We start from the raw sequence: 55,566 nt of genomic DNA on the forward strand, positions 1-55,566 counted from the left end.
AGCCCGCGGCCCCCGGTGGCGAGTTCGTCGAGACTCTTGCCAATTTCCTCCGGCCGCACCGGGCGTTCGGCGAGCTGGACCTTGCCGCTGACCGACGCGAGGTCGGCCATATAGTCGGCGACGTGCGCGCCCTGCGCCGATCCGGCGAGCAGCAGGCCGGTGAAGCTGACCGGGTTGATGACATTGTTGGCACCCGCCTGCCGCGCGAGCAATTCATTGTCTTGCGTACGGATGACGACACTGATCGGGACATGCGGCGCGAGGTGGCGGACGGTCAGAACCATCAGGATCGAAGTGTCGTCGCGGCCTGCCGACACCAGCACCGTCTGTGCCTGCGCAATCCGCACGTCGAGCAGGGTTTCGTCGCTCGACGCGTCGCCCTCCAGCACATTGCAGCCCATCGCCTCGGCGGCGTTGATCCGCCCGCGCGCGGTGTCGATGACAACGATGCATGCGGGGTCGGTGCCGCGCGCGATGAGTTCACGGACCGCTTCGCTGCCGCTGATGCCGAAGCCCAGCACGACAATATGGTTGGTGAGCTTTGCCTGGATGCGGGCCATGCGCCATTTTTCCCATGTGCGTTTGAGGACGAAATTATAGGCGGTGCCGACGAAAATGAAGAGCACCGCGATGCGGATCGGAGTGACGATCACCGCCTCGATCAACCGCGAACGGTCGGACACCGGGGCGATGTCGCCAAAGCCGGTGGTGGTGACCGAGATCATCGTGAAATAGACGACGTCGAGGAAGCTCATATGGCCGTCGTGGCTGTCCTTCAGCCCGGCGCGGTCGATCCAGTGGACGAGGACGACGATGCCGATCAGAAGGAAGGCGATGCTGAGGCGCGCGGTGACGTCGGCCCAGATCGGCCATTTGCTCGCCCGGCGCAGCGGGTTGAAGCGATGTTGCAGCTTCAGCTTGTCGGACGGCTTGCGGCTCATTGTCGCCCTTGTGCCAAAGCCATGGCGCTTAGGCTAGCCGCTAAGCGCCATAGGCCCCGCGCAACGCCGCAAGCGAGGCGTCGTGGGTCAGGTCGAGCTGGAGCGGGGTGACCGAGATAAAGCCGTCGTCGATCGCCTCGAGGTCGCTGTCGTGCCCCGGCGAATGTTCGATGCCGTGAAGGCCGAACCAGTAATAGGGATAGCCGCGCGGGTCGGTGCCCGCGACGATCGAACCGCGGCCATAATCGTGGAAACCCTGACGTGCGACGCGGATGCCGCGGACATCGTCGGCGGGGATCGCGGGGAAGTTGATGTTGATCAGCGTACGCGGAGTCATCGTCATGCCGAGCAGCGGACGGAGGACTTTGACGCCCCAGGCTTCGGCGGCACCGAAGGGGACGGTGTCGCCCATGCCTTCTGTGGCATAGACTTGGCTCAGCGCAATCGCGGGGATGCCTGCGAGCGCGCCCTCGATCGCCGCCGATACGGTGCCCGAGTAAGTGATGTCGTCGCCAAGGTTCGCACCGCGGTTGACGCCCGACAGGATCAGATCGGGCTTTTCGGGCATCAGCTTGCCGATCGCCATCATCACCGCGTCGGTCGGAGTGCCGCTGCACGACCAGCGCCGTTCGGCGTGCTGGCGGACGCGGACGGGGCGCGACAGGGTGAGCGAGTGGCCGGCGCCGGATTGCTCCTCGGCGGGCGCGCAGACCCAGATGTCGTCGCTCAGCTCGCGCGCGATGGCTTCGAGCACGGCCATGCCGGGGGCGTGATAGCCGTCGTCGTTGGTGAGGAGGATGCGCACGATTTTCTCTTTCTCTGTTCGTCACCCCGGACTTGATCCGGGGTCCACTCCGGCGCCGAAGGCATGGCCCCCGGATCAAGCCCGGGGTGACGATGGTTTAGTTGGCCGGCGTCAGCTTGGTGATCCCGCCCATGTAAGGCAACAGCACGTCGGGAATGATGACGCTGCCATCGGCCTGCTGGTAATTTTCCAGCACCGCAACCAGCGTCCGGCCGACCGCGAGCCCCGAACCGTTGAGCGTGTGGACGAATTCATTGCCCTTCACACCCTCGCGGCGGAAGCGCGTGTTCATGCGCCGCGCCTGGAAATCGCCGCAGTTCGAACAGCTCGAAATCTCGCGATAGCTGTTCTGGCCGGGGAGCCAGACTTCGAGGTCATAGGTTTTGCGCGCGGCAAAGCCCATGTCGCCGGCGCAGAGCAGCATGCGGCGATAGGGAAGCTCGAGCGCTTCGAGGATCGATTCGGCGGCGCGCGTCTTGCGTTCGAGTTCGGCGTCGGCGTCCTCGGGGCGGACGACCGAGACCAGCTCGACCTTCCAGAATTGATGCTGGCGGATATAGCCGCGCGTGTCGCGGCCCGCCGAGCCCGCTTCGGAGCGGAAGCAGGGGGTGAGCGCGGTCATGCGGACGGGCAGGTCGGCGTCGGGCAGGATTTCCTCGCGCACCGCGTTGGTCAGGCTCATCTCCGACGTCGAGATGAGCCAGCGGCCGTCGGTGGTCTGGAACAGATCCTCGCGGAATTTGGGAAGCTGTGCGGTGCCGAAGGCGGCTTCGTCGCGGACCAGCAGCGGCGCGGCGCATTCGGTGTAGCCGGCGTCGATCGTCTGGCGGTCGATCATAAATTGACCCAGCGCGCGTTCGAGCCGTGCCATCGGGCCTTTGAGGAATGCAAAGCGCGCGCCCGCCATCTTCGCCGCGGTCTCGAAATCGAGCCCGAGGGCGGGGGCGAAATCGGCGTGCTCCTGCGGCGCGAAGTCGAAGTTGCGCGGGGTGCCCCAGCGCGCAATTTCGACATTGCCGTCCTCGTCGACGCCTTCGGGGACGTCGGCGGCGGGCAGGTTGGGGAGCGCGGCGAGCGTGTCGTGGAGTGCGGCGAGCTGTTCGCGCTCGGCGGCTTCCTGTTCGGGCAACGAGGTTTTGAGCGCGGCGACCTCGGCCTTCAGCGCCTCGGCGGCGTCCTTGTCGCCCTTTGCCATCGCCTGGCCGATCGCCTTCGACGCTTCGTTGCGCCGCGCGAGCGATCCCTGCATCCCGGTTTGCAGCGCGCGCAGCGACGCGTCGGCGGCGAGAATGACGGCGGACAGGGGTTCGAGGCCGCGGCGCGCGAGGCCGGCGTCGAACGCTTCGGGATTTTCCCGGATCAGGCGGATATCGTGCATCGCCGCGCTATGGCGTTGCCGCCCGCGCCGCGCAACCCCGTCCTATCGTTCCAGCAAGTTGGCGAGCTGGCCGATCGCGGTGCCCCAGCCGATGTGAAAGCCCATTTCGTCATGCTTGCGGCTGTCCTCCGGGGTCTTGTGCAGGACACGGGCCGAATAGAGCGTGCCGCCGTCCTGCGCCTCGAAGGTCAGGATCGCGGTGAGCGCGAGCCAGGGTTCGGCGGGCTGCCAGCCCCCGGTGAGGACGGTTGTGAAGACCAGCCGCTGTTCGGGAATGGCTTCGAGGAAACAGCCGTCGACATGCGGCTGAAATTCGCCGCTGCCTTCGCGCATCCGCGTGACGAAGCCGCCGCCGGGGCGGAGGTCGAGAGTGACGACCTGGCACTCGATCGGTGCGGGGATCCACCATTTTTCGAGATTTTCGGGGATGCTCCAGGCGTTCCACACCGCGGCGGGGGACGCGGCGATGAAGCGTGAAATCCTCAGTTCGGTTGAGTCGGTCATCATTCGCTCCCGGGGTGTTGCGATTCGACGAAGGCCGCGAGGCGATCGGTGCGCCCCTGCCAGATTGCGCGTTGCTCGCCGAGCCAGCCTTCGGCGGCAGCGAGGCGATCGGCATTGAGATGGCAGGTGCGGACGCGGCCGCTTTTTTCGGAGCGAATCAGCCCTGATGCCTCCAGCACCGACAGATGTTTCATGAAGGCGGGCAGCCCCATGGTGAAGGGCTCCGCGAGGCGTGTGACTGGTGCACCGCCGCCGAGCAGCCGGCCGATCACCGCGCGCCGCGTCGGGTCGGCGAGGGCGTGGAAGACCGAGTCGAGCGCGGGCTGTTGGTTCACCATATGGAGAAGTATAGCCAATGGTTTCCCATATGGCAAAGTAATATCCACCCCCTGGAAAAAGGGGCCGCCCGATGAAAGACGACCCCAGGGTTGGTGGCCCGGGTTGCCCCCCTGACCCCCAGTGGATGGCTTAGGCCGCGTCGGTGTCGGCGCTGTTTTGGCCAGCGGCGCGGCGACGGACGACGAGTGCCGCGGCGGCGGCGCCGAACAACAGGATCATCGGCGGCGCCGGTACCGGGGTCGGATCGCCCGACGAGCTGCTGGTGCTGCCATTCGAGGATGACGAACTCGACGACGAACTGCTGCTCGACGAAGAGGATGAAGAGGAACTGCTGCTGGTGCTGCCGAAGCTGCTGCTGCCGCCGGTTGCGCCCGACGAGGTCGCGCCGCTCGACGAGCTGCTGCTCGACGAAGAGGATGAAGAGCTGCTGCTGCTCGATCCGCCCGACGAACTGCCGCCGTGCGAGCTGCTGCCATGCGACGAGCTGCCCCAGCCCGAACTGCCATGGCCGTGCGAGCTGCCGCCGCTCGATGAGGATGAGCTCGACGAGGAAGAGCTGGACGACGAACTCGACGACGAACTGCTGCTCGACGATGTGGACGTGCTGACGTTGCCCGAAGAGGTGGAGACATTGCCCGACGAGGTTGAAACGCCGCCGGTCGAGGTGCTGACACCGCCGGTCGAGGTCGACACGCCGCCCGTCGACGTCGAGACGCTGCCGGTGGAGGTCGAGACCCCCGAAGACGTGCTGGTGGTCGAGCTGAGACCGCCCGTGGTCGTCGAGGTAACGACGACATTGCCACTGCTGCCGCCACTGCCGCCGCCGCCAAAACCGCCGCCGAAGAAGCCGCCGCCGAAACCGCCGCCAAAGCCGCCGCCGATCACCGTGACGCCGCCACCGCTGCCGCCGCCTTCGAAGCGTTGCTGCGGGAAGGGGGCATAGGGGATCGGGGGCATCGGGATCGTCTGCGTCACCACCTGCGTCTGCGGTGTTTCGGTGCGGATGATCCGCTTGGTCGTCACGACGCGGCGTACGCGCTTGACGGGCTTGCGTGCGGCGTGGCGCTTGCGCACGACCGGCTTGCACGGCGTGCAGGACGGTGCCTTGCGAACCTGCGCCGCCGCGGGCACGTCGGCGATCTGCATCGCGCCGCTACCAATGATCGCACCCCCGCAGGTGCACGCACAAAGCTTGGCGAGGGCCATTCGGACAGACATAGGTTTCTTTCACTTTCCCGTTGCGGGTGGGTTGGCGCCGCCGGCCCGACACCTGCTTGATCATCAGCTAGGGCCAAAAGGCCAAAGCTTTGTGAACAGGGCAATCCTGTTAACCGCGTTCACCTGTCCGACAGCGGGAATTGGGGCACGGAATCAACCCCGAACACGCTTTCTGTTCCAAAACAATACAGAATTGGCGGTAATTCTATAATATTGGTTAACCCATGCGTCAATTTTTATAGAGTTGAGGGGGCCAAGGCTGACCAGAATCGCCATGAGCCTCCCCGAAGTGGATGCGGCGGTTCACCATCGCTTCACCCGTTCGTCGCTAAGTGGTCGCTTCGGCGCTTGTGTAGAAACCAGTGGCTGGTTATAGGCCCGGCGCATTCCCCGGTCTGCCACCGCGGCGGCCGCGGCGAGAGGAAAGGACGCAAGCCTTCGTCATGCCGACCCAGATTGCCGACATTGGCGCCGACGCGCTTCGACAAGCCAAATCAAACCTCGATTCGGATTATATTCCCAGCGACGACGAAGAGTTCATGAACGAACGGCAGCAGGAATATTTCCGCGGCCTGCTTCGCGCCTGGAAAAAATCGATCCTGACCGAATCGGAATCGACCCTGGCCCATCTGCAGGACGGGCCGCTGCGCGAACCCGATCTGGCCGACCGGGCCTCCAGCGAAACCGACTGGGCGATCGAACTTCGGACCCGCGACCGCCAGCGCAAGCTGATCGCCAAGATCGATTCGGCGATTCGCCGCATCGACGAGGGCGAATATGGCTATTGCGCGGTGACCGGCGAACCGATCTCGCTCGCCCGGTTGCAGGCGCGCCCGATCGCGACGATGACGCTGGAAGCGCAGGAGCGCCACGAGCGCAACGAACGCATCTCGCGCGAAGATTGACCCTCTTCCGAACGGTTTACGTTTCCGCAACGGCTCCCTGCTAGTTTCTTCGCGTCAATATCGGGCGCGGGGAACAGGTGTAATGGATAGTCGGGTACCGGTTACGCCGGATGAAGATATGGCGGCGTTGCCACGCGTCGCCGATCGCGACAGCCTGTTCCTGCAAGCCGGCCTGTTGCTTCCCGGCCCCAACGCCCCTGTCGTCGTTCGCGTACGCAATCTGTCGTCGGGCGGGATGCTCGCCGAAAGTCCGGTTCCGGTCACCGAAGGCACGGCGATCGTGGTCGAGCTGGCCAATGTCGGCACGGTGTCCGGACGGATCGTGTGGGCGGGCGAGGGCAAGTTCGGCATCGCCTTTGACCAGCAGGTCAATCCGCAGGCGGTCCGTCGCCAGGTCGTTCAAAAATCGGATTTGCCGGAATATCTCAGGCGCAGCGGGCTGGAGCGTGTGCCACTCTACCGCCGGCGCTGATGCGTTGGCACCAGCCGGCGGTAGCGATCGAACGATCGATCAGGCGATCGTCACCATCTCTTCCTTGATCCTGAGTTTTCGTTTCTTCATTTGCGCCAGCAAGACTTCGTCGGGGGCGGGGCGGCGCTCTTCATTCGCAATTTTCACATCGAGGTCCGCGTGGCGGGACTTCAGGGCGGAAAGGTGCGACATGCTCATTGGCCATTCTCCTTTTCGACTCGATTGGCAGGGCCGAGTAAATCACGAATCGCCCCCCATGTCGTGACGATTCGGCCAGACGGTGCCCGTTGCGGACCAACCGTGATCGTGGCAGGAAGGCCCTCGTGAACCCCGATGAAATTTCCCAGCGCCTCGAGCTACTTCGCGTCGAGCACCGCGATCTCGATGCCGCGATCATCGCGCTTGCCGACGGGACGGTGCCCGACCAGCTGCAACTCGCGCGGCTGAAAAAGCGCAAGCTGCGGTTGCGTGACGAGATTCAATGGTGCGAGGATCAACTGGTTCCCGATATTATCGCCTGAGTCCGCGAGCTGATTCAAAACGGGACGGCGGCGTTTTTCATGGTTACCGCCATTGCGAACCCGGGCGCGGCCATGCCATTCTGAGCTCATGTTCAAGGGGCAACCGCATATCAGGACCGCCGACCTTCCGGTGCAGCGCGCCCAGGTCGAAAATCTCTATGTCGAGGCGATGCTGCTGGCCGATGAAGCGCATGCAGCCTTTGCGGCGCAGCGCGAGTTTGGCCGGACTGCGGGGGGTGATGCGCGCGGCGCAGCGCTGTTTCTGATCGACCTTGCGTGCGAATCGCTCAAGACCACGACGCGGTTGATGCACATCATCGCCTGGCTGCTCCACCGCCGCGCGATGATCGCGGGCGATTCCGGCGCGGCGGCGAACGACAGCGCGGCGCGCATCGGCGAACCCGTCGCGGCGGATTGGGATATCTGCGTGCGTTTCGATGAAGCCACCCGCCGCATCATCGCCGCGAGCGAGCGCCTGTTCGAACGCGTCGCGATGCTGGAGGTCGGATGGCAGACGCCAGCGGTGACCCCGGTGCAGCAGATGCTGGCGCAGCTGGAAGCGCGGCTGTAGCTTCTTTCGCTACCGGTATTTCTGTAAAAATATTATCCCAGCCACTCGACCCATGCGCCATGGGCATGTGCGCGGCCGAGCATTTTCGGTGCGCCGTCACCCGGCCAGTGGCGCACCACCAGTTCGTGAAGATGCACCGTCCGGTTCGCCTCGAGCGCGATCCATGCGAGCGGCCGCCCGGCGGTCGCGCGGGCGCCCGCGGCTTCCATCGCCGCGGTGACGCGCGCCTGCTGATCGGCGGGGACATATTGCCAGACGATCGAGTGCATCAGCACCCGAGTCGTGCCCTCGGCTTGCGGCTTGGCGAGTTCGGCCTCGATGAAATCGGCGGCATTGCTTTGGACAAGATCTGGTTTCGTTTCCGTCGCCGCCGCGATCGCGGCTTCGATCCGCGCGAAACGAATATGATGCTCGGGCCAGACATAGGCCTTCAGCCGCAGCGCCTGCGCGGGATCGGTCAGATCGACCGGCGCGACGTCGCAGCCCTTGAGGCCCGCGAAGGCAATTTTATGCTGCGGCGGATGGTTGCCGCGCCATTCGGGGGTGAAGGCCATCACCCCGGGCTGCGGCCCGACCTGCACGGCGGCGAGGTCGTAATGATAGCGATCGATCATCAGATTGATCCCCGCGCTCGACCCGATCTCGAGGCAATCGAACATCGGCGGCAGGCCCTGTTCGGTTAGCCACAGCATCGCCGCGATGAAGTTCGACGATCGCCCCGCCTCATTGGTCTGGGGCGGGCCGTCGAGCCATGGAAGCAACGCCGCCTCGTGCCGCGCGGCGACCCCGGCGACGATCGCGGCATCGTTGATATCTTCGGAATCGGCATAAATCGGCGCGAGTTCATGCGCGGCGCCCGATAGGTGCAACGCGTGCAGCCCGCCCGCAGCGCGCAGCGGCAGCGCATCGGCGAGCGGCGCGCCTTTCCACCCCGCGATGCGCCGCGCGAATTCGGTCGCGGGGCGGTCGATCAAGGTAGCGAGCGCAGCGACGATCCGGGCCGTAACCGGCGCGTCATTGGCGCGGCAATAGATGACCTGATTGGCAAAGGCGGCGCGGACTGCCTTGCGTCCACCCTCGGCCATGTCGAGAAACTCGTATCGCTCGCTCATTGCCCTTTTTCCCGTCGCCGCCTATGTGCGCGACGCTTATGCCCGAACCGATCATCTTTGCCATCCCCAAGGGACGGATCCTCGACGAGGCGCTGCCGCTGCTCGCGCGCGTCGGTATCGAACCTGCGCCGGACTTCTTCGATTCGAAGAGCCGATCGCTGATCTTCGGAACCAACCAGCCGCATATCTCGCTGATCCGCGTCCGCGCCTTCGACGTCGCGACCTTTGTTGCGCATGGCGCGGCGCAGCTTGGCATCGTCGGTTCCGACGTCGTCGACGAATATGATTACAGCGAACTTTATGCCCCGGTCGATCTGGGTATCGGCCATTGCCGCCTGTCGCTCGCCGGCCCCGCCGACAGCGCCCCGCCGGGAATCGGTGCGAGCCACATCCGCGTCGCGACCAAATATCCCGCGACGACGCGCCGCTGGTTCGAGGGGCAGGGCATCCAGGCCGAATGCATCAAATTGAATGGCGCGATGGAAATTGCGCCGAAGCTCGGGCTCGCCTCGCACATCGTCGATCTGGTTTCGACGGGCAAAACGCTCGTCGAAAATGCGCTCGCCGAACAGGTGGTGATTTCGCAGGTCTCGGCGCGGCTCGTCGTCAATCGCGCGGCGTTCAAGCTGCGCTCGGCCGAAGTGCCGGCGCTGGTCGAGAAATTCCGGCAGGCGGTGGGCGATGCGGCGGCTTGATGCCTCTGCGCCCGGCTTTGCGGCTGCGTTCGACGCGCTGGTCGATGACCGGCGCGAAAGCGCGTCCGACGTATCGGCCGACGTTGCGGCGATCGTCGCGCGGGTAAAGGCCGAGGGCGACGTCGCGCTCGCCGACTATACCGCAAAGTTCGACCGCTTCGATCTGGACGCGAGCGGCTGGAGCATTTCGAAGGCCGAATGCGCCACGGCTTATGACGCGCTGTCGCCTGAGTTGCGGGACGCGCTGAACCTCGCGGCCGACCGCATCCGCGCCTATCATGCCGCACAGTTGCCTGAGGATCGCGACTATCGCGACGATACGGGCGCGCGGCTTGGTGCGCGCTGGAATGCGGTCGATGCTGCGGGCGTCTATGTCCCCGGCGGGCGCGCCGCTTACCCCTCATCGGTGCTGATGAACATCTTGCCCGCCAAGGTCGCAGGGGTCGAACGCATCGTGATGATGACCCCGACCCCGGGCGGCGAGGTCAATCCCGTCGTCATGGCCGCCGCGCACATCGGCGGGGTCGACGAAATCTGGCGCGTCGGCGGGGCGCAGGCGGTTGCGGCGCTCGCCTATGGGACCGACAAGATCGCGCCGGTCGATGTCGTCACCGGCCCCGGCAATGCGTGGGTGGCCGAGGCGAAGCGCCAGCTCTATGGCGTCGTCGGCATCGATATGGTCGCCGGGCCGAGCGAGATCGTCGTCGTCGCCGATGCGAAGAACGAACCGCATGTCATCGCCGCGGACCTGCTCAGCCAGGCCGAACATGATCCGACGAGCCAGTCGATCCTGTTCACCGACGATGCCGCTTTCGCCGACGCGGTCGCCGCCGCGGTCGATGCGATCATCCCGTCGCTGACCACCGCCGCGACGATGCGTGAAAGCTGGGATGCCAATGGCGCGATCATCATCGTGCCGACGCTCGCCGATGCGATCCCGCTCTGCGACCGTCTCGCCGCCGAACATCTCGAACTCGCGGTCGATGCTGACGAGGCCGACGCGCTGTTCGCCAGGGTGCGCCATGCCGGATCGGTCTTCCTTGGCCGCCATACCCCCGAGGCGATCGGTGATTATGTCGCCGGTCCCAACCATGTGCTGCCTACCGGCCGTCGCGCGCGTTTTTCGAGCGGGCTGTCGGTCACCGACTTTATGAAACGCACCAGCTTCCTCGCGCTCGATCCGGCTTCCCTCGCCGCGATCGGTCCTGCCGCGGTTGCGCTTGCCGGCGCCGAGGGGCTTCCCGCCCACGCGCTGTCGGTCAGCCAACGCCTCAAGTGAAACGAAAAAAGCCATGAACAAACGCTCCCAGTCCCGCTCCGCCGCCCGTCTCGCCGCCGTCCAGGCGCTCTATCAGCATGAGATGGAGGGGACGCCGGTTGCCAAGCTGATCCACGAATTCCATCAGCACCGCATCGGTGCAACGATCGAAGATGCCGAATATGCCGACGCCGACGTCGAATTTTTCGACGATATCGTGAAGGGCACGCTGGCGCGCTCCGCAGAGATCGACGCGGCAATCGTCGCGCGGCTCGCGAGCGGCTGGTCGATGGAGCGGCTCGACCGCACGATGAAAGCGATCCTGCGCGCCGGTTCCTATGAGCTGATGGCGCGGTCCGATGTTCCCATCGGCGCGGTGGTCAGCGAATATGTCGATGTCGCCAAGGCTTTCTTCGATGCGCGCGAAGCGGGCTTCGCCAACGGCCTGCTCGACGCGATCGGCAAGAATGTGCGGAAGAGCGCCTGAGGCGAGGGAAAACGGCGCCTGACGTGACCGAAATCAACCCGATCCGGTTCGACGGACAAGTCGCGCTGATCACCGGCGCGGCGCGCGGTATCGGCTTCGCCTATGCCCGGCTGCTCGCCGCGCGCGGCGCGACGGTCGTCATCCACGATATCGGCGCTGATTCGGACGGGCAGGGTTCCGATCCCGCTATCGCCGAAGGCGCGGCCGACGCGTTGCGACGCGCGGGCTGGCGGGCGTCGGGCGTGCATGACGCGATCGATACGCGCGAGGACTGCCATCGCCTCGTCCGGTCGGTCCTCGATGCGCATGGCCGGATCGACATGCTGATCCACAACGCCGGCTGGGTCGGCTATCAAAGCATCGAGGCGCTGGAGCCTGACTTTCTGCGGCGCGCGCTCGCGCTTCAGGTCGAGGCGCCCCTGTGGCTCGCGCAGGCGGCATGGCCCGCGATGGTGCGGCAGGCGCACGGCCGTATCCTGTTCACCACGTCGGACCGAGCGCTCTATCCGCAATATGCGCTGAAGGGACTTTCGGCTTACGCCGCATCGAAGATCGCGCAGGTCGGCATCATGAACGTGCTCGCGCTCGAAGGCGCCGAGCATAATATTTGCGTGAATGCGATTTCGCCGGTGGCCAAGACGCGCATGTGGGGCGTCGAGGATGAACCCGACGAACTCCACCCCGAAGCCATCGCGCCCGGCGCCATCTGGCTTGTTTCGCGCGAATGCTGCGAATCAGGCTGGGTTTTGCGTGCGAGCAACGGGCAATTTCATGCCGTGCGCCCGGCGGAGGCGAGCGCGGTCGATTATCCGCGCGATTTGCGCGCGGTTGCGGCCGACACCCCCGAGGCGGTGGCGGCGGCGTGGTCGCGTATCGCGGTTTCGGAGCCCGAGCGGCGGTAACAGCCGCTTTGGCGGGGCGTGCGGGGAACCTGCGCCGCGGATATCCGTTCGCATCTCGACTTCGCTCGATACGAACGAGATATATATGGTTCGGCATATCAATATGATGAGAGGGTAGGGTAGCATGAGCGAAGCCGATTTCATCACCCGCCTGCGCGTCATCGCGACCGATCCCGCCGCGCGCGGGCTCGCCGACGATGCTGCGGAGTGGGAGGGGCTGGTCCTCACCCACGACATGATCGTCGAGGGCATTCACTTCCTGCCCGACGACACGCCGCAGGATGTCGCGTGGAAACTCGTCGCGGTGAATCTGTCGGACCTCGCCGCCAAGGGGGCCGCGCCGATCGGGGTGCTTGTCGGCTATAGTCTGGGCGACGATGCTTGGGACGCGGCCTTTGTCGAGGGGCTGGAGACTGTGCTGCGCCGCTTCGGGGTGATCCTGATCGGCGGCGACACCGTGCGCGTGCCCAAAGGCGCGCCGCGCAGTTTCGGCCTGACCGCGATCGGTCGCGCGCCCGAGGGTGGTGCGCCGTCGCGTAGCGGCGTCCGGCCGGGCGACCAGCTGTGGGTCACGGGGACGATCGGCAATGCGGGGCTCGGCCTCGCGATGCGGCTGGGGCAGGAGGAGGCGAACGACACATGCCTTGCCGCCTATAGCCGTCCGCAGCCACAGGTAACCTTTGGTCAGGCGGTCGCGCGGCATGTCCATGCGATGATGGACGTGTCCGACGGACTGCTGATTGATGCACAGCGCATGGCCGATGCGAGCGGGTGCCAGCTGGGCATCATGATCGAAACCATGCCCCTGTCGGCGGCGCTCCTCGCGGTGCGCCCCGATGTGCTCGACACGCGGCTCGCGGCGGCGACCGCGGGCGACGATTACCAGCTGCTTTTCGCCGCCGATCCCGCCGAAGCATCCCGCATCCGCGAGATTTCGGCGGGGCTCGATATTGCGGTGACGCCGATCGGCCATGCGGGTGTCGGCGCGGGGATTGTGCTCACACACCATGCCCAACGCATCACGCTTCCCGCGCGTTTGGGCTTCATGCACTAGTCAATGTTCCGCAACCGGCGGTGCAATGGGAGAGTTCTGCTTTGAAATTGGTTCGGATGTTGGCGATCTGTGTTGCATGGCTTGGGTGCATGACGCATCCCGCGCAGGCGGCCGCGGAGCCCGTGGTCGCTGTCACACAAGCGCCAACGGTCGATCCCGAGGAATTGCCGGCTGACGAGACGCCCGATCGCATCGCAGCACTGACAGGCGAATGTGCGGCAGACGACGCCAAGGCGTGCACGCGGCTCGGCTATTTCCACCACGAAGGCGACGACGTCCCCAAGGATGACGCCCGCGCGACCGCGCTTTTCGCGCGCGCCTGTCATTTGGGCGACATGACGGGCTGTACGATGGCGGGATATGCCTATGGCGCGGGGCAGGGCGTCGAACGCTCGCACGAGCGCGCGGCCGTCTATTATGCCTTCGCGTGTCACGCAGGCGAGGCGACGGCCTGCTCGAACCTCGGCCTATCCTATATCGGTGGCGACGGGGTTCCCGAGGATCCAAAGCGCGCCGTGCAATTGTTCCGGCAAGCCTGCGACATGGACGACATGGATGGATGCGCGAACCTTGGGGCATCCTATTCGCTGGGCAAGGGCGTTGCGCCGAACCAGCGGCAGGCCGCCCGGCTTTTCGAGCGCGCTTGCAAGGCCGATGACCAGCATGCCTGCTATAATCTGGGCGTATTGCATCGCGACGGCCTCGGCATGCCGCGCGACTACAAACGGGCTTTTGCGTTGTTCGAGCAAAGCTGCCGGGCTGACGATGCTTCGGCGTGCGGCAATCTGGCGATGCTGTTCGACGGCGGGCGCGGCGTGCGCCGGAATCGCGCGCGGGCGCTCGAACTGTTCGACCGGGGTTGCGAACTGGGCGAGGCCGAAAGCTGCTTCACGCTGGGGCGGGCCTATCAGACCGGAAAGGGCATCGAGCCCGACGCCGCGCGTGCCGTCGAATTGCTCGAGCGAGCGCTAGCGCTTGATCCGAACACCGAATCCGCTGCGGAAGCGCGAAAGGCGCTGGACCTCGCGCGCGGTGCGGACGCCGGGGGCGCTCAGCACAAGCCACGGAAAACTGCGGAATAACCGGCCTTGCCCTTGGCTGGCTTTCTTCCCATAACTTGGCGTCCAAAATTTGGGGCGGTCGCACGGGGGAGAGGGCGAACCGGCAATCAATAAGTCGGACGTGCTCGACTGCTATCTCTGCGTCGCCCTTCTCAATGGGAAGGAATAGTCACGCATGAATCCGATTTTGATCGCGATAGCGTGCGGCATTGTCGCCGTGCTCTATGGATTCATTACCTCCCGTCAGGTGCTTAGCGCCTCGGCCGGTAATGAAAAAATGCAGGAAATTGCCGCCGCCATTCAGGAGGGCGCCAAGGCCTATCTTGGCCGTCAATATCGCACCATTGCCATCGTCGGCGTCGTTGTCGCCATACTCGTCGGTTATTTTCTCGGCGCGATTTCGGCGACAGGCTTTCTGATCGGCGCCATTTTGTCGGGCGTCGCGGGCTTTGTGGGCATGAACATTTCGGTCAAGGCCAATGTCCGCACCGCGGCGGCGGCCCAGACGAGCCTTCAGGCCGGCCTGACCATGGCGTTCCGCGCCGGTGCGATCACCGGACTGCTGGTGGCGGGGCTCGCGCTTCTCGCGATCTCGGTCTTCTTCTGGTATCTGACCGGCCCCGGTGGCTTCACCGTCGGCGGTGACGACCGCACCGTCGTCGACGCGCTCGTTGCGCTCGCCTTCGGCGCCTCGCTCATCTCGATCTTTGCGCGTTTGGGCGGCGGTATCTTCACCAAGGCCGCCGACGTCGGCGCCGATCTCGTCGGCAAGGTCGAGGCCGGAATTCCCGAGGATGATCCGCGCAACCCCGCGGTTATCGCCGACAATGTCGGCGATAACGTCGGCGACTGCGCCGGCATGGCCGCCGATCTGTTCGAAACCTATGTCGTCACCGTCGGCGCCACCATGGTGTTGATGGCGCTGCTGCTCAAGGGCACGGGCGACATGCTGTTGCCGTTGATGAGCCTGCCGCTGTTGATGGGCGGCGTGTGCATCATCACCTCGATCATCGGGACCTATTTCGTCCGCCTCGGTGGCGGCAAGAATGTCATGGGCGCGATGTACAAGGGCTTCCTCGTTACCGCGGTCCTCTCGGTCCCGGCGATCTGGTTCGCGACCAGCTATGTCCTCAAGGGCGACATGACGACCGACATCACGGGCACGACGTTCAACGGCAGCGATCTTTTCTATTGCTCGCTGCTCGGCCTCGTCATCACCGGGCTGATCATCTGGATCACCGAATATTATACCGGCACCAATTATCGTCCGGTGCGCTCGATCGCCAAGGCTTCGGAAACGGGCCACGGCACCAACGTCATTCAGGGTCTGGCGATCAGCCTTGAATCGACCGCTCTGCCGACGCTGGTGATCTGCGCCGGCATCATCGCGGCGCATCAGGTTGCGGGTATCGTCGGCATCGCCTTTGCCGCCACTGCGATGTTGGCGCTGGCCGGCATGGTCGTTGCGCTTGATGCCTATGGTCCGGTCACCGACAATGCCGGTGGCATTGCCGAAATGGCGGGTCTCGATGACTCGGTTCGCGAAAAGACCGATCTGCTCGACGCCGTGGGCAATACGACGAAAGCCGTCACCAAGGGCTACGCCATTGGTTCGGCGGGTCTGGCGGCGCTGGTGCTGTTCGGTACCTATACCGCCGACATCACTGAATATTCGGCGAAACTCGGGCTGACCGAGCCGCTGAGCTTCTCGCTGTCGTCGCCCTATGTCATCGTCGGGCTGCTGCTCGGCGCATTGCTCCCGTATCTCTTCGGTGCATTTGGCATGACCGCGGTGGGCCGCGCGGCGGGCGAGGTGGTCAAGGATGTTCGCGACCAGTTCAAGAACAACCCGGGCATCATGACCTATGAAACCAAGCCCGACTATGCGCGTACGGTCGATCTGGTGACCAAGGCGGCGATCAAGGAAATGATCATCCCGTCGCTGTTGCCGGTGCTGGCCCCGATCGTTGTCTTCTTCGTCATCCGCGCGGTGGCGGGTCCGGCGGCGGCGCTCGAAGCGCTCGGCGCGCTTCTGCTCGGCGTGATCGTCGGCGGCCTGTTCGTCGCCATCTCGATGACCTCGGGCGGCGGCGCATGGGACAATGCGAAGAAATATATCGAGGACGGCAATCACGGCGGCAAGGGCAGCGAGGCCCATAAGGCTGCTGTCACTGGCGACACCGTCGGCGATCCGTACAAGGATACCGCGGGTCCGGCGGTCAACCCGATGATCAAGATCACCAATATCGTGGCGATTCTGCTCCTCGCGGCGCTGGCGCACGGCGCGGTTTAAGCCGCACTGCCTGCGGGCAAAAGAAAGGCCCCGTCGGAGCGATCCGGCGGGGCTTTTTTGTGCCTTCCCTATCGTCACCCCGGACTTGATCCGGGATCTATTTTGCTCGGCGTTTGCGTGAATGGACCCCGGATCAAGTCCGGGGTGACGATGGAAGAGAGGTCAGTTTCCGGTCGCCAGCCGCACGACCCTGGCTTGCGAACAGCTGTCGTCGTTGCCCGCTTTGCAGGATTTTTCGTAGAGCTGGAGCGCACGCGTCAGGTCTTGGGGCAGGCCGTCGCCGCTTTCATACGCCGCCGCCGCGAAATGACAGGCATAGCTGCCATAGCGATCGTCGCTTTTGCTGATGTCGCACGCCGTTCGGTACATAGCGATGGCGCGGGCGGTATCCTGCGACACGCCGTTGCCGTCGCGATACATATGGCCGAGCGTCAGGCAGTCGATTGCCGCGCCATCGTCGCAGCCCTGACGCATGGCTTCGAAGGTGACGGGGGCCGGGTCGGACGGATCGGCTTCTTCCGCCGCCGTCTCAGCTTCTGCCGCCGCGATGGCCGCGTTTTCCGCTTCCTCGCCGGCTGAAGATCGAGCGGCACCCAATTGTTCGAGAGCACCGCAAGCGGCTGCATTGCCGAGATCGCAGCCGCGCCGGAAATATTCGAGCGCGCGGTCCATGTCGGTCTCCACGCCCTCGCCGCGCCGCGTATATTTCGAACCGAGCAAGGCGCAGGCTGCGCCGTCATCGAGGCCGCATGCCTGTCGATAAAGCTCCGCCGCGCCGGCAACGTCGCCCGCCTCCTGTGCCTCGACGCCCGCTACGCCCACCTCTGTGCCCGGCATCGCCTCGGTCTGCGCCCAGCCGGGCTGACTCCAGCCAAGACAGGCCAAGGTCGATACAGCTGACAAGATGATCCGTCTGTTCATCATGGCTCCCCCTCCATTTTTCCCCAACGCAACCCGTTGGGAATGTGTCAGCAGAGCGTGGATGATGTCAACGCGTTGCCTTCATCTGCTGCGCATAGCCCGCCTGCACCATCGCGCTCATCTGGTCGAACAGCGCATCGGGGTTGCTGCGGCGCAACTGCGCGATTGCCGTCTCGATGCCGCCTGCGACGACCAGCTCGCGCGTCCCCGCATCGACAGCGGCGAGCATCTGCGCCGCCGCATCGTCGGGCGACAGGCCGTTTTCGATCGCGGCGTCGCTTTCGCCGCGGACGCTGCCATCGGCATTCAGCGCATTGCGGCTGATATTGGTCGCGATCGACCCCGGGGCGACCACCAGCACTTTCAGCCCCAGATGCTCATTTTCGGAGCGCACGCTGTCATGATAGCCGATCAGCCCATGTTTCGCGGCCGAATAGGCGCTGCGCAGCGGCACCCCGGCGATCCCCGCGACGCTGGAAATCGCGACAATCTGTCCGCCGCCCGCCGCGACCATGCGCGGCAGCAGCGCCTGCGTTAGCGCGATCGGCGCGAGCAGATCGACCGCAATAATCTGTTGATAGACCGAAAAATCGGTTTCGATCGCAAGGCTGCGCTGCGAGATGCCGGCATTGTTGACCAGCCCGTCGATGCGGCCGCACCAGTCCCAAGCTTGGCTGACGATGGCGGGAATCGCGGCATAATCGGTGGCCTCGAACGGCAGGATCATCGTGCCGGCACCGCAATCGGCGGCCACGGCTTCGAGCGCGGCGACATTGCGCCCCGACAGGATCAGCTTTGCCCCGCGCGCCGCCAGTGCGCGCGCCAACGCAGCGCCAATCCCCGACGAAGCCCCTGTAATCCACCAGATTTGATCTTGCATGTCGGCCTCTCCATTTGCTGATTTGTGCCAGCGTGAAACGGCCGGAGAGGGGCGTCAAGCCGCGGATGCGCGGATTTCCGTGCGGGGGTGGCAATTTTGTTGCGAATCTGATATAATAAATATCAACACGCCGACACTCTGCCTCTTCCCGTCTCCGGGCTGGGGCATATTCGGCGTTTCCGATGGAGTCATATCCCTTGCCACGCTGACTGGCTAGCGCCGCACAACGGTTCATCGCCCTCGGTAAGAGGGTGGGAGGCCATGTTGTTGTCGCACTTTCCAACCGAGGTCAAGGCACAGAAAGGAAGCTGAATGTCCGCTAGCACGCTTTTGTTCGAAGTCGGTGATTATGTCGTTTATCCCAAGCATGGCGTGGGGCGCGTCATCGAGCTGCAGAAGTCCGAAATCGCCGGTATGCAGCTGGAACTTTATGTCCTGCGCTTCGAAAAGGAAAAGATGACGCTTCGCGTGCCGACGAACAAGGCCGAAGGCGTTGGTATGCGCAAGCTGTCGTCGGACAAGACGCTGAAGGAAGCGCTTCAGGTCCTGACCACCAAGCCGAAGGTCAAGCGCACCATGTGGTCGCGCCGCGCGCAGGAATATGAAGCGAAGATCAACTCGGGCGACCTCGTGTCGATCGCCGAAGTGACCCGCGACCTGTTCCGTGCCGACGACCAGCCCGAGCAGAGCTATTCGGAACGCCAGATCTTCGAAGCCGCCTCGAGCCGCCTCGCGCGCGAACTGGGTGCGATGGAAGAAAGCGACGAAAAGACCGCGCAGGCGAAGATCCTTCAGATCCTCAACGAGCATGCGCCGTTGTATTATGCCGAAAAAGTGGTTTGACGCGAAGCGGCAAACCATCCCGGTGAAAACCGGGACCGACAACAAAAAGGGCGGTCCGAAAGGGCCGCCCTTTTTGTTGGCTGTTCCCCGGCGAAAGCCGGGGTCCATGCGTCCTGAGGCAAGGTTAGTGGTCGCCATCTGGGCCCCGGCTTTCGCCGGGGAACGGCTCAGGCCGGATATTTCGCGCTCACAAAATACAGCCCGTCGGGCGGGGCATTCAGCCCCAGCGCGTTGCGATCCGCCGCATCGAGCGCCGCCTTCAAATCGCGCGCCGACCATTTTCCATAGCCCACCATCGCGAGGCAGCCGACCATCGAGCGCACCTGATGGTGGAGGAAGCTGCGCGCCGCGGCCTCGATGATGATTTCTTCGCCGTGGCGGCTGACGGTCAGCTTATCGAGCGTCTTCACCGGGCTTTGCGACTGGCAATGCGCCGAGCGGAAGGTGGTGAAATCATGCAGGCCGATCAGCTGCTGCGCCGCGGCGTGCATCGCGTCGGCGTCGAGCGGCCGCGCAACCTGCCACGACAGCCCCTTGTCCCACGTCAGCGGCGCGCGGCGGTTGACGATGCGATATTCGTAACTGCGCCCGATGCAGGCAAAGCGCGCGTGCCAGTCGTCGGGGACGATCTCGGCCGCCACGATCGCGATCGGCGCGGGACGAAGCTGGGCGTTGAGCGCCTCGGTCAGCTTGAACGGGGTCAGCGGCTTTTCGATATCGACATGCGCGCGCATCGCGATGGCATGGACCCCGGCGTCGGTGCGCCCGGCGCCGAGCACCGGCACGGTCTCGGCGGTGAAGCGGTGGATCGCTTCCTCGATCGCCTGCTGGACGCTGGGGCCGTGCGCCTGTCGCTGCCAGCCCATATAGGGGCGGCCGTCAAATTCGATGGTGAGGGCGAAACGGGTCATGTCGAGCCTGTAGCAGAAACCCTCTCCTTGGGGAGAGGGGCAGTGAGACTTGCGAACTTGTTCGCTAGTCGCAGCGGGTGAGGGGGCGTGCGTTATCGTGAGGGCGCAGCCCCTCACCCAGCTTTGCTCAGGCAGCAGGCTGCCAAGGCTGCGCAACCCTCTCCCAATGGGAGAGGGGATTCAGGCTAGGCGCGTACCCTTGGCTATCGCGCGCCCGCGCAGTAATTCGCCGGCATCCATCGCCGGTTTGCCCGCGCGCTGCACCCGTGTGGCGCGGACCGCACCGGGGTTGCACGCGATGGTCAGTGCATCGTCGAGCGTCACGCCCGGTGTCGCCCCCGCGATGGTTTCGGCGGGATGCACGACCTCGGCCGCCAATATCTTGTAACGTTCGCCGTCGAACTCGAAAAAGGCGCCTGGCATCGGATTGAACGCGCGAATTTGCCGTTCGACCTGCACCGCGCTGGTCAGAAAATCGAGCCGTGCTTCGCTCTTGTCGATCTTTGCCGCATAGGTGACGCCGTCGCCCGGCTGCGCTTCGGGGGCGAAGGCGTGGAGGTCACTCAGCACCTTCACCATCAACCCGGCGCCCATCGCCGCGAGTTCGTCGGTCAGTTCGCCCGCGGTCTTGGCCGCAACTGGCGTGCGCCCGATCAGCCGCATCGCGCCGGTGTCGAGCCCGACGTCCATCTGCATAATCGTCACGCCGGTCTCGGCATCGCCCGCGAGGATCGCGCGCTGCACCGGGGCTGCACCGCGCCAGCGCGGCAGGATCGAGCCATGGACATTGAGGCAGCCTTCGCGCGGGGCGTCGAGGATCGCGGGCGGCAGGATCAGGCCATAGGCCGCGACCACCGCGATATCGAGGTTCAGCGCGGCGAATTCGGCCTGCTCGTCCGCGCCTTTCAGGCTCTTCGGCGTGTGGACGGGAAGGCCATGCTCCTCGGCCCAGACATGCACGGCGCTCTGCTGCAATTTCTTGCCGCGCTGCGCGGGGCGGGGGGGCTGGGTATAGACAGCCACAATCTCGTGCCCCGCCGCGTGAAGCGCGGCGAGCGTCGGCACCGCAAAGGGCGGTGTTCCCATGAAGGCGATACGCATGGGGAGGGGCTTTGGCGGAGGATGCGGCGTGGTGCAAGGCTCTCGCTCCCCACTATCGTCACCCCGGACTTGATCCGGGGTCCCGCTAAGCGACGCCCGAAAAGCGGGGCCCCGGATCAAGTCCGGGGTGACGAGGGAGGGATATTGTGCACTGGATGCACAGCCACTACCACCACCCTATGGCCTCCACCGAAATCGAAGCGCTCGTCCAGCAACTCGCCCGGCTTCCCGGTCTCGGCCCGCGTTCGGCGCGGCGCGCGGTGCTGCATTTGATGAAGAAGCGCGAAAGCGCCTTTGCGCCGCTGCTCGCGGCGCTCCAGACGGTGTCCGAACGGCTCGTCACCTGCACCATCTGCGGCAATGTCGACACGCATGATCCGTGCGCGATCTGCGCCGATGCGCGCCGCGATGCGCGGTCGCTGTGCGTCGTCGAGGAAGTGTCGGACCTGTGGGCGCTCGACAAATCCCGCCTCTTTCCCGGAAAATACCATGTCCTCGGCGGGCGGCTCTCGGCGCTCGAAGGTATCCGTCCGCAGGACCTCGCGATCGACGCGCTGGTCGCGCGCGTCGCGGAAGGCGGGATCGACGAGGTCGTGCTCGCGATGAACGCGACGCTCGAGGGGCAGACCACGGCGCATTATCTCGCCGAGCGGCTCGAGGGTTATCCGATACGGCTGACCCAACTCGCGCACGGCCTGCCAGTCGGGGGCGAACTCGATTATCTCGACGAGGGCACGCTGGCGCAGGCGCTCAGGGCGCGGCGACCGGTGGGGTGAGGCCGGGCAGCGCCTCCAGCGTCCGGCCCATCAGCTTCTCGATCAATCCGCGATAGTAAGCCGCAAGCTCCGGCTCGTCGCCGATAATCTCCAGCGCGCGGACGATCGGCACCCAGCCGTTGGCGCCGTTGACGAAGATCGCCGCCCCTGTCCGCCGGTCGGGGGAGAAATAGACGAGATCGGTCTGCCCCTCGTCATTGCCGGTATGCTGGAGGATGGCGTGTTCGCCATAGCGGTGGACCTGCCAGCCGAAAGCATAGCCATATTGGTCGGGGCAGCGCGCGACGAACGGCTTTTCGCAGCCATAGCGCTCATCGCCCGCGAGGGGAGTCAGGATCTTTTCGCGCGTCGTTCGCGTCCTCGAAAGCCTTGCGGACGCGGCGATCAGCCGTTCGAGAAAAGTGCCATAGGCGGCGGTCGTCGTGATCAGGTCATAGGACGCACCGATCCCGGTTCCTGCGCGCAGGCCGGGATAGGTTGCGTCGGGGTCGAGAAAGGTGCCGTCAATGTCGGCAGGCCGCGCCAGCCGCCCTTCGGTCCAGTCGGGCAGTTCGCCGATCGCCATACGATCGATGTGCCAGGGGCGAAGCAAAGTTTCGGCGGTCAGCGCGCGGAGCGGTTTTCCGGTCTTTGCCTCGGCATAGCGCGCCGCGAGTTCTATCCCTGCGCCCGAATAGCGATAGCGTGTGCCGGGGCTCCAATCGAATGCCAGTTTGCCGTCGGCATAATCGTCCGGCCAGTTGCGCAGGCCGGAGCGGTGCGACAGCAGGATGCGTGTCGTGAGCAACGCAAAGCGCGGGTCGCCCCCGAGATCGGGCGATTTGACATAAGGGGCGATCGGCTCGTCGAGGTCGATCCGCCGTCTGGCCGCCAGTGCGAGCAAGGTTTCCGCGGTCACCGTTTTGGCGATCGAAGCGGTGTTGAAGGCGGTTTCCTGGGTCACCGCTATGCCCGGGCCTTGCTCGCCATATTGGCCTGACCAGATGATGCGACCATCGCGGATCACGACGATGCCGATGCCGCCGATCTTCTCTTCCCTGGCGATGGCCGGCATCCATCGTTCCATCGCGGCATCGAGTTTGCTAGCGGCGGGTGTTGCGTCGCGGGCGGCTGCGCGGCCCGCCGACAGGAGGGCGGCAAGGAGCGCGATGGCCAAAAACAGATGTCTCATTTCACCTCTGAAATCCATGGTCAGCGCCTGATTGGATATGTTTGACGGATGAGCAAGGTGTGAATGCGCACCCCCTTGACCCCGGCCCTTCGCGATCATACCTGCAGGCCATGGCCTTACTCCCAATCATAGAGACCCCGGATCCCCGGCTCCGCGTCATTTCCAAGCCCGTCGAAACCTTCGACGCCGAGCTCAAGACGCTGATCGCCGACATGTTCGAGACGATGTACGACGCCCCCGGTATCGGGCTGGCCGCGATTCAGGTCGGGGTGCCGAAGCGCATCCTGGTGATCGATCTGCAGGAAGCTGATCCCGAGGATGAAGAGGGCAAGAAGGTGATCCGCGAGCCGCGCGTCTTCATCAATCCTGTCTTTTCCGACGAGAGCGAAGAGCATAGCGTCTATCAGGAAGGCTGCCTGTCGGTCCCCGAGCAGTACGCCGATGTGACGCGCCCCGCCGAGGTGACGGTCGACTGGCAGGACGCCGACGGCAAGCATCATCAGGAACGCATGACCGGGCTGATGGCAACGTGCATCCAGCACGAGCATGATCATCTGGAAGGCATTCTCTTCATCGACCATCTGTCGCGGCTGAAGCGCGACATGGTGCTGAAGAAACTCATGAAGATGCGCAAGGCGGCTTAAAAAGTAGCGACTTGAGGTCGCTTCTCGTCGTCATTGCTTCGCTTCGCTCGCAATGACGATTCAAAGCAATGCGTCAGACTCTCATCCACAGCATTATGCTGTTCCCCGGCGAAGGCCGGGGTCCATGCGATTTTATCTGAAGTTCGTTTTTGCACGCTGGACCCCGGCCTTCGCCGGGGAACAGTTGTGCGGCGGGATTACCCCGCCTTGGCGACCGCGACCATCGCGGGGCGCAGCAGGCGGTCCTTCATCATATAGCCGGCCTGCATTTCCTGCACGATCGTGCCGGCGTCCTTGTCGCTCGGAATTTCGAGCATCGCCTGATGCTGGTTCGGATCGAGCGGCAGGCCGATCGCGGCGATGCGGGTGATGCCGTGGCGTTCGAACACGCTCATCAACTCGCGCTCGGTGGCTTCGAGCCCGGTGACGAGCGGCTTGATTGCCTCGTCGGCGCGCTGTTCGTCGCTCAGCGAAGCGAGCGCGCGGCCGAGATTGTCCGCAACCGACAGAATGTCGCGCGCGAATTTGGTTGCGGCATAGGCGTGGGCGTCGGCGACTTCCTTCTCGGCGCGGCGACGCACATTCTGCGTCTCGGCGCGCGCATAGAGGATGTCCTGCTGCGCGGTCGCGAGCTGTTCGGTCAGCTTGGCTACCTCGTCATTCGCGCCTTCGGCGGGCGCGTTGGTTTCAACTTCGGGGTTCGCGCCGTCTTCGACCGGCGTGTCATTCTCTGTATTTGTCATAAACCTATCGTATCAGTTTGGAGAGCGATTGTGCGGTGAAATCTACCATGGGTACGATCCGCGCATAGTTCAAGCGCGTCGGGCCAATCACCCCGACAACACCGACCACGCGGCCGTCGCTGCCATGATAGGGCGCGGCGATAACCGACGATCCCGACAGCGAGAAGAGCTTATTCTCCGACCCGATGAAAATGCGGGTCGCGCTGCCGTCGCGCGCGCTGTCGAGCAGATGCGCGATATCCTGCTTGGTCTCAAGCTCGTCGAGCAACTGGCGCACGCGGTCGAGGTCGCCGACCGCGCTCTCGTCGAGCAGATTGGCCTGACCGCGCACGATCAGCACCGGGCGGTCGGCGCCGTCGGACGACCATATCGCAAGCCCGCGCGACACCAGATCCTGCGCCGCGCGGTCGATCGCGATTCGCTCGGCTTCGATTTCGCGCCGTACCCGCGCCATCGCTTCGGTCAGGGTCAGCCCGGCGAGCATCGCAGTGATATAATTGCCGGCCTCGACCAATGCTGACGGGTTGAGCCCCACCGGAAGGTCGATGACGCGATTTTCGACCGCGCCGTCATTCGCGACGAGGACGACGAGCGACTGGCTCGCCGACAAGGGCACGAAGGCGATTTGTTTGAGCACGCGCTCATGCTTGGGGACGAGGACGAGGCCGGCGCACGCCGACAGCCCCGACAGTGCCGAGGTTGCCTGCGCCAGCGCGCTCTCGATCGGCCCGGCGTCGGACAGGCTCGCCTCGATCTGCGCGCGGTCTTCGGCCGATGGTTCGGCGACCTGCATCATCCCGTCGACGAAGAGGCGGAGGCCCTGTTCGGTCGGCAGGCGCCCCGCGCTGGTGTGGGGGCTGGCGAGCAGGCCAAACTCCTCGAGATCCTGCATGACGTTGCGGATCGACGCGGGGGAGAGGTTGAGCGCGGTGAGTTTCGACAGCGTGCGCGATCCCACCGGCTGGCCGGTTTCCAGATAGGCATCGACGACCATCCGGAACACGTCGCGGGCGCGCGTGGTGAGTTCGGTGATCGGCAGCGTGGTCATAGGGGGGATTTAGGGATGGGGAGGGGCGGGGGCAAGCGTCGCACGACGATGCTGGCGTCATCCCCGGGGTGGTGAGGGGCCAGCTTTTCCGGCGCCGTCGCCAAGCGGAATTCTCGTCTTCGCGGGGATGGCGAGGAAAAAGGGATGCAATTGGCGGGTCTTATGCTTAGCCTCCCGTCCCGGGGGAGAAATATATGACCACACGACCGCTGAACCAGGACGACCGGCTCGACGATTTCGAGCATCGCGAGATCATCCTGCTCGGGCGCAAGCAGCGCGTCTATACGATGGGCAGCGGCCCCGCGGTGATCGTGATGACCGAAATGCCGGGGATCAGTCCGCATGTTGCGCGGTTTGCGCGCTGGGTGCGCGATGCGGGCTTCACCGTCTATATGCCGCATATCTTCGGCAAGGACGGCGCGGTGCCGCGCATGCCCGGCGCCGTGTTCACGATGATCGGCGGCTGCATCAGCCGCCAGTTCCGGGCCTTCCAGTCCAATGAAAGCTCGCCCGCGACGCAGTGGCTGCGGGCGCTCGCGGCGCTGGCGCACAAGGAATGTGGCGGCAGGGGCGTCGGCGCGATCGGCATGTGTTTCACCGGCAATTTCGCGCTGTCGATGATGCTCGAGCCCGCCGTGCTCGCGCCGGTGCTGGCGCAGCCGTCGCTGCCGCTCAACAATCCCGCGGGCATGCACATCGCCCCCGACGAACTTGCGGCGGTGAAGGCGCGGATGGAGGCCGAGGATCTGACCGTTCTCGCCTACCGGTTCGAGGGCGACAAATTCTGCAAGGCCGCACGCTTCGCCGCCTATGAGGATGCGCTCGGTGACCGCTTCATCGGCCGCGTGCTGCCCGACAGCGCCGCGAATCCCGACAGTCCGATGAAAAACCCGCACAGCGTCGTCACCATCCACCTGATCGACGAAGCGGGTCAACCGACGGCCGAGGCGCGCGACGAAATCCTCGAATTTTTTCGTATGCGGTTGAGCGATTGACGCCGTGCGCCTATGCGCGGCGCCAATCACCCATTGAAAGGAAACTCCATGCGACCCTCAGGCCGCGCGCCCGACCAGATGCGCTCCATCGCGATCGAACCCGCCTTCACCATCCATGCCGAGGGCAGCGTGCTCGTCAGCTTTGGTAATACGAAGGTTCTGGTGACTGCCAGCGTCGACGAGAAGGTTCCGCCCTTCCTCCGCGGTAAGGGCGCGGGCTGGGTGACGGCCGAATATGGCATGCTCCCCCGCGCGACGCACACGCGCGGCAGCCGCGAAGCGGCGAAGGGTAAGCAGTCGGGCCGCACGCAGGAAATCCAGCGTCTTATCGGGCGCAGCTTGCGCGCCGTCGTCGATATGAAGAAGCTCGGCGAGCGTCAGATCATCATCGATTGCGACGTCATCCAGGCCGATGGCGGGACGCGCACCGCGTCGATTTCGGGCGCATGGGTCGCGCTGCGCCTCGCGGTCGACAAGCTGCTCGCGGCGAAGACGATCAGCGAAGATCCGATCGTCGACAAAGTTGGCGCGATTTCGTGCGGCATTTACAAGGGCACCCCGGTTCTCGACCTCGATTATGACGAGGATTCGGTCGCCGAAGCCGACGGCAATTTCGTGCTGACCGGCAAGGGCCAGATCGTCGAAGTCCAGGCGAGCGCCGAGGGCGCGACCTATGACGAAGAAGGCCTGCTCCGCCTGCTCCGCCTCGCACGCATCGGCTGCACCGAGATTTTCGCGGCGCAGGACAAGGCGACGGGACGCTAATCCCCATTTCGTTACCCCGGACTTGATCCGGGGTGACGAAGAATGAGGTTGTTTCATGACTCACCGCAAACTCGCTCCCGGCAAGCTCGTCATCGCCAGCCATAACGCCGGCAAGGTGCGCGAAATTCGCGCACTGCTCGCGCCCTATGGGATCGAGCCGGTGTCGGCTGGCGACCTCGGGCTTCCCGAGCCTGAGGAGACCGGCGCGACCTTCGCCGAAAATGCGTTGCTCAAGGCGCATGCCAGCGCGTCGGCGTCGGGGCTTCCCGCGCTCGCCGACGACAGCGGGCTCGAGGTTGCGGCACTCGGCGGACGCCCAGGGGTCTACACCGCCGACTGGGCTGAGCGGCAGCCGTTTGAGGGCGAACCCGGCCGCGACTGGTATCTGGCGATGGGCAAGGTCGAAGGCCTGCTCGCCGAACAGGGGCCGGATGCCGACCGCAGCGCCTGCTTCGTCTGCACCCTCGCGCTCGCCTGGCCCGATGGCCATGCCGAACTGTTCGAGGGGCGGGCGCAGGGCAGCCTGACCTGGCCGCCGCGGGGGATATTGGGCTTCGGTTATGATCCGGTGTTCGTTCCGACTGGCAAGACGTTGACTTACGCCGAAATCGATCCGGCGGAAAAGCATGCGATCAGCCACCGTGCCGATGCGTTCGCGAAGCTGGTAGCGGGCTCGTTCGAGTAGGTCGATAATTTACCCGGGTTTTATTGACTCCCATTATACCCGGATATAATGCGTCGCCATGACTCAGGAACATCAAAGCGTCACGGCCTTTCTTGGCGACACGCAGCTCGCATCGGGAAGCCCCGAAACCGTCACCCGCACGCTCGAGGATCGCTATCCCGGCGATCTGGGCGCGATCCTCGTTTTCGATGATGCGTCGGGTCGGCTGGCTGATCTCGACTATTGGGACGCGGCCAAAACTGCGCCCGCACCCACGGCCGGGCGCCCGCGGCTGGGGGTGAAGGCACGCGAAGTGACGTTGCTCCCACGGCATTGGGATTGGCTGGCAACCCAACAGGGCGGCGCTTCGGCCACGCTGCGCCGACTGGTCGAAGCCGCGAGCAAGGACACGCCCAGCATCCGGCAACGCCGCGACGCCGTCTATAATTTCATGAGCCATATTTGCGGCGATCGTCCGGGCTTTGAAGAGGCGCTGCGCGCGCTATATCGCGACGATGAGGCGGTTTTTGCCGAACTGATTGCCGGATGGCCCGACGATATTCGGGCGCATATCGGACGCTTGCTGGCGGCCGACTGATCGCCCACGGGCGATTCCGGCTTTCACCCGAAGGACGAAAGGGGGTAGGGGGCCGCCTATGGCCGAACCCCTTGCCCTTTATGTCCATTGGCCGTTTTGCGTGTCGAAATGCCCCTATTGCGACTTTAACAGCCATGTCCGCGAGAGCGTCGATCAGGCGGTGTGGCGCGATGCGTTGCTCACCGATTTGCGGCACGAGGCGACGTTGCTGCCCGGTCGCACCGTCGGGTCGATCTTCTTTGGCGGTGGGACGCCCAGCTTGATGCCGCCCGCGACGGTCGCGGCGGTGATTGCGGCGGCCGGAGCCGAATGGGGCCTGACCGATGATGTCGAAATCACGTTGGAGGCGAACCCCAATTCGGTCGAGGTCGATAATTTCGCCGACCTCGCCGCCGCGGGGGTCAATCGTGTGTCGATCGGCGTTCAGAGCTTCGACGCGCAGGTGCTGGAATTTCTGGGCCGCGCGCACAGCGGCGACGAAGCGCGGCGCGCCATCGCGACCGCACAGGATCATTTCGCGCGGGTCAGCTTCGACCTCATTTATGCGCGCCCCGGCCAGTCGCTCGCCGCGTGGGAAAGCGAACTGGAGCACGCGCTCGCGTTCGGCACCGACCATCTGTCGCTCTATCAGCTCACGATCGAACCCGGCACGCGCTTCGCGACGCTCGCGGCGAAGGGCGATCTCACCATTCCCGATGGCGATGCTGCGGCCGATCTGTTCGAGATGACCGATGCGATGACCCGCGCCGCGGGCCTGCCGCGCTACGAAGTGTCGAACCATGCCCGCATCGGGCAGGAGAGCCGCCACAATCTCGCATACTGGCGCTACGCCGATTATGCCGGGGTCGGGCCGGGCGCGCACGGGCGGCGGCTGGGTCAGGCGACCGAGCGCCACAAAAAGCCCGAGAATTTCATCGCGGCGGTGGAGCGCAATAGCCATGGCCTGAAGGTCGAAACCGACCTGCCCGCGAATGAGCGCGCGACCGAGGCGATGCTGATGGGGCTGCGGCTGACCGAGGGCGTCGATCTGGCGCGGATCGAGATGCGGAGCGGGCTGGTGCGGGAAGCGTTCGTCGATGGCGATGCGGTGGCGCGGCTGGTGGGGCAGGGGCTGATGCGCCAAGCGGGCGATCGGCTGACGGTCACGGACGGCGGCATTCTTTTGCTCGACTCGATCCTTTCGGAGGTCGTCAAAACCCACTAACTTGCCTTCGACCCGTTCGTGTCGAGCGAAGTTGAGGCCCCCTCGACTTTGCGTCTGGCCGATGGTCATCTCGACTTCGCCCGATGCGAACGGATATGGGAAAAACGGTTTGGCGCAAGACATCATCCGCGACTGGGACGCCCATCTGGCGCATGAAAAGCGCCGGTCCGAACACACGCGCCGCGCCTATCTGGCAACCGCCGAGCGGTTCAGCGCCTTCCTGTCCGAACATCGCGGCGGCGCGGTCGATGGGGCGATGCTCACCAAGCTCACCCCCAATGATCTGCGCGCCTATCTCGCCACCCGCCGTGCCGAGGGGCTGGGCAATGCTTCGGCGGCGCGCGAACTGAGTGCGCTACGCGGCTTTCTGCGCTTCGTTGGCGGATCGGGCGCCAGCGTGCCGCAACTGCGTGGCCCGCGCGTCAAAAAGGGGCTGCCGCGCCCCGTCTCGCCCGCCGCGGCGCTCGCGCTTGCGCAGGACGTCGAGGATAATGCCCGGCAGGGCTGGACCGGTGCGCGCGATTTTGCGCTGTTGCTGCTGCTCTATGGCGCAGGGCTACGCATCGGCGAGGCACTTTCGCTGACCGGTGTGGCGCTGCCGCTGGGCGAAACGCTGCGTGTCACCGGCAAACGCGGCAAGACGCGGATCGTCCCGATCCTGCCCGCCGTGGCGGATGCTGTATCACGTTATGTTGCGTCCTGTCCGTGGCCGACAGGCAAGGAAGATATGCTGTTCATTGGTGCGCGCGGCGGTCCGCTCGCGCCGGGTGTGGTGCGCGCCAATGTGCGCTCGGCGCGGCGCGCGCTGGGGTTTCCCGAACGCACGACGCCGCACGCGCTGCGGCATAGTTTCGCCACCCATTTGCTCGCGGGCGGGGCCGATCTGCGATCCTTGCAGGAACTGCTCGGCCATGCGAGCCTTGCCTCGACCCAAGTCTACACAGCGGTTGATGCCGCGCATCTGCTCGACATCTACCGCAATGCCCACCCGCGCGCGGGTTAGCTGTCGCTCGGCACCTTCGGCTTCCAGGTGATGACGCGGTAGATATAGAGCAGCACGATCGATCCGATCGCGACCACCGCCAGCGGGCCGATGAAGCGGTCGACTTCGGCGAACTGCTTGCCGAACCAGTTGCCGGCGCCCGCGATTGCGCTGATCCAGATCGTTGACCCCGCGGCGGTCCAGATCAGGAATTTGACCTGCGACATGCCGACCATCCCGGCGGGCAGCGACACCATCGTCCGCGCGATCGGGACAAAGCGGAAGACGAAGACGATTCCCGATCCGAACCGGAGGAACCAGTCGTGCAGTTTCTCGACCTCGTCCCAGTCGAGCGTCAGCCAGCGGCCGTAACGGTCGATCAGCGGCTTGAGCCGTGCATAGCCGAACCAGCGGCCAATCCAGTACCATACCCAGTTGCCGAGCGTCGTTCCCGCGACCGCGACCGCGACCAGCGTCCAAAAATCGAAACGCCCCTGCGCGACCATCACGCCGCTGACGCTCATGATGACCTCCGACGGGATCGGCGGGAACACATTTTCGAGGAACATCAGGATCGCGATGCCGAGGTAGCCCCAGCTATGGATCAGGTTGAGGATGAATTCGGTCATGTAAGGGGGCTATCCTGTTCAGCGGAGGCGACGCGCGATCGCGTCCCAGATCATGCCCGCGGTGTCGCTGTTGTTGAAACGGTCGATCGCGACGATCCCGGTGGGCGAGGTGACGTTGATTTCGGTCAGCCACTCGCCGCCGATCACGTCGATGCCGACGAAGATCAGCCCGCGTTCGCGAAGTTGCGGCCCCAGCACATCGCAGATTTCCTGTTCGCGCGGGGTCAGCTCGGCCGCCTCGGCATAGCCGCCGACAGCGAGGTTTGAACGGAATTCGCCTTCGCCGGGCTTGCGGTTGATTGCGCCCGCGACCTCGCCGTCGACCAGCACGATGCGCTTGTCGCCCTGGGCAACGCTCGGCAGGAATTGCTGGACCATGAAGGGTTCGGGCCAGACCTGTCCGAACATTTCGACCAGCGCACCGAGGTTGGCGCCGTCGGCGTCGATGCGGAACACCGCCTTGCCGCCATTGCCGTGCAGCGGCTTGATCACCACGGCGCTGTAGCGCGCCTGAAAATCCTTCACCGCGTCGAGGTCGCGCGTCACCATCGTCGGCGGCATAAATTCGGGGAAGTCGAGCACGAAGACCTTTTCGGGCGCGTTGCGGACCGAGACGGGGTCGTTGACCACCAAAGTCTCCCCCGCAAGTCGTTCGAGCAGCCAGGTGCCGGTCAGATAGCCAAGATCGAAGGGCGGGTCCTGCCGCATCAGCACGACGTCGATGTCGCGGCCGAGGTCGATTGTGACCGCTTCGCCGAACCTGTAATGATTGCCGGGCTCGCGCTTCACGTCGTGCACGCGGTGCGCCTTCGTCGTCAGCCGCCCGGCCTCCCACGTCAGCCCGCGCACATCATAATGATAAATTTCGTACCCGCGCTCCTGCGCGCTGAGCATCAGGGCAAAGCTGCTGTCGCCCCCGATGTTGATGCCATCCATCGGGTCCATTTGCACCGCGGCGCGCAGGGTCATGCTCTTCTCCTTGGGGCAGTCAGGGCTGCCAGACGTGGACCAGATGGCGCGGCAGGCGCCCCGGCGCAAGCAGCATCACGTCGATCCGTATGTCATCGCGCGGCCGGGCGAAGCGATGCCGCAGCATTTCGGCCGCCGCCGCGACGCGGCGCAGACGATATTGGTCGACAGCAAGGTCAAGATCTTCGGGCCGCTCGCGCCATTTGACCTCGATAAAGGCGACGATGCGACCGCGTCTTGCCACCAGATCAACTTCACCCGCAGTCACCCGCAGTCGCTCGCCCAAAATCCGCCAGCCGTGCAGCCGAAGCCACCACGCCGCGCGGCGTTCGGCGCGCCGCCCGCTGGCTTCGGCCGCGGCGCGCTTCAAACCTTGTCCCTGAGCGCTGGCTTGAGGGTCAGGGCGCGGGCGTAAATCTCGTGCCGGTCGAGCCCGAAGCGCTTGGCGACTGCCTTCGCCGCCTGCGCCACCGGCTTGTCAGCCATCGCATCGCGTAGCGCCGCGTCGAGCGTCGCGTCATCGGCTTCCTCGGCCGCTGTTTCCACCGGCGGGCCGACGACGACGACGATCTCGCCCTTCGGCGGTGCAACGGTGTAGCGTTCGGCGAGTTCGCTCAAGGTGCCGGTGACGCATTGTTCGAACATCTTGCTGATTTCGCGCGCTACCGCCGCCTCGCGGTCGCCAAGTCCCTCGGCCATGGCCGCGAGTGATCCCGACAAGCGCGGGCCGCTTTCGTAAAAGACCAAAGTCGCGCGCAGCCCGGCGAATTCGGCGAGCGTGTCGGCGCGCGCCTTTGCCTTCGACGGCAGAAAACCCGCGAACAGAAAACGGTCGCTGGGCAAACCGGAGAGGGTGATCGCAGCGATCGCGGCACACGGTCCGGGCAGGGTGGTGACGTGCCGCCCCGCCGCGCGCGCGTCGCGGACCAGCTTGTATCCGGGGTCCGAAATCAGCGGAGTTCCTGCGTCGGACACCAATACGACAATTTCGTCGGCCATCCGCGCAACCAGCGCGGCGCGCGTGCGTTCGTCGCTATGATCATGATAGGGGGTCATCGGCACACGCAAACCCAGATGCGACAACAGCTTCGCTGTCACGCGCGTATCCTCGGCCGCGATCACATTGGCCTGGGCCAATGTCGCGGCGGCGCGCGCGCTGATGTCGCCGAGGTTGCCGATGGGCGTCGCCACGATATAGAGTCCGGGCAAGGGAGAATTTGAGATGGTCGAATCTGGCATAACGCCGAAAATGGCAGAAACTGCCGCCAAGCGCCAAGACTATGCGTCGCCGCGCCGGCAAATGCTGCGCGGACTCGGCGTTGTGGCGATGGCGGGGCTGCTCGCGGCGTGCCAGGTTGTACCGAAAAGCGGCGGCCCCGCGACGGTCGCTCCGCCCGAACGCCCCGATGAAAGCGTCGGCCCGGGCCTTCCGACAGACACCGACCGCCACCGCGTCGCGCTGCTCGTTCCGCAGACGGGCGCGAATGCCGACGTCGGCACCGCGATCGCCAATGCGACGACGATGGCGCTGCTCGATTCGCGCACCGAGCGCGTCCGCATCACCACCTATGACACCGCGCTCGGCGCCGCCGCCGCTGCGCGGCAGGCGATCGCCGACGGCAACAAGCTGATCCTCGGCCCGCTGCTCAGCGAAGATGTCGCTGCGGTTGCGCCGGTCGCGCGCGCGGCGAAGGTGCCCGTTCTCAGCTTTTCGAACGACAGCAGCGTCGCGGGCAACGGCGTCTTCATCATGGGCTTCGTCCCCGGCCAGTCGGTCGAGCGTGTCGTCGCTTTTTCGCGCGGCAAGGGGCATGTCCGCTTCGGCGCGCTCGTCCCCAAGAACGTCTATGGCGACCGCTCGGCGGCGGCCTTCCGTACTGCGGTCGCCAACGCCGGCGGCACTTTGGTCGCGGTCGAAAGCTATGACCGCAGCGCGACCGCGCTGACCGGCGCGGCGCGGCGGCTCGCCAATGGCGGCGCGATGGACGCGGTGCTGATCGCCGATTCGGGCGGCAATGCGATCCGTGCCGTGCCGGTGATCAAGAGCGCCGGGCCGCGGCAGATATTGGGAACCGAGCTTTGGAACACCGACGCCTCGCTCGGCAGCAATCCGGTGATGCGCGGATCATGGTTCGCCAGCGTATCCGACGGGCTCTATGGCCAGCTCGCGGGCAAATATCGCACCCGTTTCGGCAAGACACCCTATCGTCTCGCCAGCCTCGGCTATGATTCGGTACTGTTGACCGTTCGCATCGCGCGCGACTGGAAACCCGGCACCAATTTCCCGGCCGGCCGGCTGCTTGCCGCCGACGGTTTTGGCGGGATCGATGGCATCTTCCGCTTCAACGATCGCGGTATCGCGGTTCGCGCGCTGGAGGTCAGCGAGATCGGCGCCGGGGGCTTCCGCGTCGTCGATCCGGCCCCGACCAAATGGTAGTCGGGGCTCCGGGCGTGGCATAGGCGCCACAGTCGGGCGAAAAGCGGTACCAATAAACGACAGGTGGCCTTTACGGCGCGCCAGCGTTCACTATATGGGCATTGCGTGCGCGACTGCGCGAATCCCGCGCGCCTATCGTCAATATTCAGGAGATACAGCTATACGCCCGCCCATGACCCGTCGCCCACTTGGACAAACACCGCCCAAGAATGGCCCGCGATACAATGAATTTATCGCCTCCCCGAAAGTCCGCGTGATTGACGAGGAAGGTGAAAATCTGGGCGTAATGCTGACTGCCGAAGCGATCGAACAGGCTGCCGAAGTGGGCCTCGATCTGGTTGAAGTCTCCCCGAACGCCGATCCGCCGGTGTGCAAATTCCTCGACGTGGGCAAGTTTAAATACGAAGCCCAGAAAAAGGCGAATCTGGCGCGCAAGAGCCAGAAGACCCAGGAAATCAAAGAGATCAAGATGCGTCCGAATATCGACGATCATGATTTCGAGACCAAGATGAAGAAGGTCTTCGACTTTCTTGGCGACGGCGACAAGGTCAAGATGACCATGCGTTTCCGCGGCCGCGAAATGAGCCACACGCAGCTTGGCCTCAACGTGCTTCAGCGCGTTGCCGAACTGACGTCGGAAATCGCGAAGGTCGAGGCGCATCCGCGCACCGAAGGCCGTCAGATGCTGATGGTCATCGCGCCGAAATAAGCGCCTTCCGGCAAATCAGCCGATCGAAAATTTCAGGGCGGTCGTTCCAGCGGGACGGCCGCCCGCTTCGTATCGGCGCTCGATCATCTGCGCGGCCCCGTCGGCGGCGATCGCGAGCAGTGTCGAGCAGCGCGTGCCATAGACATCGCCGTGCAGGAACAGCGCCGGATCATCCTCGGCGGTCAGCAGGTCGAGCAGCGCGCCGGGGTCGGACTGATTTTCGATCGCGGCTGCCAACGCCATGCGCAGTCGCTCGGCGCGCGGGCAGGGAGTATTGGTTGGTTCATTCGCCAGGGCATGGACGCCGGGCGTCAGCGGCATAATCTGCGGGGTCGGCCGGTTGGTCAGCAGCCGCGCTTCGCCGCCGCTGACTGCGAACAGGTTGAACGCATTGAAGCGATCGAGATCGGCTTCGACCGGATCGGCGAAGCGTCCGTCGCCGCGGAGCATGTCGACGACCAGCGCGCCGCGCGATTCCTTCGCCGGGTCGGGCATCGCGCCGCGCACATTGGTCACCACGACGACGCGCCCGCTCGGCGGATGGACCCCCAGCCAGGTTCCGCCCGCCTGCAAATCCCGCCCGGCGATGATCCCGCTATCGTCGTCCCACGCCGCGAGCGGCGCGCTGGCGCGGGCATGAAACTCATCGCGATTGCCGATCAGGATCAGCGGCCAATCGGCATGGACCTGCCAGGCAAGGGCGACGACGCACATCGCGCGCCTATCGCGCTTTGCGCGCGGCTTGCCAAGCCACCTGTCGCACATTGGCCCCCGCGATCGCTACGTCGCTGTATTGTGAGACTATATCACCGCATTGATGGCGACGGCAAAGAATGATAGCTTCGCCCGATCTTTCTGGAGGGGGAGGTGATTATGACCGAAGTCAGGAAAATGCCGTGGCATCTGTGGGTGGTCGGCGGACTTTCGCTGCTGTGGAATCTGTTTCCGGCAGTCGATTTCACGCTGACGAACATGCAGAATGAATTCTGGCTGTCGCAGTATAATGATGCACAGCGCGCCTTTTTTCTCGGTACGCCTGCATGGGCCAATCTCTGTTGGGCTCTTGGTGGTTTCGGCTCGCTGATCGGCTCGCTGTTGCTGCTCATGCGATCGCGGCATGCGCTGACCGCGTTTTTCGTTTCGGCGGTCGGGCTGGCCGGCGTGACCTATTATCAGCTGGTCCTGAATGCTGATGCGCTGAAGAAACTGCTCGGCGACGTGCCGCTCTATACCAGCGTTGTCATCTGGGTCATCCTGCTCGCACTGATATTCTATTCCCGGCGGCAAGCGGCGGCGGGTGTGCTCCGTTAAACGAAAAAGGGGCGCCGGCGCGGCGCCCCGATCGTTACCGAGCCCGGATGAAGGCGCGGATATCCCCGGACAATTTGTGGCGATCTTCGTCGCGAATATACATCATATGGCCCGCGTCATAGTAGGTGTAGCGGATGCGGTCCTGCGGGATACCGGTACGCGACAGCGCATATTCGGCGGCAAAGAACGGTGTCGCAAAGTCATAATAGCCCTGCGCGACCAGAATTTTCAGTCCTGAATTCTCGCGCAGCGCCTGCCCGAGATAGGGGGCGACGTTGAGATAGGCGTTGGTGTCGCGGCCGCCGAGGCGCCAGTCCCATTGGCCGCCGATGCTGCCAATCGACTGATATTCGCGGTCGGTCTTGAACCCCAGCGTGTCGCGCGACCAGCTGTTGATCGCGGCGGTATAGCCCGCGTCGATCCCGTAAAAGCTGGGATCATTGTCGGGTTCCTCGCCCGCGCTGTCATAATCCTTGCCGGTATAGCGGCTGTCGAGCCGCCCCACGGTCAGCCCGCGGTCGCGCAGCAATTCCTTGTAGAAACGGCCGGGCGTGACGCGCAGGTCGGCGCTTTCCAGATAGGTTTCGGACAGGCCAGTGAAGCGGGCGAGGTCGCGGCGGATCGCGGCGCGTTCCTCGCCCTGCAACTTCTGTCCCTTGAGCAGCGCGGTGGCATAGGGGCCGATCGCCCACTGCCGCGCCTCCTCGGCAAAGGCCGCGGGCGATGCGCCAGTCGCCTTGCCATGATAGAGCGCGGTCACTGCCATCGAGGGCAGGTTGGTGATCGGCGACAGCTCGTTGCCCGGCGTGTCGGCGCCCGCCGCGAAATCGAGCACGGTCGAAATGAGGATGATGCCGTTGAGCGCGACGTCATTATACGTCTCGTTCATCAGCTGGTTGGCGACCGCGGCCGAGCGCGTCGTGCCATAGCTTTCGCCGCCCAGATATTTGGGGCTGTTCCAGCGGCCATTGTTGTTGAGCCACAACCGGATGACTTCGGCGACGGCCTTCGCGTCCTGCGTCACCCCGTAATAATCCTCGGGGTTCGCTTTGCCGATCAGGTGTGAAAAGCCCGTGCCCGGCGGGTCGATAAAGACGACATCGGTCACGTCGAGCAGCGCATCGGGATTGTCGACGATCGGATAGGGCGGTGCGCCGTCATCGCGCGCGTCGCTTGGGATCGCAACGCGCTTCGGTCCGAACGCCCCCATCATCAACCAGACGGTCCCCGATCCGGGACCGCCGTTGAACAGGAAGGTGACGGGACGGCTGGGGTCGCGCGGTTCCTTGACATAGGATGTCGTGACAATCGCCGCCTCGGCGACGCCGTCCTTATTCTTCAAAATCGTCTCACCGATCGTCGCGGCATAGTTGATCCGCTGCCCGCCGAAGGTGCCGCTCAATTTGGTGGTGCGAACCTGCGGCTCATAGTCGGCGGGCTTCTCCGCCTTCGCCTTGTCGGCGGCAGGCGCGTCCTGCGCATAGAGGACGGAAGGCGTGGCGGCGGCAAGCGTCAGGGCAATAAGCGACAGACCCGTTTTCATGCATGTAACTCCCCGGTTTTCGGGGCTGACCCTATGCAGGGAGCGCAAGGGCGGCAAGGCTACTTGTCGGTTACAACGGGGCTTTGGTCGAAGGGGGAGCCTAGCGCCCCCACTTCGTCTTGCTCTGCTTCCCGAACCGCCCCTTACGCGTCCCCGGCTTGCCCTCGTTGCTGCGCCCGACGCGCGGCGCGACCTGCTCGCTCGCCGGCAGCCCCAGCTCGTCGGCCTCCAGCTTGCGGATTTCGTCGCGGAGCTTGCCGGCTTCCTCGAATTCCAGATCCGCCGCTGCGTCGCGCATGCGCTTTTCGAGATCCTGGATATAGGCGCGCAGATTATGCCCGACCATGTGCGCGGGCTTGTCGTCGCCGATCTCGATCGTCACCTGATCCTTCGACGCGACATGGGCGATGATGTCGCCGATGTTGCGTTTGATCGTGGTCGGCGTGATGCCATGTTCTTCGTTATAAGCGTTCTGCTTTTCGCGGCGGCGGTCGGTTTCGCGCATCGCGCGTTCCATGCTGCCGGTGATGCGGTCGGCATAGAGGATGACGCGGCCGTCGACGTTGCGCGCCGCGCGGCCGATCGTTTGCACCAGCGAGGTTTCGCTGCGCAAAAAGCCTTCCTTGTCGGCGTCGAGGATCGCAACGAGCCCGCATTCGGGAATGTCGAGCCCTTCGCGCAGCAGGTTGATCCCGATGAGGACGTCGAACACTCCGAGCCTGAGGTCGCGGATGATCTCGATGCGCTCCAGCGTCTCGACGTCGCTGTGCATATAGCGGACCTTGAGCCCCGCCTCGTGCAAAAACTCGGTCAGATCCTCGGCCATGCGCTTGGTCAGCGTCGTGACGAGGGTGCGGTAACCCGCGGCGGCGGTCTTTTTCGCCTCGACGATCAGATCGTCGACCTGCTCCTCGACCGGTTTGATCTCGACGGGCGGGTCGATCAGCCCCGTGGGGCGAATAATCTGTTCGGCGAAGACGCCCTGGGTGCGCTCCATCTCCCACGTCCCCGGGGTCGCCGAGACGCTGACCGTCTGCGGGCGCATCAAATCCCATTCGGCGAAGCGCAGCGGCCGGTTGTCGATGCACGACGGCAGGCGGAAGCCATATTCGGCCAGCGTGATCTTGCGGCGGTGATCGCCCTTTGACATCGCGCCGATCTGCGGGATCGTCTGGTGACTTTCGTCGACGAAGAGCAGGGCGTTGTCGGGCAGATATTCGAACAGGGTCGGGGGTGGCTCGCCGGGCATGCGGCCGGTGAGGAAGCGGCTGTAATTTTCGATCCCGGCGCAGCTGCCCGTCGCGGCGATCATCTCGAGGTCGAAATGGGTGCGCTGTTCGAGCCGCTGCGCTTCGAGCAGCCGGCCTTCGGTTTCGAGCTCCTTCAAGCGCTCGGTCAGTTCATGTTTGATCGCCTCGCTCGCCTGTTTCAGCGTCGGCCCCGGGGTCACATAGTGGCTGTTCGCATAAACACGGACATAGTTGAGGTTGGCGATCTTCTTCCCCGTCAGCGGGTCGAATTCGGTGATCTCCTCAATCTCGTCGCCGAAAAAGCTGACCCGCCACGCCATATCTTCATAGTGGGAGGGGAAGATTTCGAGGCTGTCGCCACGGACGCGGAAATTGCCGCGCGCGAACGCCTGGTCGTTGCGCTTGTACTGGAGCGCGACGAGCTTGCGGATGATCTCGCGATTGTCGGCGACCTGGCCCTTCTTCAGATCGAAGATCATCGCCGAATAAGTCTCGACCGATCCGATCCCGTAAAGACATGACACCGACGCGACGATGATCACATCGTCGCGTTCGAGCAGCGCGCGCGTCGCCGAGTGGCGCATGCGGTCGATCGCTTCGTTTACCGAGCTTTCCTTCTCGATATAGGTGTCCGACCGCGGCACATAGGCTTCGGGCTGGTAATAGTCGTAATAGCTGACGAAATATTCGACCGCATTGTTCGGGAAAAAGCTTTTGAACTCGCCATAAAGCTGCGCCGCGAGGATTTTGTTCGGGGCGAGGATCAGGGCAGGGCGCTGCAACTCGTCGATGACCTTCGCCATGGTAAAGGTCTTGCCCGATCCGGTGACCCCCAGCAGCACCTGGTCGCGCTCGCCATCCAGTGCGGTGGAGACCAGCTCGCGAATGGCGGTCGGCTGGTCGCCTGCCGGCTCATATTCGCTAACCAGTTCGAATCGCTTGCCGCCTTCGACCTTCTCGGGACGCGCGGGACGGTGCGGGACATAGTCGCCGCTGGTGTCGATTTCCTCGAGCGAGGTACGAATCTGAATTGCCATTGCTGCCAATATGGTATCGATGGCGGCCAACGACAATCATAATGGGTTGCAACCAAATGGCCCCACCCGGGTTTTCGATTTTATCCAACAGGAGGAAGAGTTTATGAAGAAGTTTATGACGGTTGCGGCGCTTGGTGTTGCATTGGCAGTGGCTGGCTGCGGCAAGGCCGACGGCCCGGTCAAACGCGAAGCCGGCAACTGGAAAACCGACGTTAAGCTGGTGAAATTCAACGTTCCCGGCATGCCGGCCGAAATGAAGGACGGCATGGCGAAGATGATGGAAGGCGCCAGCGGTATGGACCAGTGCTTCACGCAGGAGCAGGTCGACAAGGAAGATATCGCGTCCGAACTGGCCAAGGGCCCGGGCAATGGCGGCGAATGCACCTGGTCGAAAAAGGATCTGGCCGGCGGCAAGATCGATATCGCGGGCACGTGCAAGGCCAATGGCCAGACTGTCGATATGGCGATGACCGGTACGATGGAACCCAAAAAGACCGACGTCACGATCACGACCAAGGGCAAGGTGCCGACCGGCGGGGACATGGAAATGGTCATGCAGATGACCAGCACCCACACCGGTCCGTGCAAGGCGGGAGCTGCGCCGGTCGCCGGCTAAGCTCTGATCGCTACGAAGAAACCCGGGAAGGGCGTCGGCTATGCCGGCGCCCTTTCTTGTCGCTGGAATGGGTGTGGCGGACTTGCCGGACGGATCAGCAGGTGGGGCTGCCACACCGTCCGGCGAAGTCACTGTTCATGAAGCCGGGGGAGATTCGAAAAGCGCCAGGGACCAGCTCGCGCTCTTCGGCCCACCGGCTTCAATCCGTCCAGCCGAGACATGTCTCAGGGCGGACCGCGGCGCTGTGGGGGGACACCGCGACGATGAGACAATCGCAGAATGTGCGAAGGACGGGCAGTTACATGGGGTCACGTCGCCCCATGTCGCCGGTTGATAACTCTTTGTTAACCTTGTTCGACGCTTTTCGGGGCCGATTGGCGCGGCCTGTATTTTCTGATATGGGGTCTGACCCATCTGTTACCGTTACACGCTAGTAACAACGGCTGGCCGTACTTCTTGATTGGCGTATCTAGCGCGCAGCTCGTTCGGGGGCATTTGAGGGGTCGCATGGACGACGCGAAAGCGAATGAAACGCAGCACGGCGGGGACACCGACCGGATCATTGCCGAAGAGCTTCAGCGGTTGCTGAACTCGCCGGTCTTTGTCCGTTCGCCGGTCCTGTCGCGCCTGCTTCAGTTTTTGGTCGAGCATCGTCTGCGCGGTGGCCGCGCCTCTCCCAAGGCTTATGCAATCGCGACCGAAGCGCTCGGCCGCAGTGCCGATTTCGATCCTGCCGTCGACAGCTATCCGCGGGTGATGGTCGGGCGGCTGCGCAGCCTGCTCGATCGCTATTATTCCGACACTCCCTGGGTCCATCGCCTGCGCGTGCCACAGGGAAGCTATGAAGTCGTGGTGCAGTATCGCACGGGGCCACCCTCGGCGCGGTCGGCGGAGGAGCGTACCGAGGATATGGGTGCGGTCGCCAAAGGACCGGCGACGCCCTCCGTTTCCGCTGCCGTATCGCCGCCGCGCCGCGTTTCCGCTGCCTCCGGATCGCGGCTGGGCCTTTGGGTCGTGGGCGTCATCATTGCCGGGCTCGCGCTCTTTACCGGCTGGTGGGTGTTCGACGGCCAGAACCGGCTGTTCGCACCCGCACCGGTGCCGCGGCCGATACTGGAGGTCAGCGCCCCGCTGGCCGGGGAAACTCCGCAGTCGCGCGCGCTCGCCCGCGCGCTCGATGGCAAGCTGCGCGACGGACTGCGGCGCTTCGATCTGGTCGACCTGCTCAGCGCGAAAGCGCCGGGCGGCACCACTCCCGTGCCGCGCGCAGACTATCGGCTCGACGCGTCGCTGGTGCGGACGCTCGAAGGGCCCGTCGATGTGACACTGGTGCTCAATCGTGTGGCGGATCAGCGGACCATCTGGTCGCAGCAGATGCGCCTGACCAGCGATCAGGTGCCCGAATTCACCGCGATGGAACCCGGGATAGCCCAGATTGCCGGCGATTATGGCGTGATCGTACGGGACCAGATTCAGCGACAGCCCGATAATTTCGCGGCCGGTTTTCCTTGCGTCGCGCAGTTCAACCGGATGCGCCAGATGCGCAGTCCGACGACCGCCAGACAGGTCGATCGCTGCTTGCGCGCCACGCTTGATGCCAGTCCGCTCGACACGTTCGCGCTCAATGCGCTGTCGTTGCTCCGCTATGGCGACTGGCAACCCCGGCGCGGCACGCCCGAGGGGGCCGAGGCGCTGGTTGAGGCGCGTTCGCTCGCCGAGCGTGCTTATGAAAGCGGTCCCAATACATCGGCCGGGCTGTTCGCCATGGCCCGCGCCCATTTCTACGCCGGCAATTGCCCGGGCGGCAATGCGATGGGCGGCGCCGCGGTCGCGCTCAACCCCTATGATGCCGACATGGCGGGTTTTCTGGGACTGTTCAAACTCGCCTGCGGTCAGATGGCCGATGGCGAAATCCTGTTGCAGCGATCGCTCGATCTCGATGCCTCTTATCCGGGCGTCCCCGCCGTCGCGCTGGCCTTTGTCCTGTCGCAACGCGGCGAGCAGGAGCGCGCGACGCATATCCTCGACCAGATCCCGTCGCCGAGCAAAATGGAGCCGCAGTATCTGATGACGCGGGCGATCGTTCTGGCGCGGGACGGCGACCTTGCCGGGGCACGGCGGATATGGCGGCGACTGACCGACTATACGAAGCAGCCGGCAAACGCGCCGCCCGAAAAAATATTGCGCCAGTTCATGATCACCCCGGTTATCATAGAGCGCGCCGCCGCGGCGCTGCGCGATTCGGGCGTCGTCCCGGGCGCGGCGGTTCCCGCAGGTGGGGCGCCGCGCGAACGGCTTGGGGAATAAACGCACATATTCTTTATGCGTTTGCGACCTGTCGCCAGCCCTCTTGCCAGCTTCGCCGCTGCGCTCTAGGGCATTTTTCAACATTCACGACATAGTCAGCAAAAGGAACTGTGCATGAGCGATTCGGCCGAAAAGGTAAAAAAGATCGTCGTCGAACATCTCGGCGTCGAAGCAGACAAGGTCACCGAAGAAGCAAGCTTCATCGATGATCTGGGTGCCGACAGCCTCGATATCGTCGAACTGGTGATGGCGTTCGAAGAAGAATTCGGCGTGGAAATCCCCGACGACGCAGCGGAGAAGATCGCGACCGTCAAGGATGCGATCGACTATATCGAAGCGAACAAGGGCTAAAGCGGCCCGGTCCGGCCCAGCCGGACGCGGCGGCGACGCCGTCCACGCGTTTCCGGCTTCCCGGTCCAGAGCCTGTGCGCTGTGACCGGGAAGCCTTTTTCTTGGGTACGCGCTGAACCATATTTGGGCCATGCCGCCGTGGCGGATGGCCGACGAAAGGACTGATTATGCGCCGGGTTGTGGTGACGGGATTGGGTTTGGTGACGCCGCTGGGCGCCGATGTGGAAACCGTTTGGGCCAACCTGCTCGCCAGCAAATCGGGCGCGGGTCCGATCACGCATTTCGATGCGTCGGATCAGAAATGCACGATCGCGTGCGAGGTGAAGGGCCCCGACCATGAATATGGTTTCGACCCCGCCAAGCGCGTCGACCACAAGGTGCAGCGTCAGGTCGATCCCTTCATCATCTTCGGCATCGACGCCGCAGGACAAGCGATCGAGGATGCGGGTCTTGAGGATATGTCCGACGAAATGAAGCTGCGCGCCGGCTGTTCGATCGGTTCGGGCATCGGCGGCTTGCCGGGCATCGAAAGCGAAAGCCTGCTGCTCGCCGAAAAGGGCCCCGGCCGTGTTTCGCCGCACTTCGTCCACGGCCGCCTGATCAACCTGATCTCGGGTCAGGTCAGCATCAAATATGGCCTGCAGGGCCCCAACCATGCGGTCGTCACCGCCTGCTCGACCGGCGCACATTCGATCGGCGACGCGGCGCGGATGATCCGTGACGACGACGCCGACATCATGCTCGCGGGCGGCGCCGAGGCGACGATCTGCCCGATCGGTATCGCGGGCTTCGCGCAGGCACGCGCGCTGAACATGAGCTATAACGACCGCCCCGAACAGGCGAGCCGTCCCTATGACAAGGACCGCGACGGTTTCGTGATGGGCGAAGGCGCGGGCGTCGTCGTGCTCGAAGAATATGAACATGCCAAGGCGCGCGGCGCGAAGATTTACGCCGAAGTCGTCGGTTACGGCTTGTCGGGCGACGCCTATCACGTCACCGCGCCGCATCCCGAAGGTTCGGGTGCCTATCGCTCGATGGAAATGGCGCTCAAAAAGGCGGGCATGACCCCTTCCGACATCGACTATATCAACGCGCACGGTACCTCGACGATGGCCGACACGATCGAACTCGGCGCGGTCAAGCGCCTGTTCGGCAATGCCATCGGCGATGTGTCGATGAGCTCGACCAAATCGGCGATCGGCCATCTGCTCGGCGGCGCCGGCGCGGTCGAGACGATCTTCTGCATCCTCGCGATCCGCGACCAGATCGTCCCCCCGACGCTCAACCTCGACAATCCCGATGAAGGCACCGACGGCGTCGACCTCGTTCCGCATGTTGCCAAAAAGCGCGTTGTGAAAGCCGCGCTCAACAACAGCTTCGGCTTTGGTGGCACCAACGCCAGCGTCATCGTGAAAGCGATCGACTAAGCGCCTTATCCTCCCTGTCGCGAAGCGATGGGGAGGGGGCCGCCGCGAAGCGGTGGCAGAGGGGCGCTCTCCGTCAGTTCCTGCTGGACTACCACCTCCCCATCGCTTTGCGACAGGGGGGATTGAAAACCCTCTTTCCTACATCGCGTCGCCATGCTCTATCACCCCGTCGCCGGGCTTCGGCCGGCGGCGATTTTTGGCATGCGCTTCCGTAACTTTTGTCACTTTTGCGTTGTTTGGGAGAAATTCGTGCATCCGTTCCGCTGGCTAACGATCACGATGTTGGCCTTCCTGCTTGCCGCCTGCTCGGGCGGTGCGCCCGAGGATACGATCGTCGTCATCCCGCAGGGTTCGAGCATCGCCAAGGCTGGGCAGATTTTGGAGGAGGCGGGCGTCGTCTCGGCCTCCAGCTTCCGCAACGAAGTCCGCTTCTTTGGCGGGGACGATCCGATCAAGCCCGGCGAATATGAGATCAAGGCCGGGATGGATGCGGGCGACATCCTCGAACTGCTGCAATCGGGCAAGACCGTCCAACGGCTCGTCATGATCCCCGAAGGCATGCCGTCGATCATGGTCTGGGACCGGTTGATGGCCGAAAAGCGCCTGACCGGAAAAGTCGATGTTCCGGCCGAGGGCAGCATCCTTCCCGACACCTATGCCTTCACCACCGGCGAAAGCCGCGCCGCCGTCGTCAAGCGCATGCAGGCGGCGATGGACAAGGCGTTTGCCGAGCTTTGGGCCAAGCGCAGCCCGCGCACCGCGGTCAAGGATCGCAACGAAGCGATCACGCTCGCCTCGATCGTCGAAAAGGAAACCGGCGTTGCTGCCGAGCGCCGCACCGTCGCGGGCGTCTACACCAACCGCCTCGCGGTCGGCATGCGGCTTCAGGCCGACCCGACGATCATCTACCCGATCACCAAGGGCAAGCCGCTCGGTCGCCGCATCCTGCGCAGCGAAATTCAGGCGGTGAATGGCTATAACACCTACAGCATGATCGGGCTGCCCAAGGGGCCGATCGCAAATCCAGGCAAGGGAGCGATCGCCGCCGTGCTCGATCCTGAACCCAATGACTATCTCTATTTCGTCGCCAAGGGCGACGGCGGCCACATCTTCGCGCGCACGCTGTCCGAGCATAATGCGAATGTGCAGAAATGGTATCAGCTGCGCCGCGAGCGGGGCGAGATGGAATAAGGCAAGGACGTCGCCCCTGCCTTCGCAGGGGCGAGGAATAGGGGAGGGACGATATGGCCACTGCGAAACTATTTCTCCACGGCGTCCCCGACAGCCCCGCAATCTGGCGCCCGTTGATCGCGGCGCTGAACCTTGGCGATACACCGGTCGCGGTGCCTGCACTTCCCGGCTTCACCGCACCGCTCCCCGTCGGTTTTCCCGCGACCAAGGAAGCCTACGCCGATTGGGCGGTGGGGCAGGCCGAAGCGCTGTTCGCGGCACACGGCCCGATCGATATTGTCGGCCACGACTGGGGCGCGCTGATCGCGCAGCGTGCCGCGATGCTGCGCCCCGATCTCTTCCGCAGCTGGGCGGTGTCCAACGCGGTGATCGACCCCGATTATCGCGGTCACCGCATCGCGCGGATCTGGAACACGCCGATCCTCGGCGAAATCTTCATGGCGATCAGTCGGCCTGCGGCGCTCGCCAAGGGGCTGGCGGGGCAGGGCATGCCCGCCGACATCGCCGCCGAAGAGGCCGCGCAATGGGCGAACAAGGACAAGCGCCGCGCGATCCTTTGTCTCTATCGCTCGGCCAAGGGGCTGAGCTTCGAACATGACTGGGCGCGCGACATCGGCATATTGCCCGCGAACGGCCAGCTGGTGTGGGGCGAGGACGATCCCTATGTCGAGCTGTCGGTTGCGCAGCGCTTCGCCGCCAATACCGGCACGCCATTGGCGGTGATCGAAGGGGCAGGACATTGGGCTATCGCCGAACGGCCCGCCGAGGTCGCGGCGGCGCTGATCGCCTTCTGGGGCGGTCTGTGATCGACATATCCCATCAGTGTGACCGGCGCACTCCATTGGACCCGTGCGCCGCGCAACCCTATCTGGGCGGCTCGAGATAGCTGGCCCGGGCCTCCCCCCTCCCGTCCAGGCCGCTGGCGCCGCGCCCATCATCGTGACCGCGACGATGGGTGCGGCGGACCAGCGTCATTTCGATATGCTGCGCGCCGCGCACTTTCCGCCCGAACGCAACCAGCTTCGCGCCCACATCACATTGTTTCATCAGCTGCCACCGTCGTGCCTCGACGAACTCGACCGGCTGATTCGCCGCATCGCCGCCGACAGTCCTCCGCCGGCCGCGACGCTCCGCGACGTCTATTCGCTTGGCACCGGCGTCGCCTTTCGTATCGACAGTTCCGATCTGCTCGCGATTCGTGAACAGATCGCCGACCATTTCACCGGAGCACTGACCGCGCAGGACCAAGGCGTTCCGCGACTCCACATTACGGTCCAGAACAAGGTGGCGCCGACCGAAGCGCGTGCGTTGCTGGCCGATCTGGCGCGCGATTTCTTTCCGCGCCCGCTTTCGCTTACCGGCCTCGCAATCTATCATTACCGCGGCGGGCCGTGGGAAACGGTATCGACACGCAATTTTCGCGGGGTGCGCAGATGATATTGACCGGGGGCGAGACCCTGCCTATAGGCGCGGCTCGCCCATCGCGGCGGCCTTTCGGGGCGGAGTAGCTCAGCTGGTTAGAGCACCGGAATCATAATCCGGGTGTCGGGGGTTCAAGTCCCTCCTCCGCTACCAAGAAAATCACGTATTTTCATGTAGTCTAGCGGCCATTCTGTGGCTGGAGCAGTTCCGAACGTCGCGACGTTTTGTGGCACGTTGTTGAACCGCTTTCCGTGCAAGTCCGTGCAGCATAGATGCGACATGGTGGCGGCTTCAATCGCCCCCGCAATCCATGTCCTGTCAGGGCCTGATCGGATCTGCGGAAAGCCGCGGCAGATACTCGTCGAGCTGATCACGCAGCAGGATTTTCCTGCCGTTGAGCCCGGGCGGTTCGAACCACAGTGGCCGTCGCGAACGCCCTTCCGGATGAAGAAGGCGGCCAAGCCGGAGCAGGCCAGCGCCGCGTCGAACGAGAGGGTCGCCGGCCATCCCGGCATTTTCGCGCAGTTCAATCCTCATGTGCCGACCTTTGGTGACGGCTTGCTTGGTGGCGGGAGGCTTTTGATCGATTGAGAAACATCGGTTTCTGATGGATCCGGTGTCTCGCATCATCGGGTTGAAACTCCGTTCCTATTCCCGGGCGGGGCCCATGCAAGGACGCATCACCAATGGGTTCGGCGCATGTAACCCATCCGCTATGGTACCGATTCGAGCCATGTTTCCCCGATATGCGGCGAATTCGGCTGTAGTGAAGTCCGGCGTTTTCCGGGCCGCGTCCGGGATGCAGCGCAACCGGCACGGGCGAGGGACAAATGAAAGCTTTGGTGAAAGCGGCTGCGCGCGAAGGGCTATGGCTCCAGGATGTCGCCGAGCCCTGCATAGGCCCCCATGAGGTTCTGGTGAAAATCCGTCAGACCGGAATTTGCGGAACCGATCTTCACATATGGCGATGGGACGACTGGGCACAGCGCAGCATCGCGATCCCTTCGATCATCGGGCATGAATATGCCGGCGAGATCGCCGAGGTCGGTCATGCTGTCGGGCACCTCCGGCAGGGGCAACGGGTTTCGGGCGAAGGACATGTGGTGTGCGCGCACAGTCACGCCGCGCGCGTGGGCAGGCCGCACCATGACCCCGATGCCGGTGCGATCGGGGTTTCGCTGCCTGGGGCGTTTGCCGAGTTTCTTGCACTGCCGGCGTCCAATATCATCCCTTTGCCCGACGCCATCGACGACGAGATCGGCGCGATCCTCGATCCGCTCGGAAATGCTGTGCATGCCGCGCTTTCCTTTGATCTGGCCGGTGAAGATGTGCTGATCACGGGGGCGGGGCCGATCGGGATCATGGCAGCAGCCGTAGCGCGGCATGTCGGGGCGCGGCATGTGGTGATCACCGACATTCACCCCGGGCGCCTCGCGCTCGCGGCGCAGCTTGTCGATGTCATCCCGGTCAACACAGCGTGCGAAGATCTGCGCGAAATGATGAGCGCGATCGGTCTGCGCGAGGGATTCGCCGTGGGTCTGGAAATGAGTGGCGCCGAAGCGGCCTTTGATCAGATGATAGAGGCGCTGGCGCCGGGCGGCAGGATTGCCTTGCTCGGGCTGCCGGCAGAACCGATGCGGATCGACTGGACGCGGATCATTTTCAAAAGCCTTTTCATCAAGGGCATCTACGGCCGCGAAATGTTCCGGACATGGCACAAAATGTTAGGCTTGCTTCAATCCGGGCTCGATGTCCGGGGAGTCATCACGCATCGATTGAATGCGACCCGGTTTGCCAGCGGTTTTGACGCCATGCGGGCCGGTGTCTCGGGAAAGGTGGTGCTGTCATGGCCGCCCGAGAGATCGGTCATCGATGCCGCGACGGCCGATAGTCCCGTGGCCATCGAGGCGTGACGGCCGCCGGTTTCACCATGGAAATTGCGGCATCGATCGATGCGATCGCGGTCGACGCCTATGACGCGCTGGTCAAACGGTGCGACGCTCCGGTCTATTACGACCGTCGCTTTTTGCGCGCCATCGAGCAGCACCCGCTGCTGGCTTGCGACAAGATGCGATACATCGTCGCGCGCAGCGGTGCCGACCTGCTGGCATTTATGCCGGTCTATCGGCAGTCGGCAGGTACAGCCGACCCTTTCGGATTGCTGGCGCGGACGACATCGGCGGCATTCTCCCCGTCGGACACCGGATTGTTCAGTCATGTCATGCATTGCTCCGACACCCGAATTCTCGCCGACCCGGACAATCCCGAAGTTTACGCGGCAGTCATGGGGCAACTCGAAGCCCTTGCGAAGGAAGATGGGGCCGCGCATTTCGCGATCGTCAACGTCGCCGATCCGACGCTTGTCGGCGCGGCGCGGGAGATGGGGCTTGAGGTCAACCATATGGTCGATCGCTATTGGATTGACCTGTCGCCGATCCCTGATTTCGAAACGTTTGTGGCGCATCTCATGCCGAGGGACGGCCGCGCTGAAATACGACGCCAGCGCCGTCGCTTTGAAACCAGTGATGCGCGGATCGTCATCGAGGAGCCTCCGTTTCCAAACCTCGACGAAGTAGGGCGCCTTTGCCATGAGACCACGGCGCGAAGGGGGACGCCAGCCTATCTGCCGGCCGCAGCGCTTGCCCGCTTCCTGGCGGTCTGCGGCGATATGGTCCGCCTCATTTCCATCTATTCGGGCGAACGGCGGCTGAGTGTCGGTATCGTCCTGCTCGACGAGAAAGTGCTGCATTTCTGGCTGGCGGGCATGACCTACGCGCCCGATCTGTTCAGTCCCTATACGGTGACTCTGGACGGCCTGTTCGACTATGCCTTTGCTCATGGCTTCCAGCGGATCGAATGCGGACGCCTGAATGCGCGCATCAAACAGCGCTTCGGCTTTTCCCCGGTCCCGCTCCATTCGATCATCAACCCCGAGCCGCTGTCGCGCGAGCGTCGCGCCGCACGCTGGGCCGGCTCCGATTTGCTCCACGCCGGCGAAACCTCATGCGTCACGCCCGTTCGCGCACTGGAACGGCGCTAGCATCCATTTTCAACCCGAAAGGATATTGCCCATGCACAGCATCCCGTCATCGCTTGAAACCATCATGCCGCGGCAGGATGATCGACCGTTATGGGACGTGCTGCTCGGCATCTTCGGCCTTCCGGCGTTGTTCATCGCGCACCGGCTCGACCTGTTCGAACTGGTCGATGTAAAAGCGCCGACATTCGATGAACTCTGCGCCGGGCTGAAACTCGAACGGCGCACTGCGCAGATATTGGCGAGCACCGCGACGGCGCTGGGCTTTCTGGTGCTGGACGGCAGCCGCTACCGGTTGACCCCGCTTTCCACGGATTATCTGCTCAAGCGCAGCCCCGCCTATTTCGGGCATTACTGGGATTTGCTGATCGATAATCATCAGGTCTTTTCGTTCGCTGCGCTCCAAACTGCGATCGTCAACGATGCCCCCCAAGCCTATGGCGTCGAAGATATCTACAAGACGCACCGCGAGGAAGTCGAGCGAACCCGCCAATTCACGCGCGCGATGCACGCGATCAGCGTGCCGCCGGCCATCGCCTGGTCCCGGAAGATCGATCTTTCGCCGCATCGCACGATGCTTGATATCGGTGGCGGGTCGGGCGCGCATACGCTGATGGCTGCCACCGCCGCGTCCGCACTCGACGGCATCATTTTCGACCTTGCGACGGTTTGCCCGGTCGCGGAAGAATATATCGGCCAATATGACCTGACTGACCGTGTCAAAACGCACGCCGGCGACATGTGGATCGATCCCTTCCCGGCGGCGGATCTCCATTTCTACTCGCACGTCTATCATGGCTGGACGCCCGACAAATGCCGTTTTCTCAGCCGCAAAAGCTTTGAAAGTCTCGACAACGGCGGGCGGATCGTCGTTCATGAATTCATCTATGGGGATGCCGGCAAGACGGGTCCCTTTCCCGTCGCCGCGATGAGCATGGTGATGCTCGGCTGGGGCGAGGGAGAGCAATATTCGGGGCCCGAGATCGCGGGCTTTCTCGCCGAGGCGGGTTTCCGCGATATCGAGATCATCCCGACCTTTGGCTATTACAGCGTCGTCACGGGCAGGAAGCCGTGAAAGGCGGCGGGACGTCCGTACAGCCTGGAGAGATTGCGCGCTTTGCCGCCACGCTCGATGGGCGCGTGATCGACCGGTCTTCGCCAGACTATGAAGCGCATCGCCGCGCGCTTGTCTGGAATGGCCGGGTGCCGGCGCGCTACCCCGACCTGTTGGTCACGGCGCTGTCGGCAGGCGATGTCGATGCCGCCATCGTTTTTGCGCGGCGACATCGACTGCAAATCTGCGTGAAGGGCAGCGGGCACAGCTATAGCGCAATTTTCCTGTGCGATGGCGGCATGCTGCTCGACCTCTCGGCGCTGAACGATATTGTCGTCGACCGTGCGGCCAAAGAAGCGAGCGTGGGGCCTGGTGCGACCAGCGCGCAGGTCGATGCGGCGCTGGCCGGGCAGGGACTGGCCTTTCCGGTCGGCCATGCCGCGCCCGTCGGGATTGGCGGCTTTCTCCTCGGCGGCGGGTTGGGGATCAATTGCGCGGCGTGGGGTGGTATGAGCAGCACCAACATTCGCGCGGCCGACGTCATCACTGCGGATGGCCGTGCGTTGCGGGTCAGCCCCGAGGAGAATGGCGATTTCTTCTGGGCCTTGCGGGGCGGCGGTCCGGGCCTCCCCTTTATCGTGACGCGCTTTTATCTGCGCTGCTACGACCGCCCGGCACATATTACGGTCAGTTCCTGTCTGGCCCGCTTCTCCGATTTGCCTGAACTGGCCGAACGGATCGATGCGATCGCTCCCTTGCTCGACCCACGGCTCCAGTTGATGCTCGCGATCATGCCGGCGCCGGTGCTTGTAGCCGATCGCTGCGGGGGCGATGAATATGGACGCGTCGTGGCGCTGACCGCAATCGCCTTTGCCGACAGCGCTGATGAAGCGCGGGCGCTTCATGCGCCGTTGGCGGACAGCATGGGGTCATTCCAGTTTCTCGACCGGAACGAGAATGCTCCGGCCAGCTTTGCTGATATTTTCGCTTCCTCGGATCAGCTGCTCGTTTCCGGCCGCGTTCGCGCTGACAATATCCTGACCGACCGGCTCTCCGATACGGTGCATATTCTGATGCGGCATATGGCTGTCAGCCCGTCGCCGACCAGCGTGCCGATGATCGTGCGGCGTGGGGATATCGTGCTTCCCGAGGGAGCATGCTCGCTGACCGGCCGCTATTTTGTTTCCACCTATGCGCAATGGGATGAGGCCGGCGACGACGCCATCAACGCGGCGTGGTTGCGGGGCCTGCATGATGAACTCGCCGGGGTTGCGGCGGGTGCCTATGTGAACGAGTTTGACCTTGAAGCCCGGAGCGAGGCGATTGAACGATGTTTCGCCGCCCCGAATTGGGAACGCCTTCGGGCACTACGCCATAGGCATGATCCCGAGGGCTTGTTTCATGACCCTTTTCGGGCTCCACGCGCGTTTTTTTCATAGAGTTCGATGTCTGCTGCGAAAGCTGACGTTGTGCTGCTCTCCTTGCAGGTCGCATTGCACGTCACGCTGACCGCGGTGTTATCTATTTTCAGGCTGTGTGCCAAACCCGGTCGTGCGGACGGAGTATGGAGAATCTCGAGGCACGTCGGCTTCCATGCCCGCGATTGATGCGCGATACAGTGGCTCGGCTTCGCCATGTTTCGTTTGCATGTTGAGTCCCGGGGCGAGGCTGTTCTGCTGGAACCGCACAAACAAACCGCTTGCGGGTGGAGCAGCGCCCGCCATTCGCACCTGTACCAGCGGCGTCACGCCGGATTGCCTAGGCGGAAGGGGTGATGCTAACGCCGAAAGGCGAATCTCTGAACGAGCCGGGAATATCCTCGTTCGACCATGCGGAGAGGCTGAAGGGGCAAGGGCGATATGACGGACGGTCGAAAGACGTTGGGGGCGGTGATGGCCGGTCTGCGTGCACGCAATGGCTGGACCCTCAAGGAAATGAGCCAGCGTTGCGGCATCCCGGTCTCGACCCTCTCGAAAGTTGAGCATGACCGGTTGTCGCTGACTTATGACAAGCTCCAGAAATTGGGCGAAAAGCTCAACCTGAGCATGACGAGCCTGTTCGCCGAGCAGGAGGAGGTGCCTGCAGCGATCCTGGGCCGTCGCAGCATCGGGTCGATCGAAACGGCCTTGCGCGTCGACACGCCCAACTACGAATATTATTATATGTGCACCGAATTGCGCCACAAGCGGATGGTGCCGATGATCACGCGTATCCATGCGAAATCGCTGGAAGAGTTCGGCGAGCTCGTCCGCCACAGCGGTGAAGAATACATCTATGTGGTCGAAGGCACATTGATGGTGCATACTGAATATTACGACCCGATCACGCTTCAGCCGGGCGAATCCATCTATATCGATTCAGGCATGGGACATGCCTATGTTTGCGGCCCGGGCTCCACGGAAACGCTGACCGTCGGTGTGATGTCGAGCGCCCACGAAGATTTGTCGCATCTGGCGTACGAAGCGCATCACCGCCTTTCGGCGTCCGAAGGAAAGGCGACGACATAGTCCAGCGGTCGCAGGTCGCCGATCAGCGCGTATCGGCAGAAAACAGAAAATGGTCATAAGCGGCGCGCGCGATGTCCGCGATCGCACGCTCCCGCACCTCGACCGGAGCCGCACTCTTCTTGACGAACGCCGCGATGACCAGTTGGCCGCCGTCGGGAAGCGTGATGACGCCAACGTCGTTGACCGTGCCACCGATGGTCCCCGTCTTGTGGGCAACTGCCGTCCCGGTCGGCAGACGGCCCGACAGTCGTTCGCGTCCCGTGCGACAACGGCCCATAATATCCGTCAGCACCTTCGTACTCGCGGCCGACAGTGCCTTGCCTGAAAAGATGCGACCGATCAGGTCCGCCATCGCGACGGGGGTTGCACTGTCGCGCGGATCATTATCAAAAGAGGGCTTGGGCAGAAGGCCGATCCTGGCGATCTCCGTTTCCGATTTTCCAAGCGCGGCAAGGGATTCCGTCAGCGTAGCTTTGGCCGGGGCGTCGAAGAAGGCACGCAGCAACCCGTTGGTATCGCGATCGACGCGCATGCCTGTCACGCCCTGTGCACGGACCCAGGCGGTGACCGCTGCCGGTCCGCCCGCCGCCTCAGTCAGCACGTCGGTCGCGCTATTGTCGCTGAGCGTCAGCATGACCTCCAGAAGATTGTGGACCGACAGCGCTACGCCGGGATGGATGAACCGGTCGGCGATGACATCCGACGGCACCATATGCTCGGGCCCGATCTCGACCATCTGATCCAGCGTCAGTTCGCCCTTGTCGACCTTTTCGAGGATGCGGCCGGCGACCGCGATCTTGAAAGTGCTGGCCATCGGGAAAGCTTCGTTGGCATTGAGCAGCAGCCGCGGCCCGTTGCCATCCAGGCGCCAAGCCGCGACGCCGACGACGCCGCCGGATCCCTCGGCAAGGCGCGCGACCTCCGTTTGCACAGCGTCCAGTGCTTCGGCTGCGCGGGCAGGTATCGCTCCCGTGGCCAAAGCCCCCAGCATCAATGCCAGAATAATA

At 64.1% G+C, this 55,566-nt stretch carries 59 protein-coding genes and 1 tRNA gene (2 of these 60 running past the window's edge); 38 read left to right on the forward strand and 22 right to left on the reverse strand.

From position 1 onward, the window contains the following. The 5 genes from AC1RRJ_RS03140 to AC1RRJ_RS03160 form a co-directional block, all read right to left on the reverse strand. Window positions 1-941, reverse strand: the 5' portion of a protein-coding gene (locus AC1RRJ_RS03140; protein ID WP_493120256.1) for a potassium channel family protein. It extends 115 nt beyond the left edge of the window; only the first 941 of its 1,056 coding nucleotides appear in the window; its start codon is at window positions 939-941; its stop codon lies off the left edge, out of view. Window positions 942-981: 40 nt separating this feature from the next. After that, window positions 982-1,746 (reverse strand): 5'/3'-nucleotidase SurE, encoded by a 765-nt coding sequence (gene surE / locus AC1RRJ_RS03145; protein ID WP_493120257.1) that lies wholly within the window; start codon window positions 1,744-1,746, stop codon window positions 982-984. A 97-nt stretch (window positions 1,747-1,843) separates the two neighbouring features. Beyond that, entirely contained in the window at window positions 1,844-3,124 is a 1,281-nt protein-coding gene (gene serS, locus AC1RRJ_RS03150) for a serine--tRNA ligase (protein ID WP_493120258.1), read from the reverse strand. A 42-nt stretch (window positions 3,125-3,166) separates the two neighbouring features. After that, a complete protein-coding gene (locus tag AC1RRJ_RS03155; protein ID WP_493120259.1) occupies window positions 3,167-3,631 on the reverse strand; it encodes an SRPBCC family protein in 465 nt (154 codons plus the stop codon). Beyond that, entirely contained in the window at window positions 3,628-3,966 is a 339-nt protein-coding gene (locus AC1RRJ_RS03160; protein ID WP_493120260.1) for an ArsR/SmtB family transcription factor, read from the reverse strand. Before AC1RRJ_RS03160 ends, AC1RRJ_RS03155 begins: the two co-directional genes overlap by 4 nt. Window positions 3,967-4,109: 143 nt before the next feature. On the opposite strand from AC1RRJ_RS03160, the gene AC1RRJ_RS03165 reads away from it, so the two are divergent. The 3 genes from AC1RRJ_RS03165 to AC1RRJ_RS03175 all read left to right on the forward strand — a co-directional run bounded on the left by AC1RRJ_RS03165 (window position 4,110) and on the right by AC1RRJ_RS03175 (window position 6,562). After that, a complete protein-coding gene (locus AC1RRJ_RS03165) occupies window positions 4,110-4,910 on the forward strand; it encodes a hypothetical protein (RefSeq protein ID WP_493120261.1) in 801 nt (266 codons plus the stop codon). Between the two features lie 718 nt (window positions 4,911-5,628). Beyond that, the gene (dksA, locus tag AC1RRJ_RS03170) at window positions 5,629-6,090 is read left to right on the forward strand and encodes an RNA polymerase-binding protein DksA (protein ID WP_493120262.1); all 462 of its coding nucleotides are present in this window, start codon (window positions 5,629-5,631) and stop codon (window positions 6,088-6,090) included. 82 nt (window positions 6,091-6,172) lie between these two features. Further along, entirely contained in the window at window positions 6,173-6,562 is a 390-nt protein-coding gene (locus AC1RRJ_RS03175; protein ID WP_493120263.1) for a PilZ domain-containing protein, read from the forward strand. Window positions 6,563-6,601: 39 nt separating this feature from the next. Here AC1RRJ_RS03175 and AC1RRJ_RS03180 read toward each other — a convergent pair whose 3' ends face one another. Further along, entirely contained in the window at window positions 6,602-6,760 is a 159-nt protein-coding gene (locus tag AC1RRJ_RS03180; RefSeq protein WP_493120264.1) for a YdcH family protein, read from the reverse strand. 125 nt (window positions 6,761-6,885) lie between these two features. On the opposite strand from AC1RRJ_RS03180, the gene AC1RRJ_RS03185 reads away from it, so the two are divergent. Next, a complete protein-coding gene (locus AC1RRJ_RS03185) occupies window positions 6,886-7,083 on the forward strand; it encodes a YdcH family protein (RefSeq protein ID WP_493120266.1) in 198 nt (65 codons plus the stop codon). An 88-nt stretch (window positions 7,084-7,171) separates the two neighbouring features. Continuing rightward, window positions 7,172-7,654, forward strand: a complete 483-nt coding sequence (locus tag AC1RRJ_RS03190; protein WP_493120267.1) for a DUF1465 family protein — start codon at window positions 7,172-7,174, stop codon at window positions 7,652-7,654. Between the two features lie 32 nt (window positions 7,655-7,686). Here AC1RRJ_RS03190 and AC1RRJ_RS03195 read toward each other — a convergent pair whose 3' ends face one another. Next, window positions 7,687-8,766, reverse strand: a complete 1,080-nt coding sequence (locus tag AC1RRJ_RS03195) for a DUF2332 domain-containing protein (protein ID WP_493120268.1) — start codon at window positions 8,764-8,766, stop codon at window positions 7,687-7,689. A gap of 38 nt (window positions 8,767-8,804) precedes the next feature. Here AC1RRJ_RS03195 and hisG point away from each other — a divergent pair, with 38 nt between their 5' ends. The 7 genes from hisG (at window position 8,805) to AC1RRJ_RS03230 (ending at window position 16,516) form a co-directional block, all read left to right on the forward strand. Next, on the forward strand, window positions 8,805-9,461 hold the full coding sequence (gene hisG, locus AC1RRJ_RS03200; protein WP_493120694.1) for an ATP phosphoribosyltransferase: 657 nt from the start codon (window positions 8,805-8,807) through the stop codon (window positions 9,459-9,461). Beyond that, a complete protein-coding gene (gene hisD / locus AC1RRJ_RS03205; protein ID WP_493120269.1) occupies window positions 9,448-10,740 on the forward strand; it encodes a histidinol dehydrogenase in 1,293 nt (430 codons plus the stop codon). Before hisG ends, hisD begins: the two co-directional genes overlap by 14 nt. 13 nt (window positions 10,741-10,753) lie before the next feature. Next, window positions 10,754-11,206 carry a transcription antitermination factor NusB gene (nusB, locus tag AC1RRJ_RS03210; protein WP_493120270.1) on the forward strand — a complete coding sequence of 151 codons (453 nt, stop codon included), beginning with the start codon at window positions 10,754-10,756 and terminating at the stop codon, window positions 11,204-11,206. Between the two features lie 23 nt (window positions 11,207-11,229). Next, window positions 11,230-12,108 (forward strand): SDR family NAD(P)-dependent oxidoreductase, encoded by an 879-nt coding sequence (locus AC1RRJ_RS03215; protein ID WP_493120271.1) that lies wholly within the window; start codon window positions 11,230-11,232, stop codon window positions 12,106-12,108. 124 nt (window positions 12,109-12,232) lie between these two features. Continuing rightward, on the forward strand, window positions 12,233-13,162 hold the full coding sequence (gene thiL / locus AC1RRJ_RS03220; RefSeq protein ID WP_493120272.1) for a thiamine-phosphate kinase: 930 nt from the start codon (window positions 12,233-12,235) through the stop codon (window positions 13,160-13,162). A gap of 89 nt (window positions 13,163-13,251) precedes the next feature. Further along, a complete protein-coding gene (locus tag AC1RRJ_RS03225; protein WP_493120273.1) occupies window positions 13,252-14,244 on the forward strand; it encodes a tetratricopeptide repeat protein in 993 nt (330 codons plus the stop codon). Window positions 14,245-14,398: 154 nt separating this feature from the next. Next, window positions 14,399-16,516, forward strand: a complete 2,118-nt coding sequence (locus AC1RRJ_RS03230) for a sodium-translocating pyrophosphatase (RefSeq protein WP_493120274.1) — start codon at window positions 14,399-14,401, stop codon at window positions 16,514-16,516. A 162-nt stretch (window positions 16,517-16,678) separates the two neighbouring features. Here AC1RRJ_RS03230 and AC1RRJ_RS03235 read toward each other — a convergent pair whose 3' ends face one another. Beyond that, a complete protein-coding gene (locus AC1RRJ_RS03235; protein WP_493120275.1) occupies window positions 16,679-17,440 on the reverse strand; it encodes a tetratricopeptide repeat protein in 762 nt (253 codons plus the stop codon). 64 nt (window positions 17,441-17,504) lie between these two features. Then, window positions 17,505-18,317, reverse strand: coding sequence for an SDR family NAD(P)-dependent oxidoreductase (locus AC1RRJ_RS03240; RefSeq protein WP_493120276.1), 813 nt, complete (start codon window positions 18,315-18,317; stop codon window positions 17,505-17,507). A gap of 312 nt (window positions 18,318-18,629) precedes the next feature. Here AC1RRJ_RS03240 and AC1RRJ_RS03245 point away from each other — a divergent pair, with 312 nt between their 5' ends. Next, a complete protein-coding gene (locus AC1RRJ_RS03245; protein WP_493120277.1) occupies window positions 18,630-19,160 on the forward strand; it encodes a CarD family transcriptional regulator in 531 nt (176 codons plus the stop codon). A gap of 167 nt (window positions 19,161-19,327) precedes the next feature. Here AC1RRJ_RS03245 and truA read toward each other — a convergent pair whose 3' ends face one another. Beyond that, a complete protein-coding gene (gene truA, locus AC1RRJ_RS03250) occupies window positions 19,328-20,071 on the reverse strand; it encodes a tRNA pseudouridine(38-40) synthase TruA (protein WP_493120278.1) in 744 nt (247 codons plus the stop codon). Window positions 20,072-20,251: 180 nt separating this feature from the next. Next, a complete protein-coding gene (fmt, locus tag AC1RRJ_RS03255; RefSeq protein WP_493120279.1) occupies window positions 20,252-21,172 on the reverse strand; it encodes a methionyl-tRNA formyltransferase in 921 nt (306 codons plus the stop codon). A gap of 179 nt (window positions 21,173-21,351) precedes the next feature. Here fmt and recR point away from each other — a divergent pair, with 179 nt between their 5' ends. After that, a complete protein-coding gene (gene recR, locus AC1RRJ_RS03260) occupies window positions 21,352-21,948 on the forward strand; it encodes a recombination mediator RecR (RefSeq protein WP_493120280.1) in 597 nt (198 codons plus the stop codon). Here the strand turns inward: recR and AC1RRJ_RS03265 are convergent. Further along, complete coding sequence (locus AC1RRJ_RS03265; protein WP_493120281.1) at window positions 21,923-23,119, reverse strand: serine hydrolase domain-containing protein; 1,197 nt, start codon at window positions 23,117-23,119, stop codon at window positions 21,923-21,925. The genes recR and AC1RRJ_RS03265 overlap by 26 nt on opposite strands. Before the next feature lie 110 nt (window positions 23,120-23,229). Between AC1RRJ_RS03265 and def the strand changes: the two genes are divergently transcribed. Then, on the forward strand, window positions 23,230-23,763 hold the full coding sequence (gene def / locus AC1RRJ_RS03270; protein ID WP_493120282.1) for a peptide deformylase: 534 nt from the start codon (window positions 23,230-23,232) through the stop codon (window positions 23,761-23,763). A 197-nt stretch (window positions 23,764-23,960) separates the two neighbouring features. Here the strand turns inward: def and grpE are convergent, their stop codons facing one another. Together grpE and hrcA are read right to left on the reverse strand one after the other, a co-directional pair. Beyond that, window positions 23,961-24,506 carry a nucleotide exchange factor GrpE gene (grpE, locus tag AC1RRJ_RS03275; protein WP_493120283.1) on the reverse strand — a complete coding sequence of 182 codons (546 nt, stop codon included), beginning with the start codon at window positions 24,504-24,506 and terminating at the stop codon, window positions 23,961-23,963. Between the two features lie 4 nt (window positions 24,507-24,510). Continuing rightward, window positions 24,511-25,554, reverse strand: coding sequence for a heat-inducible transcriptional repressor HrcA (hrcA, locus tag AC1RRJ_RS03280; RefSeq protein WP_493120284.1), 1,044 nt, complete (start codon window positions 25,552-25,554; stop codon window positions 24,511-24,513). A gap of 194 nt (window positions 25,555-25,748) precedes the next feature. Between hrcA and AC1RRJ_RS03285 the strand changes: the two genes are divergently transcribed. From AC1RRJ_RS03285 to AC1RRJ_RS03310, 6 genes are all read left to right on the forward strand, one after another. Then, on the forward strand, window positions 25,749-26,549 hold the full coding sequence (locus tag AC1RRJ_RS03285; protein ID WP_493120286.1) for a dienelactone hydrolase family protein: 801 nt from the start codon (window positions 25,749-25,751) through the stop codon (window positions 26,547-26,549). 48 nt (window positions 26,550-26,597) lie between these two features. Continuing rightward, a complete protein-coding gene (gene rph, locus AC1RRJ_RS03290) occupies window positions 26,598-27,314 on the forward strand; it encodes a ribonuclease PH (RefSeq protein ID WP_088473067.1) in 717 nt (238 codons plus the stop codon). 55 nt (window positions 27,315-27,369) lie between these two features. Further along, window positions 27,370-27,999 (forward strand): RdgB/HAM1 family non-canonical purine NTP pyrophosphatase, encoded by a 630-nt coding sequence (rdgB, locus tag AC1RRJ_RS03295; protein WP_493120287.1) that lies wholly within the window; start codon window positions 27,370-27,372, stop codon window positions 27,997-27,999. Between the two features lie 58 nt (window positions 28,000-28,057). Beyond that, window positions 28,058-28,576 (forward strand): DUF2239 family protein, encoded by a 519-nt coding sequence (locus AC1RRJ_RS03300; protein WP_493120288.1) that lies wholly within the window; start codon window positions 28,058-28,060, stop codon window positions 28,574-28,576. A gap of 58 nt (window positions 28,577-28,634) precedes the next feature. Next, on the forward strand, window positions 28,635-29,780 hold the full coding sequence (hemW, locus tag AC1RRJ_RS03305) for a radical SAM family heme chaperone HemW (protein ID WP_493120290.1): 1,146 nt from the start codon (window positions 28,635-28,637) through the stop codon (window positions 29,778-29,780). A gap of 61 nt (window positions 29,781-29,841) precedes the next feature. Next, complete coding sequence (locus tag AC1RRJ_RS03310) at window positions 29,842-30,783, forward strand: tyrosine recombinase XerC (RefSeq protein WP_493120291.1); 942 nt, start codon at window positions 29,842-29,844, stop codon at window positions 30,781-30,783. Here AC1RRJ_RS03310 and AC1RRJ_RS03315 read toward each other — a convergent pair. The 4 genes from AC1RRJ_RS03315 to rsmI are packed head-to-tail and all read right to left on the reverse strand — an operon-like array spanning window position 30,780 to window position 33,599. After that, on the reverse strand, window positions 30,780-31,391 hold the full coding sequence (locus AC1RRJ_RS03315) for a DedA family protein (RefSeq protein WP_493120292.1): 612 nt from the start codon (window positions 31,389-31,391) through the stop codon (window positions 30,780-30,782). The two genes, AC1RRJ_RS03310 and AC1RRJ_RS03315, sit on opposite strands and share 4 nt — an antisense overlap. An 18-nt stretch (window positions 31,392-31,409) precedes the next feature. After that, a complete protein-coding gene (gshB, locus tag AC1RRJ_RS03320; protein WP_493120293.1) occupies window positions 31,410-32,360 on the reverse strand; it encodes a glutathione synthase in 951 nt (316 codons plus the stop codon). A 19-nt stretch (window positions 32,361-32,379) separates the two neighbouring features. After that, window positions 32,380-32,730, reverse strand: coding sequence for a YraN family protein (locus AC1RRJ_RS03325; RefSeq protein ID WP_493120294.1), 351 nt, complete (start codon window positions 32,728-32,730; stop codon window positions 32,380-32,382). Then, a complete protein-coding gene (gene rsmI, locus AC1RRJ_RS03330; protein ID WP_493120295.1) occupies window positions 32,727-33,599 on the reverse strand; it encodes a 16S rRNA (cytidine(1402)-2'-O)-methyltransferase in 873 nt (290 codons plus the stop codon). Before rsmI ends, AC1RRJ_RS03325 begins: the two co-directional genes overlap by 4 nt. Window positions 33,600-33,609: 10 nt before the next feature. Between rsmI and AC1RRJ_RS03335 the strand changes: the two genes are divergently transcribed. Together AC1RRJ_RS03335 and infC are read left to right on the forward strand one after the other, a co-directional pair. Next, window positions 33,610-34,797 carry a penicillin-binding protein activator gene (locus AC1RRJ_RS03335; protein WP_493120296.1) on the forward strand — a complete coding sequence of 396 codons (1,188 nt, stop codon included), beginning with the start codon at window positions 33,610-33,612 and terminating at the stop codon, window positions 34,795-34,797. Window positions 34,798-34,969: 172 nt separating this feature from the next. Continuing rightward, on the forward strand, window positions 34,970-35,506 hold the full coding sequence (gene infC, locus AC1RRJ_RS03340) for a translation initiation factor IF-3 (RefSeq protein ID WP_493120297.1): 537 nt from the start codon (window positions 34,970-34,972) through the stop codon (window positions 35,504-35,506). Window positions 35,507-35,521: 15 nt separating this feature from the next. Here infC and AC1RRJ_RS03345 read toward each other — a convergent pair whose 3' ends face one another. Continuing rightward, window positions 35,522-36,220, reverse strand: coding sequence for an NRDE family protein (locus tag AC1RRJ_RS03345; RefSeq protein WP_493120298.1), 699 nt, complete (start codon window positions 36,218-36,220; stop codon window positions 35,522-35,524). A 159-nt stretch (window positions 36,221-36,379) separates the two neighbouring features. Here AC1RRJ_RS03345 and AC1RRJ_RS03350 point away from each other — a divergent pair, with 159 nt between their 5' ends. Beyond that, window positions 36,380-36,817, forward strand: coding sequence for a hypothetical protein (locus AC1RRJ_RS03350; protein WP_493120299.1), 438 nt, complete (start codon window positions 36,380-36,382; stop codon window positions 36,815-36,817). A gap of 34 nt (window positions 36,818-36,851) precedes the next feature. Here the strand turns inward: AC1RRJ_RS03350 and AC1RRJ_RS03355 are convergent, their stop codons facing one another. Continuing rightward, window positions 36,852-38,360, reverse strand: coding sequence for a S10 family peptidase (locus tag AC1RRJ_RS03355; RefSeq protein ID WP_493120300.1), 1,509 nt, complete (start codon window positions 38,358-38,360; stop codon window positions 36,852-36,854). A gap of 100 nt (window positions 38,361-38,460) precedes the next feature. Beyond that, the gene (gene uvrB, locus AC1RRJ_RS03360) at window positions 38,461-40,647 is read right to left on the reverse strand and encodes an excinuclease ABC subunit UvrB (protein ID WP_493120301.1); all 2,187 of its coding nucleotides are present in this window, start codon (window positions 40,645-40,647) and stop codon (window positions 38,461-38,463) included. A gap of 103 nt (window positions 40,648-40,750) precedes the next feature. Between uvrB and AC1RRJ_RS03365 the strand changes: the two genes are divergently transcribed. The 14 genes from AC1RRJ_RS03365 (at window position 40,751) to AC1RRJ_RS03430 (ending at window position 54,559) form a co-directional block, all read left to right on the forward strand. Beyond that, window positions 40,751-41,263, forward strand: a complete 513-nt coding sequence (locus AC1RRJ_RS03365) for a DUF3617 domain-containing protein (RefSeq protein WP_493120302.1) — start codon at window positions 40,751-40,753, stop codon at window positions 41,261-41,263. A gap of 507 nt (window positions 41,264-41,770) precedes the next feature. Beyond that, complete coding sequence (locus AC1RRJ_RS03370) at window positions 41,771-43,570, forward strand: tetratricopeptide repeat protein (RefSeq protein WP_493120303.1); 1,800 nt, start codon at window positions 41,771-41,773, stop codon at window positions 43,568-43,570. Between the two features lie 114 nt (window positions 43,571-43,684). Next, the gene (locus AC1RRJ_RS03375) at window positions 43,685-43,921 is read left to right on the forward strand and encodes an acyl carrier protein (protein ID WP_003039428.1); all 237 of its coding nucleotides are present in this window, start codon (window positions 43,685-43,687) and stop codon (window positions 43,919-43,921) included. A gap of 167 nt (window positions 43,922-44,088) precedes the next feature. Further along, complete coding sequence (gene fabF / locus AC1RRJ_RS03380) at window positions 44,089-45,348, forward strand: beta-ketoacyl-ACP synthase II (protein ID WP_493120304.1); 1,260 nt, start codon at window positions 44,089-44,091, stop codon at window positions 45,346-45,348. 279 nt (window positions 45,349-45,627) lie between these two features. Next, window positions 45,628-46,539, forward strand: a complete 912-nt coding sequence (gene mltG, locus AC1RRJ_RS03385) for an endolytic transglycosylase MltG (RefSeq protein WP_493120695.1) — start codon at window positions 45,628-45,630, stop codon at window positions 46,537-46,539. Between the two features lie 53 nt (window positions 46,540-46,592). Continuing rightward, on the forward strand, window positions 46,593-47,345 hold the full coding sequence (locus tag AC1RRJ_RS03390) for an alpha/beta fold hydrolase (protein WP_493120305.1): 753 nt from the start codon (window positions 46,593-46,595) through the stop codon (window positions 47,343-47,345). A 145-nt stretch (window positions 47,346-47,490) separates the two neighbouring features. Next, window positions 47,491-47,976: a 2'-5' RNA ligase family protein gene (locus tag AC1RRJ_RS03395; protein WP_493120696.1), complete on the forward strand. Its 486-nt coding sequence runs from the start codon at window positions 47,491-47,493 to the stop codon at window positions 47,974-47,976. Between the two features lie 61 nt (window positions 47,977-48,037). Beyond that, window positions 48,038-48,114 (forward strand) — tRNA-Met (locus AC1RRJ_RS03400). A gap of 291 nt (window positions 48,115-48,405) precedes the next feature. Continuing rightward, complete coding sequence (locus tag AC1RRJ_RS03405) at window positions 48,406-48,552, forward strand: hypothetical protein (protein WP_493120306.1); 147 nt, start codon at window positions 48,406-48,408, stop codon at window positions 48,550-48,552. A gap of 239 nt (window positions 48,553-48,791) precedes the next feature. Further along, a complete protein-coding gene (tdh, locus tag AC1RRJ_RS03410) occupies window positions 48,792-49,874 on the forward strand; it encodes an L-threonine 3-dehydrogenase (protein ID WP_493120307.1) in 1,083 nt (360 codons plus the stop codon). Continuing rightward, complete coding sequence (locus tag AC1RRJ_RS03415; protein ID WP_493120308.1) at window positions 49,871-51,001, forward strand: GNAT family N-acetyltransferase; 1,131 nt, start codon at window positions 49,871-49,873, stop codon at window positions 50,999-51,001. Before tdh ends, AC1RRJ_RS03415 begins: the two co-directional genes overlap by 4 nt. Window positions 51,002-51,032: 31 nt before the next feature. Next, entirely contained in the window at window positions 51,033-52,073 is a 1,041-nt protein-coding gene (locus AC1RRJ_RS03420; protein WP_493120309.1) for a methyltransferase, read from the forward strand. A gap of 65 nt (window positions 52,074-52,138) precedes the next feature. Then, on the forward strand, window positions 52,139-53,491 hold the full coding sequence (locus AC1RRJ_RS03425; protein ID WP_493120310.1) for an FAD-binding oxidoreductase: 1,353 nt from the start codon (window positions 52,139-52,141) through the stop codon (window positions 53,489-53,491). Window positions 53,492-53,911: 420 nt separating this feature from the next. Next, entirely contained in the window at window positions 53,912-54,559 is a 648-nt protein-coding gene (locus AC1RRJ_RS03430; RefSeq protein ID WP_493120311.1) for a helix-turn-helix domain-containing protein, read from the forward strand. 22 nt (window positions 54,560-54,581) lie between these two features. Here the strand turns inward: AC1RRJ_RS03430 and bla are convergent, their stop codons facing one another. Then, window positions 54,582-55,566, reverse strand: partial view of a class A beta-lactamase gene (bla, locus tag AC1RRJ_RS03435; RefSeq protein WP_493120312.1) — the 3' portion only. Its footprint extends 8 nt past the window's final position; the window shows 985 of its 993 coding nt (coding positions 9-993); its start codon lies off the right edge, out of view; it ends in the stop codon at window positions 54,582-54,584.

The sequence above is a fragment of the Sphingopyxis sp. GW821-FHT12C06 genome (genome assembly GCF_058807415.1).

Bases quoted from the DNA above. Each gene is read 5' to 3' on its own strand.
- AC1RRJ_RS03225 (WP_493120273.1), top strand. From the start codon at position 13,252: ATGACGCATCCCGCGCAGGCGGCCGCGGAGCCCGTGGTCGCTGTCACA.
- mltG (WP_493120695.1), top strand. From the start codon at position 45,628: ATGTTGGCCTTCCTGCTTGCCGCCTGCTCGGGCGGTGCGCCCGAGGAT.
- AC1RRJ_RS03175 (WP_493120263.1), top strand. From the start codon at position 6,173: ATGGATAGTCGGGTACCGGTTACGCCGGATGAAGATATGGCGGCGTTG.
- AC1RRJ_RS03315 (WP_493120292.1), bottom strand. From the start codon at position 31,391: ATGACCGAATTCATCCTCAACCTGATCCATAGCTGGGGCTACCTCGGC.
- AC1RRJ_RS03365 (WP_493120302.1), top strand. From the start codon at position 40,751: ATGAAGAAGTTTATGACGGTTGCGGCGCTTGGTGTTGCATTGGCAGTG.
- AC1RRJ_RS03230 (WP_493120274.1), top strand. From the start codon at position 14,399: ATGAATCCGATTTTGATCGCGATAGCGTGCGGCATTGTCGCCGTGCTC.
- AC1RRJ_RS03160 (WP_493120260.1), bottom strand. From the start codon at position 3,966: ATGGTGAACCAACAGCCCGCGCTCGACTCGGTCTTCCACGCCCTCGCC.
- AC1RRJ_RS03190 (WP_493120267.1), top strand. From the start codon at position 7,172: ATGTTCAAGGGGCAACCGCATATCAGGACCGCCGACCTTCCGGTGCAG.
- serS (WP_493120258.1), bottom strand. From the start codon at position 3,124: ATGCACGATATCCGCCTGATCCGGGAAAATCCCGAAGCGTTCGACGCC.
- def (WP_493120282.1), top strand. From the start codon at position 23,230: ATGGCCTTACTCCCAATCATAGAGACCCCGGATCCCCGGCTCCGCGTC.
- AC1RRJ_RS03235 (WP_493120275.1), bottom strand. From the start codon at position 17,440: ATGATGAACAGACGGATCATCTTGTCAGCTGTATCGACCTTGGCCTGT.
- AC1RRJ_RS03240 (WP_493120276.1), bottom strand. From the start codon at position 18,317: ATGCAAGATCAAATCTGGTGGATTACAGGGGCTTCGTCGGGGATTGGC.
- AC1RRJ_RS03155 (WP_493120259.1), bottom strand. From the start codon at position 3,631: ATGATGACCGACTCAACCGAACTGAGGATTTCACGCTTCATCGCCGCG.
- tdh (WP_493120307.1), top strand. From the start codon at position 48,792: ATGAAAGCTTTGGTGAAAGCGGCTGCGCGCGAAGGGCTATGGCTCCAG.
- uvrB (WP_493120301.1), bottom strand. From the start codon at position 40,647: ATGGCAATTCAGATTCGTACCTCGCTCGAGGAAATCGACACCAGCGGC.
- AC1RRJ_RS03420 (WP_493120309.1), top strand. From the start codon at position 51,033: ATGCACAGCATCCCGTCATCGCTTGAAACCATCATGCCGCGGCAGGAT.
- nusB (WP_493120270.1), top strand. From the start codon at position 10,754: ATGAACAAACGCTCCCAGTCCCGCTCCGCCGCCCGTCTCGCCGCCGTC.
- recR (WP_493120280.1), top strand. From the start codon at position 21,352: ATGGCCTCCACCGAAATCGAAGCGCTCGTCCAGCAACTCGCCCGGCTT.
- hisD (WP_493120269.1), top strand. From the start codon at position 9,448: ATGCGGCGGCTTGATGCCTCTGCGCCCGGCTTTGCGGCTGCGTTCGAC.
- rdgB (WP_493120287.1), top strand. From the start codon at position 27,370: ATGACTCACCGCAAACTCGCTCCCGGCAAGCTCGTCATCGCCAGCCAT.
- hisG (WP_493120694.1), top strand. From the start codon at position 8,805: ATGCCCGAACCGATCATCTTTGCCATCCCCAAGGGACGGATCCTCGAC.
- AC1RRJ_RS03370 (WP_493120303.1), top strand. From the start codon at position 41,771: ATGGACGACGCGAAAGCGAATGAAACGCAGCACGGCGGGGACACCGAC.
- AC1RRJ_RS03195 (WP_493120268.1), bottom strand. From the start codon at position 8,766: ATGAGCGAGCGATACGAGTTTCTCGACATGGCCGAGGGTGGACGCAAG.
- fmt (WP_493120279.1), bottom strand. From the start codon at position 21,172: ATGCGTATCGCCTTCATGGGAACACCGCCCTTTGCGGTGCCGACGCTC.
- AC1RRJ_RS03310 (WP_493120291.1), top strand. From the start codon at position 29,842: ATGGTCATCTCGACTTCGCCCGATGCGAACGGATATGGGAAAAACGGT.
- AC1RRJ_RS03405 (WP_493120306.1), top strand. From the start codon at position 48,406: ATGAAGAAGGCGGCCAAGCCGGAGCAGGCCAGCGCCGCGTCGAACGAG.
- AC1RRJ_RS03180 (WP_493120264.1), bottom strand. From the start codon at position 6,760: ATGAGCATGTCGCACCTTTCCGCCCTGAAGTCCCGCCACGCGGACCTC.
- hrcA (WP_493120284.1), bottom strand. From the start codon at position 25,554: ATGACCACGCTGCCGATCACCGAACTCACCACGCGCGCCCGCGACGTG.
- hemW (WP_493120290.1), top strand. From the start codon at position 28,635: ATGGCCGAACCCCTTGCCCTTTATGTCCATTGGCCGTTTTGCGTGTCG.
- rsmI (WP_493120295.1), bottom strand. From the start codon at position 33,599: ATGCCAGATTCGACCATCTCAAATTCTCCCTTGCCCGGACTCTATATC.
- truA (WP_493120278.1), bottom strand. From the start codon at position 20,071: ATGACCCGTTTCGCCCTCACCATCGAATTTGACGGCCGCCCCTATATG.
- AC1RRJ_RS03335 (WP_493120296.1), top strand. From the start codon at position 33,610: ATGGCAGAAACTGCCGCCAAGCGCCAAGACTATGCGTCGCCGCGCCGG.
- AC1RRJ_RS03355 (WP_493120300.1), bottom strand. From the start codon at position 38,360: ATGAAAACGGGTCTGTCGCTTATTGCCCTGACGCTTGCCGCCGCCACG.
- rph (WP_088473067.1), top strand. From the start codon at position 26,598: ATGCGACCCTCAGGCCGCGCGCCCGACCAGATGCGCTCCATCGCGATC.
- fabF (WP_493120304.1), top strand. From the start codon at position 44,089: ATGCGCCGGGTTGTGGTGACGGGATTGGGTTTGGTGACGCCGCTGGGC.
- AC1RRJ_RS03345 (WP_493120298.1), bottom strand. From the start codon at position 36,220: ATGTGCGTCGTCGCCCTTGCCTGGCAGGTCCATGCCGATTGGCCGCTG.
- AC1RRJ_RS03390 (WP_493120305.1), top strand. From the start codon at position 46,593: ATGGCCACTGCGAAACTATTTCTCCACGGCGTCCCCGACAGCCCCGCA.
- AC1RRJ_RS03285 (WP_493120286.1), top strand. From the start codon at position 25,749: ATGACCACACGACCGCTGAACCAGGACGACCGGCTCGACGATTTCGAG.
- AC1RRJ_RS03350 (WP_493120299.1), top strand. From the start codon at position 36,380: ATGACCGAAGTCAGGAAAATGCCGTGGCATCTGTGGGTGGTCGGCGGA.
- thiL (WP_493120272.1), top strand. From the start codon at position 12,233: ATGAGCGAAGCCGATTTCATCACCCGCCTGCGCGTCATCGCGACCGAT.
- gshB (WP_493120293.1), bottom strand. From the start codon at position 32,360: ATGACCCTGCGCGCCGCGGTGCAAATGGACCCGATGGATGGCATCAAC.
- AC1RRJ_RS03300 (WP_493120288.1), top strand. From the start codon at position 28,058: ATGACTCAGGAACATCAAAGCGTCACGGCCTTTCTTGGCGACACGCAG.
- AC1RRJ_RS03375 (WP_003039428.1), top strand. From the start codon at position 43,685: ATGAGCGATTCGGCCGAAAAGGTAAAAAAGATCGTCGTCGAACATCTC.
- infC (WP_493120297.1), top strand. From the start codon at position 34,970: ATGACCCGTCGCCCACTTGGACAAACACCGCCCAAGAATGGCCCGCGA.
- AC1RRJ_RS03395 (WP_493120696.1), top strand. From the start codon at position 47,491: ATGGGTGCGGCGGACCAGCGTCATTTCGATATGCTGCGCGCCGCGCAC.
- grpE (WP_493120283.1), bottom strand. From the start codon at position 24,506: ATGACAAATACAGAGAATGACACGCCGGTCGAAGACGGCGCGAACCCC.
- AC1RRJ_RS03245 (WP_493120277.1), top strand. From the start codon at position 18,630: ATGTCCGCTAGCACGCTTTTGTTCGAAGTCGGTGATTATGTCGTTTAT.
- AC1RRJ_RS03265 (WP_493120281.1), bottom strand. From the start codon at position 23,119: ATGAGACATCTGTTTTTGGCCATCGCGCTCCTTGCCGCCCTCCTGTCG.
- dksA (WP_493120262.1), top strand. From the start codon at position 5,629: ATGCCGACCCAGATTGCCGACATTGGCGCCGACGCGCTTCGACAAGCC.
- AC1RRJ_RS03430 (WP_493120311.1), top strand. From the start codon at position 53,912: ATGACGGACGGTCGAAAGACGTTGGGGGCGGTGATGGCCGGTCTGCGT.